General features: G+C 65.3%; 54 protein-coding genes and 1 pseudogene (2 of these 55 only partly in view). 19 read left to right on the forward strand and 36 right to left on the reverse strand.

Annotated features, from left to right (window positions below; translation table 11 throughout):
* The 4 genes from ACK4FK_RS03895 to ACK4FK_RS03910 form a co-directional block, all read left to right on the forward strand.
* Positions 1–611: the 3' portion of a DUF2891 domain-containing protein gene (locus ACK4FK_RS03895; RefSeq protein WP_409741378.1), read on the forward strand. 397 nt of this gene lie to the left of the window's left edge; 611 of the gene's 1,008 nt are visible here — the last part of the coding sequence; its start codon lies beyond the left edge, outside the window; its stop codon occupies positions 609–611.
* A gap of 77 nt (positions 612–688) precedes the next feature.
* Positions 689–1,315: a LysE family translocator gene (locus ACK4FK_RS03900; protein WP_409741380.1), complete on the forward strand. Its 627-nt coding sequence runs from the start codon at positions 689–691 to the stop codon at positions 1,313–1,315.
* Position 1,316: 1 nt separating this feature from the next.
* Positions 1,317–2,504, forward strand: a complete 1,188-nt coding sequence (locus tag ACK4FK_RS03905; RefSeq protein WP_409741384.1) for an epoxide hydrolase family protein — start codon at positions 1,317–1,319, stop codon at positions 2,502–2,504.
* A gap of 3 nt (positions 2,505–2,507) precedes the next feature.
* Positions 2,508–2,960 (forward strand): MaoC family dehydratase, encoded by a 453-nt coding sequence (locus ACK4FK_RS03910; RefSeq protein ID WP_409741388.1) that lies wholly within the window; start codon positions 2,508–2,510, stop codon positions 2,958–2,960.
* Here ACK4FK_RS03910 and ACK4FK_RS03915 read toward each other — a convergent pair.
* Positions 2,957–4,525 carry a hybrid sensor histidine kinase/response regulator gene (locus tag ACK4FK_RS03915; protein ID WP_409741391.1) on the reverse strand — a complete coding sequence of 523 codons (1,569 nt, stop codon included), beginning with the start codon at positions 4,523–4,525 and terminating at the stop codon, positions 2,957–2,959. The two genes, ACK4FK_RS03910 and ACK4FK_RS03915, sit on opposite strands and share 4 nt — an antisense overlap.
* Positions 4,526–4,617: 92 nt before the next feature.
* On the opposite strand from ACK4FK_RS03915, the gene ACK4FK_RS03920 reads away from it, so the two are divergent.
* Complete coding sequence (locus ACK4FK_RS03920; protein ID WP_409741395.1) at positions 4,618–5,226, forward strand: alpha/beta fold hydrolase; 609 nt, start codon at positions 4,618–4,620, stop codon at positions 5,224–5,226.
* On the opposite strand, the gene ACK4FK_RS03925 is transcribed toward ACK4FK_RS03920, so the two are convergent.
* The 6 genes from ACK4FK_RS03925 to ACK4FK_RS03950 form a co-directional block, all read right to left on the reverse strand.
* Complete coding sequence (locus tag ACK4FK_RS03925; protein WP_409741398.1) at positions 5,223–6,023, reverse strand: heme ABC transporter ATP-binding protein; 801 nt, start codon at positions 6,021–6,023, stop codon at positions 5,223–5,225. The genes ACK4FK_RS03920 and ACK4FK_RS03925 overlap by 4 nt on opposite strands.
* Entirely contained in the window at positions 6,020–7,072 is a 1,053-nt protein-coding gene (locus ACK4FK_RS03930) for a FecCD family ABC transporter permease (protein WP_409741400.1), read from the reverse strand. Before ACK4FK_RS03930 ends, ACK4FK_RS03925 begins: the two co-directional genes overlap by 4 nt.
* Position 7,073: 1 nt before the next feature.
* Positions 7,074–7,961 carry a hemin ABC transporter substrate-binding protein gene (locus ACK4FK_RS03935; RefSeq protein ID WP_409741403.1) on the reverse strand — a complete coding sequence of 296 codons (888 nt, stop codon included), beginning with the start codon at positions 7,959–7,961 and terminating at the stop codon, positions 7,074–7,076.
* On the reverse strand, positions 7,958–9,025 hold the full coding sequence (locus ACK4FK_RS03940; protein ID WP_409741406.1) for a hemin-degrading factor: 1,068 nt from the start codon (positions 9,023–9,025) through the stop codon (positions 7,958–7,960). Before ACK4FK_RS03940 ends, ACK4FK_RS03935 begins: the two co-directional genes overlap by 4 nt.
* Before the next feature lie 118 nt (positions 9,026–9,143).
* On the reverse strand, positions 9,144–11,240 hold the full coding sequence (locus ACK4FK_RS03945) for a TonB-dependent hemoglobin/transferrin/lactoferrin family receptor (protein ID WP_409741409.1): 2,097 nt from the start codon (positions 11,238–11,240) through the stop codon (positions 9,144–9,146).
* 222 nt (positions 11,241–11,462) lie between these two features.
* Positions 11,463–12,416 carry an acetyl-CoA carboxylase carboxyltransferase subunit alpha gene (locus ACK4FK_RS03950; protein ID WP_409741410.1) on the reverse strand — a complete coding sequence of 318 codons (954 nt, stop codon included), beginning with the start codon at positions 12,414–12,416 and terminating at the stop codon, positions 11,463–11,465.
* A 144-nt stretch (positions 12,417–12,560) separates the two neighbouring features.
* Here ACK4FK_RS03950 and purH point away from each other — a divergent pair, with 144 nt between their 5' ends.
* The 3 genes from purH to ACK4FK_RS03965 all read left to right on the forward strand — a co-directional run bounded on the left by purH (position 12,561) and on the right by ACK4FK_RS03965 (position 16,273).
* The gene (purH, locus tag ACK4FK_RS03955; RefSeq protein WP_409741413.1) at positions 12,561–14,165 is read left to right on the forward strand and encodes a bifunctional phosphoribosylaminoimidazolecarboxamide formyltransferase/IMP cyclohydrolase; all 1,605 of its coding nucleotides are present in this window, start codon (positions 12,561–12,563) and stop codon (positions 14,163–14,165) included.
* Positions 14,166–14,182: 17 nt separating this feature from the next.
* Positions 14,183–14,830 (forward strand): glutathione S-transferase family protein, encoded by a 648-nt coding sequence (locus ACK4FK_RS03960; protein WP_409741416.1) that lies wholly within the window; start codon positions 14,183–14,185, stop codon positions 14,828–14,830.
* 180 nt (positions 14,831–15,010) lie between these two features.
* A complete protein-coding gene (locus ACK4FK_RS03965; protein ID WP_409741419.1) occupies positions 15,011–16,273 on the forward strand; it encodes a class I SAM-dependent methyltransferase in 1,263 nt (420 codons plus the stop codon).
* Between the two features lie 37 nt (positions 16,274–16,310).
* Here ACK4FK_RS03965 and ACK4FK_RS03970 read toward each other — a convergent pair whose 3' ends face one another.
* Entirely contained in the window at positions 16,311–17,705 is a 1,395-nt protein-coding gene (locus ACK4FK_RS03970; RefSeq protein ID WP_409741422.1) for an MFS transporter, read from the reverse strand.
* A gap of 425 nt (positions 17,706–18,130) precedes the next feature.
* Between ACK4FK_RS03970 and ACK4FK_RS03975 the strand changes: the two genes are divergently transcribed.
* The 4 genes from ACK4FK_RS03975 (at position 18,131) to ACK4FK_RS03990 (ending at position 21,387) form a co-directional block, all read left to right on the forward strand.
* Positions 18,131–19,117 (forward strand): TRAP transporter substrate-binding protein, encoded by a 987-nt coding sequence (locus tag ACK4FK_RS03975; RefSeq protein ID WP_409741425.1) that lies wholly within the window; start codon positions 18,131–18,133, stop codon positions 19,115–19,117.
* 75 nt (positions 19,118–19,192) lie between these two features.
* Positions 19,193–19,702, forward strand: coding sequence for a TRAP transporter small permease (locus tag ACK4FK_RS03980; protein WP_409741427.1), 510 nt, complete (start codon positions 19,193–19,195; stop codon positions 19,700–19,702).
* A 12-nt stretch (positions 19,703–19,714) separates the two neighbouring features.
* Positions 19,715–21,025: a TRAP transporter large permease gene (locus ACK4FK_RS03985; protein WP_409741429.1), complete on the forward strand. Its 1,311-nt coding sequence runs from the start codon at positions 19,715–19,717 to the stop codon at positions 21,023–21,025.
* A gap of 8 nt (positions 21,026–21,033) precedes the next feature.
* Complete coding sequence (locus tag ACK4FK_RS03990) at positions 21,034–21,387, forward strand: RidA family protein (RefSeq protein ID WP_409741432.1); 354 nt, start codon at positions 21,034–21,036, stop codon at positions 21,385–21,387.
* A 22-nt stretch (positions 21,388–21,409) separates the two neighbouring features.
* Here ACK4FK_RS03990 and ACK4FK_RS03995 read toward each other — a convergent pair whose 3' ends face one another.
* Complete coding sequence (locus ACK4FK_RS03995) at positions 21,410–21,967, reverse strand: cupin domain-containing protein (RefSeq protein WP_409741434.1); 558 nt, start codon at positions 21,965–21,967, stop codon at positions 21,410–21,412.
* 158 nt (positions 21,968–22,125) lie between these two features.
* Here ACK4FK_RS03995 and ACK4FK_RS04000 point away from each other — a divergent pair, with 158 nt between their 5' ends.
* Positions 22,126–23,454 (forward strand): aspartate aminotransferase family protein, encoded by a 1,329-nt coding sequence (locus ACK4FK_RS04000; protein ID WP_409741437.1) that lies wholly within the window; start codon positions 22,126–22,128, stop codon positions 23,452–23,454.
* 84 nt (positions 23,455–23,538) lie between these two features.
* On the opposite strand, the gene ACK4FK_RS04005 is transcribed toward ACK4FK_RS04000, so the two are convergent.
* From ACK4FK_RS04005 to ACK4FK_RS04025, 5 genes are all read right to left on the reverse strand, one after another.
* Positions 23,539–24,129, reverse strand: coding sequence for an SRPBCC family protein (locus ACK4FK_RS04005; protein WP_409741440.1), 591 nt, complete (start codon positions 24,127–24,129; stop codon positions 23,539–23,541).
* The gene (locus tag ACK4FK_RS04010) at positions 24,126–24,461 is read right to left on the reverse strand and encodes an ArsR/SmtB family transcription factor (protein ID WP_409741442.1); all 336 of its coding nucleotides are present in this window, start codon (positions 24,459–24,461) and stop codon (positions 24,126–24,128) included. The genes ACK4FK_RS04005 and ACK4FK_RS04010 overlap by 4 nt, the downstream gene beginning before the upstream one ends.
* A gap of 83 nt (positions 24,462–24,544) precedes the next feature.
* Positions 24,545–24,952: a carboxymuconolactone decarboxylase family protein gene (locus ACK4FK_RS04015; RefSeq protein ID WP_409741445.1), complete on the reverse strand. Its 408-nt coding sequence runs from the start codon at positions 24,950–24,952 to the stop codon at positions 24,545–24,547.
* 18 nt (positions 24,953–24,970) lie between these two features.
* Positions 24,971–25,570: a 2-hydroxychromene-2-carboxylate isomerase gene (locus tag ACK4FK_RS04020; protein WP_409741448.1), complete on the reverse strand. Its 600-nt coding sequence runs from the start codon at positions 25,568–25,570 to the stop codon at positions 24,971–24,973.
* Between the two features lie 15 nt (positions 25,571–25,585).
* Complete coding sequence (locus ACK4FK_RS04025) at positions 25,586–26,896, reverse strand: deoxyguanosinetriphosphate triphosphohydrolase (RefSeq protein ID WP_409741451.1); 1,311 nt, start codon at positions 26,894–26,896, stop codon at positions 25,586–25,588.
* 150 nt (positions 26,897–27,046) lie between these two features.
* On the opposite strand from ACK4FK_RS04025, the gene ACK4FK_RS04030 reads away from it, so the two are divergent.
* The 5 genes from ACK4FK_RS04030 to ACK4FK_RS04050 all read left to right on the forward strand — a co-directional run bounded on the left by ACK4FK_RS04030 (position 27,047) and on the right by ACK4FK_RS04050 (position 32,520).
* The gene (locus ACK4FK_RS04030; RefSeq protein ID WP_409741454.1) at positions 27,047–28,762 is read left to right on the forward strand and encodes an ATP-binding protein; all 1,716 of its coding nucleotides are present in this window, start codon (positions 27,047–27,049) and stop codon (positions 28,760–28,762) included.
* A gap of 108 nt (positions 28,763–28,870) precedes the next feature.
* Entirely contained in the window at positions 28,871–29,851 is a 981-nt protein-coding gene (locus ACK4FK_RS04035; RefSeq protein WP_409741456.1) for a Bug family tripartite tricarboxylate transporter substrate binding protein, read from the forward strand.
* Positions 29,852–29,863: 12 nt separating this feature from the next.
* The gene (locus tag ACK4FK_RS04040) at positions 29,864–30,337 is read left to right on the forward strand and encodes a tripartite tricarboxylate transporter TctB family protein (RefSeq protein WP_409741459.1); all 474 of its coding nucleotides are present in this window, start codon (positions 29,864–29,866) and stop codon (positions 30,335–30,337) included.
* Position 30,338: 1 nt separating this feature from the next.
* Entirely contained in the window at positions 30,339–31,814 is a 1,476-nt protein-coding gene (locus tag ACK4FK_RS04045; protein ID WP_409741462.1) for a tripartite tricarboxylate transporter permease, read from the forward strand.
* A gap of 262 nt (positions 31,815–32,076) precedes the next feature.
* Positions 32,077–32,520: a PaaI family thioesterase gene (locus ACK4FK_RS04050; RefSeq protein ID WP_409741465.1), complete on the forward strand. Its 444-nt coding sequence runs from the start codon at positions 32,077–32,079 to the stop codon at positions 32,518–32,520.
* A gap of 10 nt (positions 32,521–32,530) precedes the next feature.
* On the opposite strand, the gene ACK4FK_RS04055 is transcribed toward ACK4FK_RS04050, so the two are convergent.
* On the reverse strand, positions 32,531–33,376 hold the full coding sequence (locus tag ACK4FK_RS04055) for a hypothetical protein (RefSeq protein ID WP_409741468.1): 846 nt from the start codon (positions 33,374–33,376) through the stop codon (positions 32,531–32,533).
* Positions 33,377–33,641: 265 nt separating this feature from the next.
* Here ACK4FK_RS04055 and ACK4FK_RS04060 point away from each other — a divergent pair, with 265 nt between their 5' ends.
* Positions 33,642–34,394, forward strand: a complete 753-nt coding sequence (locus tag ACK4FK_RS04060; protein ID WP_409741471.1) for a substrate-binding periplasmic protein — start codon at positions 33,642–33,644, stop codon at positions 34,392–34,394.
* 80 nt (positions 34,395–34,474) lie between these two features.
* Here ACK4FK_RS04060 and pnp read toward each other — a convergent pair whose 3' ends face one another.
* The 21 genes and pseudogenes from pnp to tsaB form a co-directional block, all read right to left on the reverse strand.
* Positions 34,475–36,619: a polyribonucleotide nucleotidyltransferase gene (gene pnp, locus ACK4FK_RS04065; protein ID WP_409741474.1), complete on the reverse strand. Its 2,145-nt coding sequence runs from the start codon at positions 36,617–36,619 to the stop codon at positions 34,475–34,477.
* 267 nt (positions 36,620–36,886) lie between these two features.
* Complete coding sequence (rpsO, locus tag ACK4FK_RS04070; protein WP_374302297.1) at positions 36,887–37,156, reverse strand: 30S ribosomal protein S15; 270 nt, start codon at positions 37,154–37,156, stop codon at positions 36,887–36,889.
* Between the two features lie 18 nt (positions 37,157–37,174).
* Positions 37,175–38,080, reverse strand: coding sequence for a tRNA pseudouridine(55) synthase TruB (gene truB / locus ACK4FK_RS04075; protein ID WP_409741478.1), 906 nt, complete (start codon positions 38,078–38,080; stop codon positions 37,175–37,177).
* A gap of 12 nt (positions 38,081–38,092) precedes the next feature.
* Entirely contained in the window at positions 38,093–38,584 is a 492-nt protein-coding gene (gene rbfA / locus ACK4FK_RS04080; RefSeq protein ID WP_409741480.1) for a 30S ribosome-binding factor RbfA, read from the reverse strand.
* A 30-nt stretch (positions 38,585–38,614) separates the two neighbouring features.
* On the reverse strand, positions 38,615–41,449 hold the full coding sequence (gene infB, locus ACK4FK_RS04085) for a translation initiation factor IF-2 (RefSeq protein ID WP_409741483.1): 2,835 nt from the start codon (positions 41,447–41,449) through the stop codon (positions 38,615–38,617).
* Between the two features lie 126 nt (positions 41,450–41,575).
* A complete protein-coding gene (locus ACK4FK_RS04090; protein ID WP_409741486.1) occupies positions 41,576–42,046 on the reverse strand; it encodes a DUF448 domain-containing protein in 471 nt (156 codons plus the stop codon).
* On the reverse strand, positions 42,039–43,571 hold the full coding sequence (gene nusA / locus ACK4FK_RS04095; protein ID WP_409741489.1) for a transcription termination factor NusA: 1,533 nt from the start codon (positions 43,569–43,571) through the stop codon (positions 42,039–42,041). The genes ACK4FK_RS04090 and nusA overlap by 8 nt, the downstream gene beginning before the upstream one ends.
* Before the next feature lie 49 nt (positions 43,572–43,620).
* A complete protein-coding gene (gene rimP / locus ACK4FK_RS04100) occupies positions 43,621–44,157 on the reverse strand; it encodes a ribosome maturation factor RimP (protein WP_409741492.1) in 537 nt (178 codons plus the stop codon).
* A gap of 216 nt (positions 44,158–44,373) precedes the next feature.
* Positions 44,374–45,027: a CbtA family protein gene (locus ACK4FK_RS04105; protein ID WP_409741495.1), complete on the reverse strand. Its 654-nt coding sequence runs from the start codon at positions 45,025–45,027 to the stop codon at positions 44,374–44,376.
* Positions 45,028–45,054: 27 nt separating this feature from the next.
* A complete protein-coding gene (gene trmB / locus ACK4FK_RS04110) occupies positions 45,055–45,774 on the reverse strand; it encodes a tRNA (guanosine(46)-N7)-methyltransferase TrmB (protein WP_409741498.1) in 720 nt (239 codons plus the stop codon).
* A gap of 2 nt (positions 45,775–45,776) precedes the next feature.
* The gene (gene metK, locus ACK4FK_RS04115; protein WP_409741500.1) at positions 45,777–46,991 is read right to left on the reverse strand and encodes a methionine adenosyltransferase; all 1,215 of its coding nucleotides are present in this window, start codon (positions 46,989–46,991) and stop codon (positions 45,777–45,779) included.
* A 126-nt stretch (positions 46,992–47,117) separates the two neighbouring features.
* The gene (locus ACK4FK_RS04120; protein WP_409741503.1) at positions 47,118–47,564 is read right to left on the reverse strand and encodes a helix-turn-helix domain-containing protein; all 447 of its coding nucleotides are present in this window, start codon (positions 47,562–47,564) and stop codon (positions 47,118–47,120) included.
* Positions 47,565–47,664: 100 nt separating this feature from the next.
* Entirely contained in the window at positions 47,665–49,230 is a 1,566-nt protein-coding gene (gene lnt / locus ACK4FK_RS04125; RefSeq protein ID WP_409741504.1) for an apolipoprotein N-acyltransferase, read from the reverse strand.
* Position 49,231: 1 nt separating this feature from the next.
* Positions 49,232–50,113, reverse strand: a complete 882-nt coding sequence (locus ACK4FK_RS04130) for a hemolysin family protein (protein ID WP_409741507.1) — start codon at positions 50,111–50,113, stop codon at positions 49,232–49,234.
* A 131-nt stretch (positions 50,114–50,244) separates the two neighbouring features.
* Positions 50,245–50,724: pseudogene (ybeY, locus tag ACK4FK_RS04135) on the reverse strand (rRNA maturation RNase YbeY); the annotation flags it as partial.
* 9 nt (positions 50,725–50,733) lie between these two features.
* On the reverse strand, positions 50,734–51,735 hold the full coding sequence (locus ACK4FK_RS04140; RefSeq protein WP_409741930.1) for a PhoH family protein: 1,002 nt from the start codon (positions 51,733–51,735) through the stop codon (positions 50,734–50,736).
* A 116-nt stretch (positions 51,736–51,851) separates the two neighbouring features.
* Positions 51,852–53,240, reverse strand: coding sequence for a tRNA (N6-isopentenyl adenosine(37)-C2)-methylthiotransferase MiaB (gene miaB, locus ACK4FK_RS04145; RefSeq protein ID WP_409741510.1), 1,389 nt, complete (start codon positions 53,238–53,240; stop codon positions 51,852–51,854).
* Positions 53,241–53,446: 206 nt separating this feature from the next.
* Complete coding sequence (locus tag ACK4FK_RS04150) at positions 53,447–54,325, reverse strand: lysophospholipid acyltransferase family protein (protein WP_409741513.1); 879 nt, start codon at positions 54,323–54,325, stop codon at positions 53,447–53,449.
* A gap of 24 nt (positions 54,326–54,349) precedes the next feature.
* Entirely contained in the window at positions 54,350–54,793 is a 444-nt protein-coding gene (locus ACK4FK_RS04155) for a Fur family transcriptional regulator (protein ID WP_409741516.1), read from the reverse strand.
* 139 nt (positions 54,794–54,932) lie between these two features.
* Complete coding sequence (locus tag ACK4FK_RS04160; protein ID WP_409741519.1) at positions 54,933–55,364, reverse strand: MucR family transcriptional regulator; 432 nt, start codon at positions 55,362–55,364, stop codon at positions 54,933–54,935.
* Between the two features lie 88 nt (positions 55,365–55,452).
* Positions 55,453–56,208, reverse strand: partial view of a tRNA (adenosine(37)-N6)-threonylcarbamoyltransferase complex dimerization subunit type 1 TsaB gene (gene tsaB, locus ACK4FK_RS04165; protein WP_409741521.1) — the 3' portion only. It continues 396 nt past the right edge of the window; the window shows 756 of its 1,152 coding nt (coding positions 397–1,152); its start codon lies beyond the right edge, outside the window; its stop codon occupies positions 55,453–55,455.

Genomic DNA, 56,208 nt, shown 5'->3' on the forward strand with positions numbered 1-56,208 from the left:
AACCGGAAGCGAAAGCCTGGCGCAGCGCCCTGCATCCGCTGGAAAACCACATCGTCCGGGCCTTTCCTGGCTATCTGGCGAAACTGACCTATCCGATCCGCACCGGCACGCATTTCAACACGGCGTTCGGCCTGATCCTCGCGCTGCATTACGCCCGCATCTGCGGCAACGCGGACCTGGCGCAGTCCATCGAAGGCTATGCCCGGTCGAAATTCCTGCCCGATTCCGATTACCCGGCGCATTACGAACCCAACGGCGACGATTTCCTGTCCGGCGCGCTGACCGAAGCGCTGCTGCTCGCCATGCTGCTGTCCGCAGCCGACTTTGCATCCTGGTTCGCGCGTTTCCTGCCAAGGCCGCCATTCGCGCCGGCCATCGTGGCCGACCGCAGCGATGCCAAGGGCGTGCATCTCGATGGCCTCAACCTTTCGCGCGCCTGGTGCCTGCGCGGCATTGCCGCCGCGTTGCCGGATTCGCAGCGGTCTGCGCTGCTTGATATGGCCGCCACCCACGAAGCCGCCAGCCTGCCCTTCCTGGAAAGCGGCGAATACGGCGGCGAACACTGGCTGGCGACATTCGCGGCATTGGCCGTCGAAGGCTTGGCTGACTGATGCCTGCCCCGCCGTGATGACAGGCTTGCCAAACCAGCCTTGTCTGTGGCTGGCTGCGGTACAGGGAGGAATTCAGCATGCCAATCAGTCTCGAGCTCTGGCTCGCTTTCGCCGCCGCCGCCGCGGTGTTGATCGCCATCCCCGGTCCCACCACGCTAATGGTTCTGGGCCATACGGTTGCCAGCGGCTGGCGCGTCGGACTGGTCAGCCTGGCCGGCGTGATGTTCGGCGACATCTGCGCCATCGCGCTTTCCGTGCTGGGCTTCAGCGCGCTGCTCGCCGCCTCGGCCGAGGCCTTCCTGGTGATGAAATGGCTTGGTGCCGGCTATCTGGTCTGGCTGGGGGTCAAACTGTGGCGCACACAGCCGGGCGACCTTACGCCCGTTGCCGCAACGCGGCGCGGTGCAATGCAAGCCATCGCGCAAACCTTCATCGTCACGCTGCTGAACCCGAAGGGCATATTGTTCTTTGCAGCATTTCTGCCGCAGTTCATCGATCCGACCCGGCCGCTTTGGCCTCAGGTGATCGCCCTGACCCTCACGTTCAATGCGATCGCCGCCATCACGCAGATCGGCTACATCGCCGCCATGGGCAGTGCGCGGCGCCGCATTGCATCGCCACGCACCATGCTCTGGGTGAACCGGGCGGGCGGCAGCATGCTGATCGGCGCCGGCCTGCTGACCGCCACGCTGAAGCGGGGCTGAGATGCTTCGCCTGGCGCCGGCGGCCGAGACCTTCTCGATTGCGATTCCCGATGCCGCGCTGACCGATCTGCGGCAGCGGCTGGCGCTGACGCGTTTTCCCGCCGAGCCCGCGGGTGCCGCCTGGCAATACGGCAGCAATGGGCATTACATGCGCCGCTTCATCGCGCGCTGGCAGGATGGCTTCGACTGGCGGCAGTGGGAAGCGCGGCTGAACCGTTTCCTGCAATACCGCGTGGCGCTGAAACGGCCCGATACCGGCAGGCTGCAGAGCGTGCATTTCCTGATCGAACCCGGTTCGGGCGACACCCCGCGGCCGCTGCTGCTTACCCATGGCTGGCCCGGTTCGGTGCTGGAATTCATCGACGTGATCGAGAAGCTGGCCCATCCGGAACGCTTCGGCGGCAAGGTGGAAGATGCCTTCACGGTGATCTGTCCCAGCCTGCCGGGATACGGCTTCTCGATGCCGCTGGAACAGCCCATCGGTCCGCGCGCGGTGGCGAGGCTGTGGCGCGACCTGATGGTGGAGGTACTGGGATTCGGCCGTTTCCTGGTGCAGGCGGGCGACTGGGGTTCGATCGTGTCGAGTTGGCTGGGCGCCGACCATCCCGACCATGCCATCATGCTGCATCTCAACATGGTGCCGCTGCGCCCGCCCCTGACGAAGGATTCCGCGCCCTTCACGGCGGCCGAAAAGGAATGGATCGCCCGCACCAAAAAAATCCAGGCCGCCGAAAGCGGCTATTTCGCCATCCAGAGCACCAAACCCACCACGCTGGGTTACGGCCTGAGCGACAGCCCGGCCGGACTGGCCGGCTGGATCGTGGAAAAATTCCATGGCTTCGCCCGTGCTCCCGTCGAGCAGGATCCGCCCTTCGACATCGATCATGTGATCGCCAATGTCGCGCTGTACTGGCTGACCGGCACGGCGGCGACCTCAACCTGGATGTACTGGGCCGCGGTGCGGGCGGGCGACATGGCGCTGAAGCCGGGCGAATTCGTGACTGTGCCGACCGGCTTCCTGCTGCCGCCCTGGGACCTGGTTCCGCCGCCGCCGAAGGGCTGGCTGGAACGCGGCTACAACGTGACGCATCGCCGCGACCTGGACCGCGGCGGCCATTTCGTGGCCATGGAACAGCCGGCGGCCTTCATCGAGGATGTGCAGATGTTTTTCCGTAATGTGAGCGTGTGAGCAATGAGCAGAAGCGAGCGCTGGTTCGAGGATTACACGGTTGGCGAGATCATCCGGGCCGATGGCGTGACGATTTCGGAAGCCGAAATCCTTGCCTTCGCCTTCACCTACGATCCACAGCCCTTTCATCTGGATAAAATCGCGGCCGAGAAATCGCCCTATGGCGGATTGATCGCCTCGGGCTGGCAGACCGGATTGCTCGGCTTCCGCATGCTGCTGCAGGCCGGCCTACTGGGCAAGGGCAGCATGGGATCGCCCGGGCTGGACGAACTGCGCTGGTACATGCCGGTGCGGCCGGGCGACACGCTCTATGGCCGCGCCAGCATCGAGGACAAGCGCGAAAGCGCATCCAAGCCGGATCGCGGCATCGTGCGCATGAAATACTGGATCGAAAACCAGAAGGGCGAGACGGTGATGAGTTTCTTCGGCACCCAGATGGTGCTGAAGCGGCCTTAGGCCTTCCGCCGCAGGAGACGGTCGAGCCCCGACAGAAGGCCTGCGAAGTCGACCGGCTTGGTGAGGTAAAGCTCGAACCCGGCCTGCCGGCCGCGGGCAATGGCATCGGGGTGCACCTCCGATGTCAGCGCCGCGACCGGGATCGCGGCAGTCTGCGGATCGGAACGCAGAGCCCGCAGGACGGCATAACCGTCGATATCGGGCAGATTGATATCGACCAGGATCACATCCGGCCGGATGCGGCGGGCCAGTTCCAGCCCAGCCTGTCCTGTCGCGGCGGCATGATAGTTCACGTTCGGCAGGCTGGCCATCAGGTGCTGCATGAGGATGCGGTTCGGCGCGTGATCCTCGACATACAGCAGCGTGAACCTTCCATGCTGCACCCTCGTGTATTCGGATTGCTCGGACGCGCCCGGCGACGGCACGGCCGACGGCGCGGCATGGCCCAGCGGCAGCTCGATCCAGAAACGGCTGCCTTCGCCCGGCCGGCTGTCGAAATCGATCCGGCCCTCCATCGTCTCGACCAGCTTGCGGGTCAATGCCAGTCCGATGCCGCTGCCCTCGATGCCGCCGGCCTCGCGTCCCAGGCGGTTGAAGGGCTGAAACAATTCCGCCTGCCGCTCGAAGGGAATGCCGGGCCCGTCATCCTGTACGGTAAAGCGAAGCCATTCCCGCTGCGGTTCGACATGAAGCCAGGCATGGCCCATCGGCCGGTTATACTTGATGGCGTTGGACAGCAGATTGAGCAGCGCCTGTGCCGTGCGCACGCGGTCCGCCCGCAGCAGGGGCAGGTTTGTCGTTTCGGGCCAATGCAGGCTGATGCCAGCCTCGCGGGCCAGCGGCGCGACAATCGGCTCGAGGTCTGCGATCAGGGTCTGCGGCGCAAAAACCTCGATCCGGATCGGCAGTTTGCCTGCATCCAGCTTGGCAAAACTCAGTACGTCGTCGATCAGGCGCAGCAGATGCCCGCCGCCGCGCAGGATGTAGTCGACGAATTCCTGCTGCCGGACGGTCAAGGGGCCGCTGCCCGGCATCTGCAGCAACTGGGCAAAGCCCAGGACGGCATTCAGCGGGGTGCGCAGCTCGTGGCTCATGCCGGACAGGAAATCGGATTTCGCGCGATTGGCCGCCTCGGCCGCGCGCGAGGCCTCGATCAGCGGCGTAATGTCGATATAGGTGAGCATGCGCTGGCCATTCGGCAGGGTGACGCTTTCGGTTCTAAGGACACGCCCATCCTGCAAATCGAGGTCCACCTGTCCGGAACCTTCCAGTCGTTCTATCTGGGCTTTACGGCTGGCAAAAAAGCTTTCCTTATCCGTTTCGACGACACGAAAGAAACCCTGGCTCCAGCCATGCTCCAGCAGCGTCGAGTAATGCGGCTTGCTGTCGGCCACCGCATCGGGCAGGCGCCACATCTGCCGGAAGGCGCGGTTGATGAAAATCGCACGGAAGTCGGGATCGAGCAAAAGAGTTCCGTATCGCACGGCATGCAGCGCCGCATGCAGATCGCTCACTGCCTTGTCGGGATGCTCCGCATCATCTGCATGTTCGGTTACGGCTCGCATGCTGCCTCCCCTCTGGCCGCTGCGCCGATTCTTGTTGAGGGACAGTTTATCACCGTTACCGCCCATCCGATATTGCTGTTATAGGTTGTATTATGACGCATATGCTCTTCCTGCCGGGCGCCGGCGGCGCTGCGGAATTCTGGCATCCGCTCGGGCGTTTGCTGCCTGCGAACTGGACCAGCACCTACCTGAACTGGCCGGGGCTGGGGCATGAGCCGCATGCGCCGGGTTATGACAACCTGGATGCCCTGACGCACCACGCGGAGAAGCATCTGACGCCCGCAGGCAATGTCGTCCTCGCCCATTCCATGGGCGGGATATTCGCCATCCGGCTGGCGCTGCGCTGGCCGGAACGGATCACCCGTCTGGTGCTGACGGCGACCTCGGGTGGCCTTGATGTCGCGCGGTTTGGCGCCGCCGACTGGCGAGCGGAGTATCGCGCCGAGTATCCGCGCGCCGCCGGGTGGATCACGCAGGCGCGGGCCGACCACACGCCGCAGATCGGCGATATCCGCATGCCGGTGCTGCTACTGTGGGGCGATGCCGACAGGATCAGCCCGGTCAGCATCGGCCGCCACCTGCAGGGATTGCTGCCCCAGGCCGCTTTGCATGTGATCGCGGGCGGGGATCACGGCTTTCCACGCGATCGCGCTGACGATATCGCACCGCTGGTGCACCGTTTTATCGCGCGAGGCCTTTAGGCCGCCGGATACAGGGCCGGACCCCGCACGACAAGGTTCCCCTCCAGGAACACCGCCTCGACGGCGAAGACGTTGCGGATCAGTTCCGGCGCCAGGGCCTGCTGCGGGGCATCTATCGCAACGGCACGACCGCTGCGCAGGACCAGCAGGCGGTCGGCATATCGATGGGCCAGGCTCAGATCGTGCAGCACCGCCGCCACGGCGACACCCCGACATGCAAGATCGCGCGCGAGCCTCAGCACGCCATGGGCATGGGCGAGATCGAGGCTGGCGGTGGGTTCGTCCAGCAGCAGCACCGGCCCGGCGGCAGATTGCAGGTGCCCCGGCGCCAAATCGAGCTGGGCAATGGCCCGGGCCAGTTGCACGCGCTGCTGTTCGCCGCCTGAAAGCGTGGCATAAGACCGCTGGGCCAGGTGGGCGACATCTGCAGCTCGGATTGCCCAGTCGATCGCGGCTGCATCGGCATGGCGCGAATGCCGGCCGTGATAGGCGGCGCGGCCCAGCGCCACCACATCCTGCACCGGCAGCGAAAAGCCGAGCCGGTTTGCCTGCGGCATCACCGCGCGCCGCTGCGCCAGCGCCAGCGGCGACCAGTCTGCCAGCGGCAGCCCATCCAGCGTCACGCTGCCCCCCGCCGGCCGCAGATCACCCGCCAGGGCGGAAACCAGCGTGGTCTTTCCGGCGCCGTTCGGGCCTATGATTCCCAATACCTGACCCGGCACCAGATCGAGTGAGATCCGATCCAGCAGTCGGCGCCCCCGCCGCTCGATAACGAGATTCTCGGTGCGCAGTGTCATGCCGCGAAACCGCTGCGCGCCCGCAACAGAAGCGCCAGGAAGAACGGCGCGCCGATCAGGCAGGTGATCAGGCCGATGGGCAGTTCCGCCGGCGCCACGATCACCCGCGCCACCAGATCGGCAAGAATCAGCAGAGCCGCCCCCAGCAAAGCCGAAAGCGGCATCAGCGTGCGATGCTGCGGTCCGGCCAGCAGGCGCACCAGATGCGGCACGACCAGGCCGACGAAACCGATGGTGCCGCTGACCGCGACGGCGCCGCCGACCGCCAATGCCGTGCACAGGCAGGCCAGCCGCTTGACCCGTTCGACGCGGAAACCCAGATGTCCGGCCTCGCGCTCGCCGAGATTGAGGGCATCCAGCGCCCGCGCCAGCCAGGGCAGGGCAAGCAGCGGTGCGGCGGCGAATGGCGCCAGCACCGCAACCGTGACCCACTGCGAACCGCCAACGCTGCCCAGGGTCCAGAACGAGATATCGCGGAGCTGCGTGTCGTTGGCGATGAAGATCAGGAAACCTGTGCCCGACATCGCGATCGCATTAAAGGCGATGCCGGCCAGAAGCAGCATCGATACCAGCGTCACGCCCTCGACCAGTGCAAAGCGATAAACGACCAGGATGACGGCCAGACCGCCCAGAAAGGCGAAAAGCGGCTGCAACAGCGGCTGCCAGCCGGCGGGGAACAGCCAGCCGGCAGCAACGATGGTGCTGGCAGCCGCCAGCGTGGCGCCCGCCGACACGCCGATCAGGGTGGGATCGGCGAGCGGATTGCGGAACAGGCCCTGCATCACCGCGCCCGAGAGGCCCAGCGCCGCGCCGACCAGGCCGGCCACCAGCAGGCGTGGCAGGCGCAGATGCAGCACGATGGCTTCGTGGCGCGCCTCGGCCGCCTGCCCGGTCAGCACCGCGATCACCTCGGCCGGCGACAGCGACACCGCGCCGATGGCAAGCGCCGCCAGAGCGGCCAGGCCCAGCAGCATGAAACCACCGGCCAGCAGCAGCGGAAATTGCGGTCGCCGCAGCCGCATGACCGGCATGGCGCGGGTTTCGCTCATCTCAGGTCCATGACCGCGGCGGCAATGCGGGCAGCGCCATGCCGGGATGCAGCATGACAGCCATGTCGCGGACGGCATGGGCGATGCGCGGGCCCAGGCCGAGCATGTAGAGCATGTCGAGGGCGTGGATGTGTTTGTGTCGGACGGCCGCCGTGCCGGCCAGAGCCGGCAGGCTCGCCACGCCTGTCATCCCGCCCAGGGCCATCAGCGAATGCTGCGGCAGCAGAACGACATCCGGGTCGGCAGCCAGGATGGCTTCGGGCGTGGCCGGCTTGTAGCCGGCATAGCCAGCCATGACATTGCGGCCGCCGGCCCGGGTCAGCATCAGGTCAGCCGCGGTGTCCCGACCCGCCGCCATGACGCGGCCGTTCGACGTGCTCATGATGAACAGCACGCGCGGGGTCTGTTTGCGATCCGCAACCATGCGGTCGACCGCAGCGAGATCCGCGCGCACCGAAGCCGCCATCCTTCCGCCGCCGGCCTCGTCGCCCAAGGCCGCCGCGACGGTGCGGATCTTGCCTTCAACGGCCTCGGCGGCATGGATTTCCGGCACGGTCACCACATTCACGCCGGCGCCGCGCAGTTGCGCCAGCACGGCGGGCGGACCGGCCTGATCGCTGGCGAGCAGCAGCGAAGGGGCCAGCGACAGGATACCTTCGGCGCTCAGCGTGCGCAGATAGCCGATCTTGGGCAGCGGCGCGACGACCGCCGGCGGATACAGACTGGTCTCGTCCACGCCGGCCAGGTAGCGGGCGTGACCAAGCGCCACGGCGATCTCGGTCAGGGCGCCGCCGGCCACCACCAGCCGTTCGGCAGCGGCGGACGACACCATCGGGAACAGGGCGGCCAGCCCGCCGGCCGCCAGAGCCTGCCGGCGCGACAGCATCATGCCGCGCGCACCTGAACCAGGCTTTCGGCCAGTTCGCGCCATTCCGGCAGTTCGGGCTGGCCCGGCTTGCGCTTGCCGAAGAAGGACACGATCAGTTCGCCGGCGGAGTCGAAAAGCTCAAGCGACGTGATGGTGCCATCCACGCTGGGTTTGCGCACCAGCCAACTCGATGCAATGGCATCCTCGCGCAGATGCAGGTTGAAGATCGGATCCAGCACATTGAACCACGACCCGGTGGCGACCAGACGCGACACCGGCCCGGTGTGGATCTGGATCATGCCGGGATTGCCGACGAAAACCATGATCGGCACATGGCGCGCCGATGCCAGTTCCAGCATGTGCCGGGCCGCAGTGTCGGCGACGCATTCGGCGAACTGGCCGCCGGCCAGGCGGAAAGCCTGTTCGCGCGCCACCTTGTGGCGACGCAGAAGCGGGAAGAAATCGTGGGTATCCTTCAGCTCCGACCACTCGCGGCGCAGCCCCTCGACGTCGATTTCGCCGTCAGGACGGGGCGCGGCCCTGACCGGAGCCGGCGAGACGGCCACGCCAGGCGACTGGTCCGGCGCCAGAAACCGCGCGACCAGGCCATCGAAAGCCGCCATGTCGGTGGCCTCGGTGGCATAGATCTTGTGGATGGCGCGACCGGCGCCGTCGAAGACCTGCAGGCTGCGCCGCGGACCGGCCCTGGTATCCTCGACCACGGCGAAGCCATGCGTCCAGGGCGAGAAGAAAATGCGCAGATCGATATCCTCGCCCACGATCAGCCCGACATGGCCATCGACCGACAATTCTCCATAGGTGCCGTGGCGCTCGTGCACCACCGAGTCATTGCGGGTCAGCGCCATGACCGGACCCAGCTTGCCGACGCCGCGGATAAGCTCGGGCCAGGGGCCTTGCAGGCGCTGCACGCCGTTGCCGATGCGCGTGGCAAGCAGTTCCGCCTCGGATACCCCGAGTTTCAGCGCGGCATCGCGGATTCGAAGATTCGGTTCATCGGTGCGCAGGGCGACCCAGCGCGCGGCAAGATCGCCGGTCGTTGCGGCAGCGACAGTCATGCTGGTCATGCAATTCTCTCCATTCCGGATTTTGGAGCAACAACGGCTGCGACCGGCGCGGGCATTACGCCCCGCCGGCCGGCCGAAATGATGCGGGATGCCTGTTCGCGCAGTCGGACTGGCGCCATCAGAATCCCTTCGTGTAGCTGACGGCGACGCGGAAATCCCGGCCTTCGTCATAAATGTTCGACAGATGGCGGCGATAGCTTTGGTCGAAGATGTTCTCGATGCCGGCATCGACGCGGAAACCGTCCAGCCACTCCTGGAACGGCAGCCAGGTGACGAACACCCCATGCACGGCATAGCCGCTGGTCATCTGGGTGGTGGCCTCTACGCCGCCGGTGTTGTTGACGCCGCTGACCTTGTCCTGCTCGGCCACGAATTCGCTGCGCCAGCCAAAGCGCAATCCGTATTCCGGCAGCTTGCCGCCGATTACGCCCACCACCTTGTCGGCCGGAATGGAATCGAGGGGCCTTCCGGTGACGTTGTTCTCGCCGCGGATGCGCGACAAGCCGATGCTGCCGAAGGCGTATTTCGTGTCGTACTGCGCGTCCGACTCGAAACCCTTGATCGTGGCGTCGGTGGTGTTGGTGTAGGTCGAGGTGGTCGAGCCCACGATCAGCTCGATCAGGTCTTTCGCCTCGGTATGGAAATAGGTAGTGTTGAATTTCAGCCGGTCACCCGCCATTGCAACATTGTCGAATTTCAGGCGCAGGCCGCCCTCAGCCGTCTTGGTCTTTTCCGGCCGCAGGTTCGGATTGGAAACGAAGTTGTTGCTGGGGAAATGCTGACCGGCGACGAAGGCCTCGGTCATGCCCGGCGCCCGGAAGGCCTTGCCATAGGAGCCATAGACGCCAAGCCAATCCAGCGCCTGCCAGTTGGCGGCCAGTTTCGGCGAGAGCGCGGTTTCCTCAAAATCCCGTATGGTGGCCGATTCACGCTGGTAATCGTCATAGCGCAGGGTTGGGGTCAGCGTCAGGTTCGGCAACAGCGCCACTTCATCCTGCAAGTAATACCCGGTGACCTGGCCTTCCGCCGTCGGGAAGGTGGATCGCGCAGCGCCGTTGCGCAGGCCTTCCTGCTCGTCCTTGTAGAAATCGATGCCTGCCGTGATCGCATGATTGATACTGCCGGTGCCGAAATGCGCCGTGTTGTAGACATCGAAACCATCGGTCGTGAGATACGTTTCGTCGCGTCGGGCCGTGGTGGTGGCCGTTACGCGGCGACGCTCGTCCACATCAAGATCGTTCCGATAGATTTTCACGGTCGGATTCAACAGCGGCATGTCCGGATTGCTATAGCTGTAATTCGCCGCCAGCGTCGTCATCACCGTATCGCGATCCACCAGCGGGTTGCTTCCGTTCGCGGTGAATGTAGGAGAGCTGTCGGGATTGGTCGGGTACAGCCCGTTCTCGTTGAAGCGGATAGCGCTGAGCGAGAGCTTGTTGTGCTCGCCCGGCCGGATCGTAGCCTTCAGGAAAAAGTCGCGCAGCAGTTCGGCCGAGTAATCCAGCTCCTTGTCGCCGCCCTGCCTGAGCGTACCGCTGTCGCGGAAGGAGAAATTGCCGAGCATGTCGATCTTTTCGCCCACGCGCCCGAACGCGCCGGCACTGTAGTAATTCTCGCGCGCCACCGAGCTGTAACCGTATTTGGTGCGGAAGCCGACGGTTTCGCCGCTGTCCAGGAAATCGGCTGCGTTCTTGGTCTCCATCGAGACCACGCCGCCGATGGCACCCGATCCGTGCAGCGCCGAATTGCTGCCGCGCACCACTTCCACCTGGCGCAGCAGGTCGGGATCGAGGAAAAAGCGGCCCTTGTGGCCGGCATCGAAATTCTGCCGTGCGCCATCCAGCGTGGTGACCACGCGCTGGCCACCGAAACCGCGGATGTTGATGTCCTGGCCAAGACGCCGCGGACCACCCACCATCTCCACACCCGGCAGGTCACGGAAGATGTCTTCCATCTTGGAAACGCCGCGGCTTTCGATCTTCTCGGCGTCGATCACGGTCACGTTCGCCGGCACCTCGTCGGCCGAGCGTTCGGTCTTGGTGGCGGTGATGGTCACCGGATCGAGCACAAGCGGCGGCCGCGCGGCCTGCGCGACCTGCTCGCCGGCGACCTGCTGCGCCGCAGCCGGCCAGGCGGCCAGGCACAGGGCCAGCCAGGAAATCGAGCCGAGCAGGCGGGTTACGTGATGCGGTGAAATCGTTGTCTGGCCAGCCATGGCGTAAAGTCCAACCCCCGGATTGGCCGCGCGAAACGCGGCGTTGATCTCTGGAATGGCTGGCTGCCTGCGGCGCGGATGCCGGGGTGGCTGGCTATCGGTGGCGGATTGATAGCGAGAACAAATGAGTTTCGCAAGTAAGAATTATTATCATATACCGAAAATTTTCAGCGCGTCGGCGCGCTCAAGCGCCGACGTGGTCATAACGCCAACGAGCCGTGCTCAGAGGCCGTGGCTGCCCATCTCGAGAAACTTGCGGCGGCGGGCCTCGCGCAGGGCGCCGGGCTCCTGGCCGACCAAGCCACGCAGGCCGCTCTCCAGCGCATCACCCAGGGATGCAATGGCGCGGGCCGGGTCGCGGTGGGCGCCACCGATGGGTTCCTTCACGATCTCGTCGACGACCTTCAGCTTCAGCAGGTCATCGGCGGTCACGCGCAGGGCCTCGGCAGCATCGGGCGCTTTCGAGCCGTCATTCCAGAGAATGGCGGCGCAGCCCTCCGGCGAAATCACCGAATAGATTGCATGTTCGAACATCAGCACGCGGTTGGCCGCCGCGAGCGCCACGGCGCCACCCGAACCGCCCTCGCCCACGATGGCGGCCACCAGCGGCACGCGGATATCGAGACAGCAGTCGATGGCCCGTGCGATGGCCTCAGCCTGGCCGCGTTCCTCCGCCTGCACGCCTGGATAGGCGCCGGCGGTATCGACAAGCGTGATGACCGGCAGACGGAAACGATCGGCCATGCGCATCAGGCGGATTGCCTTGCGATAGCCTTCCGGTTTCGCCATGCCGAAATTGTGCCTCAGCCTGCTTTCGGTGGTGCGGCCCTTTTCATGGCCCATCACCATCACGGCCCGGCCGCGGAACCGCCCCAGGCCGCCGACGATGGCGGCGTCCTCGGCGAAATTGCGGTCGCCGGCCAGCGGCACGAAATCCTCGATCAGGCCGGCCACGTAATCGGCGAAATGCGGCCGGTCCTGATGGCGGGCGACCTGGGTTTTCTGCCAGGCGCCCAGGCGGGCATAAGTGGCCTGCAGCTGCTGGGCGGCCTTGGCCTCCAGTTTTTCCAGGTCTTCCGCGATATCGGTGTTGCCGCTGTCGACCAGTTGCCTGAGTTCGGCGATCTTGGCCTCAAGCTCGGCGATCGGCTTCTCGAATTCCAGATAGGAGCGCATGGGGGCCTCGTGTAGCATGGATCGCGGCCCGGCACAAACTCCATAAGCCATTGAATTGGGATGGATTTTACACGCCTTCCGGGGGTGGCCGCATCATGCTATAGCCTCGCCGCCTTCCTCCTCTCGCCAACGAGGCCCCTGCCTATGTCCGCCGACCTGATCCCCGCCAGCGACCTTGTAAAAGTTAGGCGCGCGCTGCTTTCCGTTTCCGACAAGACCGGGCTGGTCGAGTTCGGCAAGGCCCTGGCCGGCTTCGGCATCGAGATCCTGTCCACCGGCGGCACCTACAAGGCCCTCAAGGATGCCGGCGTGGCGGTGAAGGAAGTGGCCGAGCATACCGGCTTCCCCGAGATGATGGACGGCCGGGTGAAAACCCTGCATCCCACCATCCATGGCGGCATCCTGGCCCTGCGCGACGAGCCCGAGCACAAGGCGGCGATGGACAAGCACAACATCCCACCGATCGATCTGGTGGTGGTGAACCTCTATCCCTTCGCCGCCACCGTGGCCAAGGGCGCCGATTTCCCCACCTGCATCGAGAATATCGATATCGGCGGCCCGGCGATGATCCGCTCTGCGGCCAAGAACCACGGCTATGTGAACGTGGTGGTGGATGTGGCCGATTACGCCAGGGTGCTGGACGCCCTGAAGGCCAATAACGGCGCCACGCCGCTCAAATTACGCCGCGAGCTGGCCGCCAAGGCCTATGCCCATACCGGCAGCTACGACAGCATGATCGCCACCTGGTTCGCGCGCCAGAATGGCGAGGATTTCCCACCCACCCTGCTGCTTTCGGCCGAGCGCAAGCAGACGCTGCGCTACGGCGAGAACCCGCACCAGCAGGCAGCCTTCTATGTGACCGGCGACAAACGCCCCGGTGTGGCCTCGGCGAAGCAACTGCAGGGCAAGGAACTCAGCTACAACAACCTTAACGACACGGACGCGGCGTTTGAGCTGGTGTCGGAGTTTTCCGACAAGCCGACGATCGCCATCATCAAGCACGCCAATCCTTGCGGCGTGGCGATGGCCGACACGCTGGCCGACGCCTGGGACGCGGCCTTGCGCTGCGATTCCACCTCGGCTTTCGGCGGCATCGTCGCCATGAACCGCAAGCTGGACAAAGCCACCGCCGAAAAGATCGGCGCCATCTTCACCGAGGTGATCGTCGCCCCCGATGCCGATGAAGACGCCAAGGCGTTTCTGGCGGCGAAGAAGAACCTGCGCCTGCTGATCACCGGCGACATGGCCGATCCAGTGGCGCCCGGCTGGTTCGTCAAGTCAGTGGCCGGCGGCTATCTGGTGCAGACCCGCGATGCCGGCCGCATCACACAGGCCGATCTGAAGGTAGTGACCGAGCGTGCGCCGACGCAGCAGGAACTGGCCGACATGCTGTTCGCCTTCCGCGTCGGCAAGCATGTGAAGTCGAACACCATCGTCTATGCCAGGAACGGCGCCACGGTGGGCATCGGCGCCGGACAGATGAGCCGCGTGGATAGCGCCCGCATCGCCTATCGCAAAGCCCAGGATGCCGCCAAGGCGGCCGGTCTGGGCGACGCCCTGACCAAGGGTTCGGTAGCCGCCTCGGATGCCTTCTTCCCGTTTGCCGACGGGTTGGAGGTGCTGGTGGAAGCCGGCGCAACAGCGGTGATCCAGCCAGGCGGCTCGATCCGCGACCAGGAAGTGATCGACGCCGCCAACAAGGCGGGGCTGGCGATGGTGTTCACCGGCATGCGCCATTTCCGGCACTGAGCAGGGAAGAGGACGCGATGTACAAGCTGTTCTGGGCACCGGGCACCGCGGCGATGGCGCCGCAAGCCGTGCTGGAGGAAATCGGCGTCGCCTACGAGATGGCGAAGCTGGATATCGCGGCCAAGCAGCACGAGCAGGCCGAATACAAAAAACTCAATCCGAATGGCCGCATTCCGACCCTGGTGGATGGCGATTTCGTCATCTTCGAAACCGCCGCCATCTGCCAGTATCTCGCCGACAGGCATCCCGAGGCCAATCTGGTTCCGGCGCTGGGCAGTCATGCCCGTGGCCGGCATTACCAGTGGCTGACCTACATGACCAATACCGTGCAGGTCGGATTCGTCGACTGGTTTCATCCCGACTGGACCTTCGCCGATGCCGGCCGTCAGGCGGAATTGAAGATCGCATCGGAAGCAAAGCTGTATCGTGGCTTCCAGGTGCTGAATGATGGCATCGGCCAGAACCGCTGGATGACCGGCGAGCAGTTCACGATCTGCGACGTCTATCTCGCGATGCTGACGCGCTGGAGCCGGTTTCTCGACAAGCCGATGTGGACCTGGCCCAATATCCGGCGCGTGGCGGGTGCTGCGCATGTCAGGCCGGCCTTCCAGCGCATGATGCAGAAGCAGGGCATCGCCTGGGCCGAAAACTGGCCGAAGGACTGAGTTTACCGCAATGGCCAAAGCGGAACTGTCCCGGGAATAGAATACCTAGATAACCAACTGCTGGGTATATCCCCTCCGTCAATCCACCGACGGGCCTGAATAACCCCTCTTGTCCGAGACGGACCCACGCGCCAATATGACAGCGGATGGGGCGTTATCTCTTGCTTCGGGAGATTCCGCATGCTGCTTCATGGCGTCCTCAAACGGTTGGTAAAAACCGGTGGGCTGACGGTGATCGACCATCACGGCCGACCCCGCCATTACGGTATTGCCGCCAACACCGACGCGCCGGACGATCGCCGCGTGGTGATCCGGCTGCACAGAGCCTCGACGGCCTGGCGCCTCGCCCTGAATCCGAAACTGGCGCTGGGCGAAGCCTACATGGATGGCGACCTCACGCTGGAGCAGGGCACGATCTTCGATTTCCTGACCACGGTGGTTCAGGACATGGGCCCGCACGGTGCCCTGCCCTTCCAGGGTCTGCAGCGCCTGTGGGAGCGCGGCATGCGGCTGTGGTATCAGTTCAACCCCGAAGCCGCCGCCAGCCGCCGCGTGCGCCACCATTACGATCTCGATGGCCGGCTCTACGACCTGTTCCTGGATACCGACAAGCAGTATTCCTGCGCCTACTTCCCGACGCCGGACACCACCCTGGAACAGGCGCAACTGGCCAAGAAGCGCCACATCGCCGCCAAGCTGAAGCTGGAACCCGGCATGAGCGTGCTGGAGATCGGCTGCGGCTGGGGCGGGCTGGCCCTGTATCTGGCCGAAACCTGCGGCGTGGAGGTCACCGGCATCACCCTCAGCCACGAACAGCATGCCATCGCCACCCGCCGCGCCCAGGAACGGGGATTAAGCGACCGCGTGAAATTCCACATCCAGGACTACCGTACTTTGGCCGGGCAGTTCGATCGCATCGTCAGCGTGGGCATGTTCGAGCATGTGGGCGTGCCGCATTACCGCGAGTATTTCAGCGGCATCCATCGCCTGCTGAAACATGACGGCGTGGCACTGGTGCATTCCATCGGCCGCTCGGAAGGCCCCGGCACTACGCCGGCCTTCATCCGCAAATACATCTTCCCCGGCGGCTATATCCCCGCGCTGTCGGAAGTGATGCCGGAGATCGAGCAGAGCCAGCTCTGGGTTACCGATATCGAAATCCTGCGCCTGCATTACGCCGAGACGCTGAAGCACTGGCGCGAACGCTTCCTGGCCCAGTGGGACAAGGCCAAGACGCTGTATGACGAACGGTTCTGCCGCATGTGGGAATTCTATCTGGCCGCCTCGGAAGTGACCTTCCGCCACTGGGGCCACATGGTATTCCAGGCGCAGCTGGCCAAGCATGTGAATGCCCTGCCGATCACGCGCGACTACATGAACGAGGGCGAGCGCGCCCTGGCCGCCCGCGAGAAGCCGCAGCGGCCGTTCGCCAAGACCGCCTGAGAACAGGAATCACCTGCGCGCGGCAGCCGGCGCGCCGTTATTGCCGCGCCGGTTCCTTCACCTTCCACAGCAGCACGAAGCCGACGGCGAGAAAGACCAGCACGATCGCCGCACCCACCCGCTGGGTGTTGAAGATCGGCGTCGCCAGGCCAATCAGCAGCGGCGCCAGAAACGTGGTGGCGCGGCCCGAAAGCGCAAAGATGCCGAAGAACTCGCCTACCATGTCGGGCGGCGACAGCCTTGCCACCAGCGTACGGCTGGCGGATTGCACCGATCCGAAGCCGATGCCGAGCAGGATCGCGCTGGCAAAGAAAACCTTCTCGCCGGCGGAACCGAACAATCCGTCACCGGCCGCTTTCGGCACCACGTCAACGACGAACAGCACCTTGTCGGCCGTGATGGACAGGATCCCAAGAGTGCCAAGAGCGAGCGAAAGGATGGCGAACTGGATGGCGCGTTTGGAACCGATCCGGCCTTCCAGCGCGCCGCCGACGATCACGGCCGGTATCGCGACCATGTTGATGAGGATGCCGAATATGCCGAGTTCGGTTGTGCCCCAGCCGAAAATCCCCGCAGCATAGATGCCGCCGAAACCGATCACGGTGACGACGCCGTCATAGTAGATCATGTAGGCAATCAGGAAGCGCAGCAGGTTTCCATATTGCCGCATGTGGCGGATGGTGTTGATCACGCGGCCGATGCCGGCCTTGACCACCTGGCCGAACGGCAGCCCGGAGCCGGGATGATCCGGCGTGAACAGAAACATCGGCAGCACGAACACGGCGAGCCAGACGGCAGCCGCGGGCCCGATGATGCGCTCGGCCTCGAAACTGTCGCGTTTCAGGCCCAGCAGCGCCTCGCCCTCGGGTGGCTTGATGCCGACCAGTTCGGGCTGCGACACGATCAGCACGGCGAACAGGGCCATCAAGCCCCCGGCATATCCCATGCCCCAGCCCAGACCGCTGAGCCGACCGAGATGGCGCGGCGCCTCCAGTGTCGGCAGCAGCGCATTGTTGAACATGATCGAATATTCGGCGGCGATGTAGGCGACGATGAATCCCGCGATCACCAGCGGCAGGACTTGCATCTGGCCGGGCTGCGCCAGCCACAGCAGCATGCAGGCAAGCCCCAGCAGCACCTGGAACAGCAGAAGCCAGGGTTTGCGGCGGCCGCCGGCATCGGCGATGGCGCCCAGGAAGGGCGCGCCGATCGCCACCACGGCCGCCGAGAAGGCAACCGTGAAGCCCCACAACGATTGCCCTTCAACCGAATCGCCGATCACCTTGCTGGTGAAATAGGGGACGAAGATGAAGGTGGTGATGACGGTAAAATAGGGCTGGTTGGCCCAGTCGAACATCGCCCAGGACAATCGCGCCAGCCAGGAGGCGGGCGTTTTCTGCTGCGTGTCCGCGCCTTGCACCGGATTTGCCATCGATGATCTGCCGCCAGCAGGCGGCCGCCCCCCGCTTTGACTGTTTATTCGGCATCCTAGTCTGCTTCTTTGACGCCGCACCACCTGAATTATCGCTACAGCCCGGACATGACGCCCGCATGACCGCCGCAGGGGGCACGTCGCGGATTCGCGCGTCAGCCGCGGCCGTCGGAGTGCAGGTGATGGTTGCAGAAAAGCAAGGACCCACCCTCACCTGCAATGGTCCGAATGGTCCATTCATGGCCGCGAGGCGTCGTGGCCTCTGCGCAAGCCTGTACCGTTCCGCGCAGACAGATGCCCCTTTTCGCGCCAGCCCATTTTCCGCGCGACATGGTCTTGCCAAATCCGGTCATACGATGACAAACTATTTTCAGTGCGCGGTTCCTCACACCGAGGAGCGCATGATCCAACGGGGAGATTATCGAATGTCTTACAAGACGTGGCTTTGTGCCGCCGTTATGGGCGGCGCGCTGGTGGCCGGTGCGCAGGGTGCGGCGCTGGCCCAGACCAAGTGGGATCTGCCGGGCGCCTATCCGGCGGGCAACTTCCATACCAAGAACATGGTGCAGTTCGCCGAGGATGTGAAAAAGCTGTCCGGCGGCAAGCTGGAGATCACCGTGCATCCGGGCGCCTCGCTGTTCAAGGCCCCAGAGATCAAGCGCGCGGTGCAGACCGGCCAGGTCCAGATCGGCGAAGTTCTCATGGTCAACATTGAGAACGAAATTCCGATCTTCGGCGCCGACGGCGTGCCCTTCCTCGCGACCAGTTTCGATGCCGCCGCCAAGCTGTGGGCCGCGCAGAAGCCGCTGATCGAGAAGAAGCTGGCCGACCAGGGCATGACCGCGCTGTATGCCGTGCCGTGGCCGCCGCAGGGCATCTATTCCAAGAAGGACATCAACAAGATCGAGGACCTGAAGGGCGTCAAGTGGCGCGCCTACAGCCCGGCCACCTCGCGCATCGCCGAACTGGTGCAGGCCCAGCCGGTGACCATCCAGGTCGCCGAACTGGCGCAGGCGCTGGCCACCGGCGTGGTCGACACCATGATGACCTCGGGCGCGACCGGCCGCGATTCCAAGGTCTGGGAAAGTCTGACCCATTATTATGATACCCAGGCCTGGATCCCGAAGAACCTGGTCTTCGTGAACAACGATGCGTTCAAGAAGCTGGATGCCGCCACCCAGAAGGCGGTGAAGGACGCCGCTGCCGCCGCCGAGAAGCGTGGCTGGGAGACGTCGAAGGTCGAGACCGAGTCGGCCAAGGCCGACCTGGCGAAGAACGGCATGAAGGTGCAGCCGCCGAGCGCCGAACTGAAGGCCGGCCTGGAGAAGGTGGGCGCCACCATGATCGAGGAATGGATCAAGAAGACCGGCGCCGATGGCAAGACCATCGTCGACAACTACAGGAAGATGTAAATCCCAGCCGGGCGGGCCTGAAAAACCCGCCCGGCGCATTTCTGCCAACGCGTTTTCCCTGCCATCGAGTCCTTCATGCGCTCTCCGCTCGAACCGCTCTACCGCGCCAGCCTCTGGCTGGCTGGCCTGTTCATGATCGCGCTGCTGGCGACGATCATCCTCAGCATCCTCGGCCGCCAGTTCAACTTCTATATCCGCGGCATCGACTCCTATGCCGGATACTTCATGGCGGCGGCCTCCTTCCTCGCCCTGGCCGGCACGCTGGCGAAGGGCGACCATATCCGCGTGACGCTGGTGATCAGCCGCTTCGCCGGCAAGTCCCGCCGCGGGCTGGAGCTCTTTTGCCTCGCCCTCGCCGTGCTGATCAGCGGCGCCTTCGCCTTCTACAGCGTGAAGATGGCCTGGTGGTCCTACAAGTTCAACGACATCAGCACCGCCAACGATGCGACGCCGCTGTGGATTCCGCAGCTTGCCATGGCGCTCGGCACGGTGATCTTCTGCATCGCTTTCGTCGAGGAACTCGTCCTCGTCCTGCGCGGCAAAAAGCTTGACGGCCAGTCGAGCGAAATCTCCCACACTGAATAACAAGGCCGCTCCATGGACCAGATCGTCATTGCCGGCTTCCTGATTGCCGCCCTCTTCGTCCTGTTCGCCGCCGGCCTGTGGATCGGGCTCGGCCTGCTGGCCTGCGGCTGGCTGGCCATGGCCCTGTTCACCTCGCGCCCGGTGGGCGATGCCATGGTCACCACCATCTGGGGCGCCAGCTCGAGCTGGACGCTGACCGCCCTGCCGATGTTCATCTGGATGGGCGAAATCCTGTTCCGCACCAAGTTGTCGGAAGACATGTTCCGCGGCCTGGCGCCGTGGATGACGCGCATTCCTGGCCGTCTGCTGCACACCAACGTGATCGGCTGCACCATCTTCGCCGCCGTGTCCGGTTCGTCTGCGGCCACTTGCGCCACCATCGGCAAGATGAGCATCCCGGAACTGCGCGCACGCAAATATCCCGAAGACCTGGTGATCGGTACGCTGGCCGGCGCCGGCACGCTGGGCCTGTTGATCCCACCCTCGCTGATCATGATCGTCTATGGCGTGGCCACCGACGTCTCGATCTCGAAACTGTTCATCGGCGGTGTATTGCCCGGCATCATGCTGGCCGCTTTGTTCATGGGCTATATCATCGTCTGGGCATTGCTGAACCCGGGCCGGATTCCCAAGCCGACGGAACAATACAGCTTTCGGCAGAAAGTCTGGGCCTCGCGCCACCTGCTGCCCACGGTCGGCCTGATCATCGCCGTGCTGGGTTCGATCTACACCGGCATCGCCACGGCCACCGAGGCCGCCGGCCTGGGCGTGGTCGGCGCGCTGATCGTGGCCAAGGCGCAGGGCACGTTGACGTGGAAGACCTTCGCCGAAAGCCTGCTGGGCGCGACGCGCCTGAGCTGCATGATCGCCCTGATCCTGGCCGGTGCCGCTTTCCTCACACTGGCCATGGGATTCACCGGCCTGCCGCGCCATCTGGCCGACTGGATCGACAAGATGGACCTGAGCGCCGGCGCGCTGATCGTCGTGCTGATGGTGTTCTACATCATCCTGGGCTGCTTCCTGGACGGCATCTCGATGGTCGTGCTGACCATGGCCATCGTGCTGCCAATGATCGAACGCGTCGGCATCGATCTGGTCTGGTTCGGCATATTCCTGGTTCTGGTGGTGGAGATGGCGCAGATCACGCCGCCGGTCGGCTTCAACCTGTTCGTGCTGCAGGGCATGACCGGGCACCAGATCACCTACATCGCCAGGACAGCCCTTCCGCTGTTCCTGCTGATGTGCGTGGCGGTGGCCCTGATCTATTTCGTGCCCGGATTGGTCACCTGGCTGCCGAATCAGATGATCGGCGGCGCCAAGTGAGCCAGGCAATGCTGCCGATTACCCGCTTCCCCGGCATGGCGCCGGGCCGCAGCCGCGCGGTTGCCTACGGCAACCTGGTCTTCACCGTGGCCGTGGCCGATACGGCCGAGCAGGACATGCGCAAACAGACGCAGGAAACGCTGGCCAAGATAGACCGGCATCTGGCCGAGGCCGGCACCGACAAGTCCCGCCTGCTGTCGGTGACGGTATACATAGCCGACATGGCCCAGAAGGCGGTTATGAACGATGTCTGGCTCGGCTGGGTCGACCGTGCCAACGAGCCGCAGCGCGCCTGCATCGGCGCCACGCTGGAATATCCGCATATGATCGAGATCGTCGCGGTCGCCGCGACGAAAGACTGACGCGCCGGCCTGGAATCTGGACCTAGAAACTCGGTGGCGTGCAGGCGCTGATCACCTCGCAGGGTTCCTTGCCCAGGTTGCGGAAACGGTGTGGCTGCGCGCTTTCGAAATAATAGGCGTCGCCCGGTCCCAGCACGCGGGCCTGCCCGGATACCGTCACCTCGATGCGGCCGCGGATCACCACGCCGCCCTCCTCGCCCTCGTGCCGCAGCATGACGCGGCCGGTATCGGCACCGGGCGCGTAACGCTCGACCAGGATCTGCAGGGCCCGTCCGCTCAGGTCGGCGCCGACCTGGCGGTAGCTGATCTTGCCTTTGCCCACCTCGGCCAGTTCGTCGGCGGTATAGAAGGCCTTGCGCGGCGCCGGCTGGCCTTCCATGGCGAAGAATTCCGCGAGGCTCATCGGCAGGCCGTCCAGCACCCGCTTCAGGGCGCCGACAGAGGGATTCATCTGGTTGGACTCGATCAGCGAAATGGTGGCATTGGTGACGCCGGCCCGGCGGGCCAGTTCGCGCTGGGAGATCTTGCGGGCCAGCCGCGCGCTTTTCAGCCGGGCGCCGATGTCGATTTCGGGGGTCATGCCGCTGCCGCCTGTTTGCTTGTTAAATATAGTGAACACTCTGGCGGCAAGCGGCAGCAGAATCAACCGGTTGCCGAAGGCAAGAAAAGCGTTGTTTCGGCATCCCGAACTCCCCGATTATCGGCGGAGCCATACCCCCGTGCCAATCGGAGACCTCGATGTCCGCCAATCCCGCCGCCGTGCCCAACGACCTTGAATCCTGGTGGATGCCCTTCACCGCCAACCGCCAGTTCAAGGCCAAGCCGCGCCTGCTGGTGGGCGCCAAGGACATGCATTACACCACCCATGATGGCCGCCAGGTGATCGATGGCTCTGCCGGGCTGTGGTGCGTGAATGCGGGCCATTGCCGCCAGCCGATCGTGGACGCGATCAAGAAGCAGGCCGAGGAGATGGACTTCGCGCCCACCTTTCAGATGGGCCACCCCAAAGCCTTCGAATTTGCCGCCCGTCTGGCCCATCTGGCGCCGGGCGACCTGAACCACGTCTTCTTCGCCAATTCCGGCTCCGAGGCCGTGGATACCGCGCTGAAAATCGCCATCGCCTATCACCGCGCGCGCGGCGAGGGCGCCCGCACCCGCCTGATCGGTCGCGAGCGCGGCTATCACGGCGTGGGCTTCGGCGGCATCAGCGTCGGCGGCATTGTCTCGAACCGCAAGGTATTCGGGCCCATGCTGGCCGGCGTGGACCATCTGCCGCATACCCACAGCCTGAAGGACATGGCCTTTTCCAAGGGCCAGCCCGACTGGGGCGCGCATCTGGCCGACGATCTGGAACGCATCGTTGCCCTGCACGATGCCAGCACCATTGCCGCCGTGATCGTCGAGCCGGTGGCCGGTTCGACCGGCGTGCTGGTACCGCCGAAAGGCTACCTGCAGAAGCTGCGGCAGATCTGCGACAAGCACGGCATATTGCTGATCTTCGACGAGGTGATCTGCGGCTTCGGGCGCACGGGGGCCGCCTTCGGTGCCGATACCTTCGGCGTGATCCCCGACATGATGACCGTGGCCAAGGGCCTGACCAATGCCGCCGTGCCGGCCGCCGCTGTTTTCACGCGCAAGCATGTGCATGAGGCTTTCATGCAGGGGCCGGAGCACATGATCGAACTGTTCCACGGCTATACCTACTCGGCCCATGCGCTCGCCTGCGCCGCCGGCATCGCCACCCTGGACCTCTATCGCGACGAAGGCATTTTCGAGAATGCCAAGGCGCTGTCGCCGTACTGGGAAGACGCCGTGCATAGCCTGAAGGGCGTGAAGAACATCATCGATATCCGCAATATCGGCATCATGGCCGGCATCGAACTGGCGCCGCGCGAGGATGGTGCGGGCAAGCGCGGCTACGAGGTTTTCGTGAAGGCCTATGAGAAGGGCCTGATGGCGCGCCTGACCGGCGACACCATCGCCCTGTCGCCGCCGCTGATCCTCAAGAAGCAGCATATCGACGACATCTTCGGCATCCTGAAGGACGCCATCCAGAGCGTGAACTGACCCGCAGCCCGGTCACGCCGCCACGGAAAAGCCCGGCCCAGAATCCTGGGCCGGGCTTCCTTGCATCTGCGGCCTGTTTGCGCGTCAGCCCGGCAGCTGCTGGTCGTATTCCCGGTTCAGGCGATCAAGGATGGTCCAGAAGCTCTGCACCGGCCGGCCGTTCAGCCGGTCGATCAGGGCCGCGACATGGACATGCCAGCCGGCCGAGACGCTCAGCATGTCGCCACGGCTGGCCAGCCGGCGATGGGTCAGCACCAGCAGCACATCCTTGCCGCGCGGCGTGAGTTCGAAGGTCACTTCCGAACTGGCGCCGCATCCGGCCTCGCCGCCATCCACGGGCTCGCCCCAGGTCATGGCCAGCAGACGCGGTGGATCGAGCTGGGTGATGCGGCCGCCATGGGCAATCGCCCCGGTGTATTTCTGAAAGCGCTCGGGCACCGGTTCGCCTTTCGGTGCGAGGTCTCCGTTGCGGAATTCCAGTGCCACGCGCCCCCCGACGCGCAGGTCCATGGTCCCTGCCGCCAGCCAGGTAGCGCGCTTCTGCGGGTCGGTGATGTACTGCCAGACGCGGTCAATGGGTCCCGGCAGCAGGCGCTGAAACCGTACCGCGCCCGATTCGAGCACCGTTCCGTATGAGTCGTTGTCGATCACATGCTTCATGGAGAGATCGTTCATCGCTTGCTTCCTTTCGCTTTCCCCTTGGCCGGGGCCGGCTTGCGCAACTCTTCTTCCAGGGCATCCAGCCGCGGCGCCCAGAAACGGCGCACACGGTCGAGCCAGGCATCGATCTCGGCCAGGCCCTCGGGGTTGAGTTCATAAATGCGCCGCTGGCCATCGACGCGCACCCGTACCAGCCCGGCCTCGCGCAGGACTTTCAGGTGCTGTGACACGGCCGGCGCGGAGATCGCGAAGCCCTCCGCGATCTCGCCGGCGGCGCGCTCGCCGCGGCCGAGCAGTTCGACGATCTGACGGCGGGTGGGATCGGCCAGGGCGGTGAAATGTTCCATGGCTCTTAATTTAATATAATACTTAATTAAGTCAATACTTATTTATATGGAAAAATGGCTGCATGCCGCCCCGCCTTGGGGTTTCAGGCCTTTTTCTGGACCGCCCCAGCTTCCTGCAGCACCTCATTGGCCGCCTTGAAAGCATCGAGACCGGCGGGAATGCCGCAGTAGATCGTGGCGTGCAACAGCACCTCCTTGATCTCGTCGACGCTGACGCCGTTGTTCAGCGCGCCCCGCACATGCAGCTTGATTTCCGGCGCCCGGTTCAGGGCAGTGAGCATCGCGAGGTTCAGCATGCTGCGCGTCTTGCGGTCCAGCCCCGGCCTGTCCCAACCATAGCCCCAGCACCATTCGGTGGTGATGTGCTGAAATGCCATCATGAACTCGTTGGCATTGGCAAGCGAAGCATCGACATACTCCCTGCCCAGCACCTCGCGGCGCACCTTCAGCCCGGCCTCGAACAGCGCCTTGGTTTCGTCTTCCTTTGCCATATCCTCATGCTCCTTCTGCTAGCCGCGCGCCAGCCGGCGGTCGACGAAGTCGAGCCTGTCCTGGCCCCAGAAGATTTCGCCATCGACCACATAGGATGGTGCGCCGAACACATTGGCGTCGATCGCCTGCCTGGTGCCCCGGCCATATTCGGCCTTGACCACCTCTTCTTCCGCGGCCGCAAAAAGCCGCGTCGGATCGAGACCACATTCTGTGACGATTTCTTCCAGCACATCGGGATCGGAGATGTTGCGATCCTCGGCCCAGACGGCGCGCATAACGGCATGCGCCAGCGCCACGGCATCGGCGCCGGATTCGCGCGCCGCGATCACCAGTCGCGCGGCCAGCGCTTCGTCAATCGGGAAGAATGAAGGCTGCAGATTGAGCGGCATGCCAAGATATTCGCGCCAACGCTTCAGTTCGACAATGCGATAGGCCTGCCGCTGCGGCGCCCGCTTGGCCAGCGGCAGGCCGCCGCTGACTGGAAAAACCTCCGCGGCAGCCATCGGAATGATCCGTATCGCGGCACCGTGGCGCTTGGCGATTTCGGCAAATCGCTGCGAACCGAGATAGGCCCAGGGCGATGCCAGGAATACGTAATAATCGATCTGCTTCGCCATTCTGTCCTCCGGTCGTTATTGCAGGCCGCGCAGCCGCTGGAACTGCTTCAGCGCATATGAGTCGGTCATGCCGCTGATGAAATCAGTCACACTCAGCAGCCAGCGGTAACGATCGGCCGACGGTGCCGGCACGAGCGGCATCAATCGAAGCAGCGCATGCTGTCGCGGACTGATCGTGGAGAGCGCGCCGCTGCGTTCCAGCGCCAGATGGGCGTCACAAAAGGCCGTCAGCAGGCTGGTCAGAATCTCGCCGCCCATCACCTCGGTCTGGAAACGCTCGCGGGTCTGAAAGATGCGGCTGCGGGTGAAGGCGGCAATCTCGGCCAGCTGCGGCGCCATCGCCGACTGCCCCATCAGATCGCCGTCAAATCCGCCACGCAGTATGGCATCCTCGTTATCGCAGAATACGCCGACCGCCTGATCGATCAGGTCGCCAATCACCTTGGCGCGCAGATAGGCGATCTTCCAGGTCTCGTCGTCGATTTCCTTATAGCGCGGCGGCCGGCGGCGCAGCAGGCCCAGCAGCCGCTCTTCCGCCTCGGCAAAGCTGATGCGGCCGAGCTTGAAGCCGTCTTCGATGTCAACCACCGAATAACAGATGTCGTCTGCCGCCTCGACCAGATATGTGAGCGGATGGCGGGCATAACGATCCACACCCAGGCGTTCGAGGCCGACGGTATCGGCCATTTCGTCAAACAACTCCGTCTCGGCCGCGAAATGGCCGAATTTTCCCTTGGCCGGATCGGCGGCCAGACTGCCGAAGGGATATTTCATGAAGGTGGCCAGCGTGGCGCAGGTGAGCCGCAGGCCGCCGGCATCGCGCCAATTCTGCAGTCGCGTCATCACGCGGAAGCCCTGGGCATTGCCCTCGAAATGCAGAAAGTCGCGGCGCTGTTGCTCGGCCAGCGGGGCAATCAGCTCGGCACCCGGGCCGCTGCGGAACCAGTGCTGGATGGTGGCCTCGCCGAAATGGCCGAAGGGCGGATTGCCGATATCGTGACCGATACAGGCTGCCGCGACGATATGGCCGAATTCGGCGGCGGTGATATTCTTCAGGCCGCCGCCATCCCGCTTCAGCACTGTCTCGCCGACTTGAGCGCCAAGCGAACGACCAACGGAAGAGACTTCCAGCGAATGGGTCAGACGGTTGCGCACATAGTCGCTCTCGGGAAGCGAGTGGACCTGGGTTTTATCCTGCAACCTGCGGAAGGCGGAACAGAAGACCACACGATCCCAGTCCTTCTGGAACGGATTGCGCGACGGACTGACCGGCTCGGCGCCACGATGACCGAGCCTCTGGGCAGACAGCAGACGGGACCATTGCATCGTCATGCCCGCACTGTGAAGAGATTGATTTTCGCTTTCAAGAGCCTGCCTGCAACAAAGCCGACCATGACGGGCAATGGAAGTTTTGATTGCATCAGGCGCGCTCTAGATAGGAAGATCGAGACAACGTGGATTCAGAGCTGGTTCTTCATGGTCATTCCGACGATTGCCGTCCTTGCGGCCGCTGCCCCCCTGATCGTCGCGCTGGCCTGCCTGTTCGCCTACCGGAAACTGGGGGGTGGCCGGCATCTGCTGTTCTGGGCCATCGCCCATGCCGGCCTGCCGATCCCCTTCTTCATCGTCGGGTTCTCGGACTGGCCGGGCGAACCCGGCCTCGCGCTGAAAATTGTCGCGGTGGGCACCATCTTGCTGTCGGCCGTGATGCTGGCCAGCGGCATTCGCGTCCAGACCGGTCGGGGCGACCGGCTGGAAGTCGCGCTGGCGGTCGCTGTCGCGCTTACGGTCTGTACGCTGCTGGTTCAGCATATCACCGGTTTCACCTTTGCAGTGCCAACCGTGGTCGGCGCGATCTGCCTGTTGTATGCCGGCGCCCTGCTGATGATCCACCGGCAGACGCTGCTCTATTTCCTGACCGGGGGCGTATTGCTCGCGCGTGGCTGCATGGCTGTCTATTACGCCGCCAGTTTAAGTGAGCTGGGCGCCGAGCTGAATGGACCGCTGGCCGGTTCGATTTTCGCCAATCTACTGACCGGGCTCGGACTGATGCTGATCGAGTTCGACAATGCCCGGCAGCGCGAGCACAGCACGCGCGAGGACGAGCAGGAGACCCGCAAGTTCCTGCAGACCCTGATGGATGCCATGCCGGCGACCATGACCTACAAGGATAGCCACCTGCGTTATCGCCTGGCCAACCGTGCGGTACGCGAACTGCTCAAGCCCTTCAATACCGATCCAATCGGCAAGACATGGGCCGAGATTGCAGGACATGAAGCCGCCGCCGTGGTGGAACAGCAGGACAGGGCCATCATGGCCAGCGGCGAGCCCTTGCACATGGAGCAGGGCTGGACCGGTCCTGACGGCAAGCCGATCATCGTATGGGCCCTGAAGGTGCCGCTGAAGGAAGCCGATGGCCGCGTGATCGGCATCATCACCTGCGGCGTCGACATCACGCGCCTGAAGGAAACCGAGGCGCAGCTGATCGAGCAGCGCGAGGCGGCGGAAACCGCCAGCCGGGCCAAGACGGCATTCCTCGCCAACATGAGCCACGAATTACGCACGCCGCTGAACGCCATCATCGGATTCGCCGAGATGATGGCCGTCGGCTATACCGGGCCGCTGACGCCGCGCCAGCAGGATTATGCCGTCAATATCCGGCAGTCGGGCGAGCACCTGCTCCGCCTGGTCAACGACATCCTCGATCTCTCGCGGCTGGAGAATGGCCGACTCGAACTCAGCATCGCGAGCTGCGATTTCGACGCACTGGCCCATCGCGCCCTGGCCATGGTGGAGCCGCAGGCCCGCGAGGCCGGCATCCGGCTTGCCTTCACCCCGGCGCGGCTGAAAATCCGCGCCGACGAGCGCGCGCTGGTACAGATCATGGTCAACCTTCTGGGCAACGCGGTGAAATTCAACCGCCCCGAGGGTAGTGTCAGCCTGCGCGCCGAAGAAAAGGATGGGGTGCTGTGCGTACTGGTCGAGGATACCGGAATCGGCATGAGCGATGCCGAAAGCCACGCCGCGACACAGCCATTCCATCGCATCGATGCCTATCGGGCCAGGGCCAATAGCGGTGCCGGGCTGGGCCTTTCGATCTGTCGCAGTCTGGTTGAATTGCATGGCGGCCGCCTGGAGATTCATAGCCGCCCCGGCGCCGGTACCCGCGTCGAGGTCCTGCTGCCGGCCTGAGGACCGGAACCGGACGAATCCGCGCAAAATTTTCGCGGGCCTCTTGTCATGTCGTTGGCGGCGGCCTCTACTTTGGACAATGACATGACATCGTCCGGGGAGGACAGCATGATGCACCGCCGCACCTTTCTCCGCTCCACCGTCTATGGCGCTGCCGCAATCGGACTGATGCCCGGCCTGCCGGGAGTGGCTCGGGCACAGTCGATAGACACCCTCAAGCTGTTCGTGCCGGCCAATCCGGGCGGCGGCTGGGATCAGACCGCGCGGTCGATCGAACTGGCGCTTAAGCAGGCCAACCTGATCAAGGGCGCGCAGGTGACCAATGTAGGCGGCGCAGGCGGTGCCGTCGGCCTGCCGCAATTCGTCAACCAGTGGAAAGGCCAGGGCAACGCCCTGATGGTTGCCGGCATGGTGATGGTTGGTGCCCTGATCGCCAACAAGTCGCCGGTGAAACTGTCGCAGGTAACGCCGATCGCGCGCCTGACCGGCGAATTCCAGGTCGTGGTCGTGCCGGCGGCCTCGCCGATCAAGTCGATGGCCGACCTGGTCGCCGCCTTCAAGGCCGATCCGGCCAAGGTGTCGTGGGCCGGCGGCTCGGCCGGCGGATCCGACCATATTCTGGCCGGCATGATCGCCAAGGCGGCCGGCGCCGATCCGAAGAAGGTGTCCTATGTGGCCTATTCGGGCGGCGGCCCGGCCCTGGCGGCCCTGCTGGGCAACCAGGTGACCTGCGGCATCTCGGGTTATGGCGAATTCGGTGAACAGGTGAAGGCCGGCAAGCTGCGCGCCCTGGCGATCTCGGCCGACAAGCGCCAACCCGGCATCGACGTGCCCACCATCAAGGAGCAGGGCCTGGATGTCGAGTTGTTCAACTGGCGCGGCGTGTTCGCGCCACCCGGCGTGAAGGATGCCGACCGCGCCGCCATGATCGACCTGATGACCAAGCTGAATGCCAGCCCGGCCTGGGCGGAGCAGCTCAAGGCCCGCGACTGGACCGGGATTTTCCTCGCTGGCGACGCCTATGCCAAATACATCGAACAGGAAAACGCCCGCATCGAGGCGATCCTGAAGGATATCGGCCTGGCATAAGGCAGCATAGCAGTGACGCGCCTGCGCAGACCTGAAGCGCTCGTCGCCCTCGGCGTGATCGGACTGGGCATGCTGGCCCTGTTCGAAACCACGCGGATTCCGGTCTCGCCGATGTATGCGCGCGTCGGGCCAACCGTGATGGCCTATGCCGCCAGCGCCCTGCTGATCGGACTGGGCGCGGCGCTGCTGGCACAGGCCTGGCGCGGCCAATGGGAAAGCGAGCCCGAGGCGGCCGCCGCGCCGCTTAATCTGCGGGCCGCCGGCTGGCTGCTGCTGGGATTGGCCCTGAATGCGGGCCTGATTGCCCCGCTGGGCTTCGTGCCAGCCTCGATTCTGCTGTTCGCCTGCACTGCCCGCGCCTTCGGCAGCCGCAAACCGCTGCGCGATATCATCGTGGGCGCAGTCTTTGCCGCCATTGCCTATTTCGGTTTTGCGCGGTTGCTGGGCATCAATATTGGCGCCGGAGTCATGGAAGGCTGGATCTGACATGGAAACCCTGGGCCTGCTGGCCGATGGCTTCTCGGTCGCCCTGCAACCGGCGAACCTGCTCTGGGCCGTGCTTGGCGTGACGCTTGGTACGGCCGTGGGCGTGCTGCCGGGTCTCGGGCCTGCACTGACCATTGCGCTGCTGCTGCCGATTACATTCCATGTGCCGGCCACGGCCGCCTTCATCCTGTTCGCCGGAATCTACTACGGCGCCATGTATGGCGGCAGCACCACGTCGATCCTGCTCAATACGCCGGGCGAAAGCGCCACGATCATCACGGCCCTGGAAGGCCATAAGATGGCACGCAAGGGACGCGCCGCAGCCGCTCTGGCCACGGCTGCCATCGGCAGTTTTGTCGCGGGCACCCTCGGCACGCTGGGCATCACCTTCCTGGCACCGCCGCTGGTCGACTTCGCCCTGCAGTTCGGACCGGCCGATTATTTCGCGCTGATGATGCTTGCCTTCGTGGCGGTGTCGGCCGTACTGGGCAGTTCGGTGCTGCGCGGCCTCACCTCCCTTGCCTTCGGCATCCTGCTCGGCCTGATCGGCATCGACCTGCAGACCGGCCAGCCGCGTTTCACCCTCGGCCTTCCCGAACTGCTGGATGGCATCAACGTGATCGTGGTGGCTGTCGGCCTGTTTGCCGTCGGCGAGACGCTGTATCTGGCCAGCCGGCCGCTGGGCCAGGCCACATTGACGCCGCTCAAGGGACGCGCATGGATGACGCGCGAGGACTGGCGGCGATCATGGAAACCCTGGCTGCGCGGTTCGGCCATCGGCTTTCCGTTCGGCGCCCTGCCCGCCGGTGGCGCCGAGGTTCCTACCTTCGTCAGCTACTTTGTCGAACGGAAACTCTCCAAACATCCCGAGGAATTCGGCCAGGGCGCCATCGAGGGCGTTGCCGGACCGGAAGCGGCCAACAATGCCTCGGCGGCGGGTGTGCTGGTGCCGATGCTGGCGCTTGGTCTGCCAACATCTGCCACCGCGGCAATCATCCTGTCGGCTTTCCAGTCCTACGGTATCAATCCCGGGCCGCTGTTGCTGCAGAATCAGCCCGAGCTGGTCTGGGGCCTGATCGCATCGCTGTATGTCGGCAACGTGATGCTGCTGGTGCTGAACCTGCCCCTGGCCGGATTATGGGCGAAGATTCTCGCAATCCCCGCGCCATGGCTATATGGCGGCATTCTCGTCTTCGCCACCATCGGCACCTATGGCATCAGCCAGTCGCCGGTGGACCTGATCCTGCTGTATCTTATCGGCGGCGTGGGTTACCTGATGCGCCGTTTCGATTTCCCGGTTGCGCCGACCGTGATCGGCATGATCCTGGGTCCCTATGCAGAGCAGGAATTTCGCCGCGCGCTCACCATCTCGGGCGGCGATTTCAGCGTCTTCGCAACGCGCCCGCTGAGCGCGACGCTGCTGGTCCTGGCGCTGGCGCTGCTGCTTCTGCCCCTGGTGCTGCGCCGCCGGGGTTGAGAACGGCGGACCGGTTAATGGCGGGAAAGTGACCGAATCGCGTCACGCGCGAATCGTGACTCCCATCACTGAAAACCCGGCGTCAGGCTTCTATATATAATTCACAGGAGCGGATGATGTTGCAGCGTTGTCCCTTCCTTTTTCCTCCCCCAACGATCCCCCCTCGAGGGGCGGCCTCCCCCCGGTCGCCCCTCTCTTTTTTGGTTTCGATGCAATGCCCGCATGGCTTGTCTTCACGCCATGCATGGGCGATGAAACTGGCATGAAACCCAAACCCCATTCGGTCCCGGACGGCTTCAAGATCCTGCCGCCGGTTTCCCCCTTCTTCCGCACCCTTGGCAAAGTGTATGTGCTGGAGCGCCCCGGGCAACCGCCGGTCTATGGCCTGCATGTACGGCCCAAACACGCCAACCGGCATGGCACCGGGCATGGCGGGTTCCTCGCCACCTTGGCCGACACCTTCATGGCCGCCTTCGTCCATGATCAGCGCCGTGAGATCGGCACGATGTGGACCATCCGCCTGGGCATGGAATACAAGCGGCCCGCCCCGATGGGGGCCTGGCTGGAATGCCATCTGGCCGAGATCCGGCGCGAGGGCAACTTCGTCACCGTGGAATGCGTGCTGCAGACCGGGCCGGCCGGGAACCCGGTAATCACCAACAAGGCCACCGCGGTGTTCAAGGTGACCGATCGCGAACCGGCCTGACGGACCGGGACTACTGGCCGTTCGGCGGCAATGCCGCTGGCGGCGGCGCGGCCGATACGATCCGGCAGGTCAGGCTGCGTCCGCTGGCTTCGTCCAGGCGGATTTCCTCGCCACGGCGCTCGGCGCCCCAGCCGGCGCCGAAATAGTCGTATCGCGCCCCGGGCGGCTGGCGCATCAGCGTGACCGGCGGCCGGTCGCGGGTCTCGACCACCAGCCGGTCCTCTGCCGCCCCCAGCACCGCATGCAGGGTGTCGCTGCAGCGAAAGACGATCTCGCCGCCGGCTCCGGCCAGGCGGCGGGCCTCTGCCGAGGGAACGGATTCCGGCACTGAAGCGATTGAAAAGCTGGTCGACCGCCGGCTTTCCTGCCAGGCCGGGCGGGCGACGGCCAGCCGCTCCAGCGCCACCTTGGCCTGAAGCTGTGCCGACCGGATTTCAGCCTCAGTGGGTTCGGTTTCGATGCCGTCTACCGTCTTGTGTCCGTCGCGGAACCGGCCGTCGGCGAACGACAGGCTGAGCTCGACCCGGCGGAAGCCGTCCATCGAGCCGGCCTGGCCGCCGCGCCGGCGGCCATGCTCGCCGTAATGCATCAACTCGCCGTTATGGAAGCTGAACACCACATTGGCGCTGCCGAAATCGCCATACCGGCGCCACTCGGCGATGCGTTCCGGCTTGCCGTCCTTGATGGCGGCCTCCCAGTCGGCGGTTGTGTCCCCCGCGCTGTAGCTGCCGCGCACGATTGTGGCACCGGCGGCGACATCCTCGGTTTCGTCAGGCTGCTGCGGCGCGGCGCCCGGGGCCTGGGCAAGGGATGCTGGCGCGACTGACAAGCCCAGCAAAACCGACAGCAGGACCAAGCCGGCCCGCCAAGGCAAAATCCCGGTTCCGATGGCAGTTAAATGCATCATGTCCGGCATTTTGCCGCGGGAAAACGGCAGGAATCAGGCAACGGCATTGCTTAAAGCCCTGGGGATCCGCCGGAGAAATTCCGCGAATCGGGAATGGTGTAATTTTACCGCACCGCAGCGATCCGCGCTGCGGGAATCGGGGAATAATCAATTTGTAAGTCGATCTGCTTCTAAATTTCCGCAAGAATAGTCAGGCACTCAATGGGAGACACAGTTGTATAAAGCCGCGATCATGGCGATGGCGATTCTGGCCCTGCCGGCCGGTCAGGCCGTGGCGCAGAAGGCCGACCCATCGGCCTTGCAGATCGTGGCGCCGCCCCGGCCGCCCTACATCTTCGACGAAGGCGGCATCGCCAGCGGTCCGGCTGTGGAACTGGTACAGCATCTGGCACGCAGCATCGACAGCAATCCCACGGTGCGACTGCTGCCGTTCCAGCGTGCGGTACTTGCGCTTGACCGGGGCAACACGCTGTATCCGGCCCTGCTGCGCACCCCGCAGCGGGAAAAGCGCTATATCTGGATCGGAGAGGTCTTTGCCGACCGGGCGGTCTTTTTCACCCGTCGCGAAACCCCGACCGTCAACGTTCTCGATGCCGCCCGCACCCTGCCGGTGATCGGCGTCATGCGCGGGTCCGAGCTGCAGTACATCCTGCAGTCGCTCGGCCTCGAGCAGATCGAGGCGAATGCCAGCGAAAACGACAATGCCCGCCTGTTGCAGGCCGGGCGGATCGAAAGCTGGTTCGCCCTGGAGGCCGTGGGCCGTGCGACCTGGCGCGGACTGGATTTCAATCCGGTCGATCTGCGCTCCGGCGAACCCTTCGCCCTGCTGTCGTTCTGGATCGCCGCTTCGGCCAACCTGCCGCCAGACACGGTGGCAAAGCTGCGCACCGCGTATCGCGCCATGCGTTCTGATGGCCGCTACCAGCGGATCATCGCGCCGCTGGCGGCCCTGACCGCGCCGTCGTGATGCCGATTAGCGCAATCCATAGAGCATGAAAAAGGCCGGGATCGCTCCCGGCCTTTTCGTTAGCAGAGTCCTCGGGCGTCTCAGTCGGCCTGGGCCGCTTCGCCTTCCTCGGCTTTCGGCTTGTTGGAAAGGTCCTCGCCGGTGGCCTGGTCGACCACCTTCATCGAGAGGCGAACCTTGCCGCGCTCGTCGATGCCCAGAACCTTGACGCGCACTTCCTGGCCTTCCGATACCACATCGCTCGGCTTGTTGACGCGCTTGGGCGCCATTTCCGAAACGTGGACGAGACCGTCGCGGCTGCCGAAGAAGTTCACGAAGGCGCCAAAATCGACGATCTTCACGACCTTGCCCTTGTAGATCATGCCGACCTCGGGTTCCGAGACGATCGACTTGATCCACTGCACGGCGGCATCGGCGGCGGCCGGATCGCTGGAGGCGATCTTGATCGTGCCATCATCCTCGATGTCGATCTTGGTGCCGGTCTTCTCGACGATCTCGCGGATCACCTTGCCGCCGGAACCGATCACTTCGCGAATCTTGTCCTTCGGCACGCTCATGGTGGTGATGCGCGGCGCATTGTCCTTCACGCCGGCACGGTTCTGCGAGATTGCCTTGGCCATTTCGCCCAGGATGTGGATACGGCCATGCTTGGCCTGATCCAGCGCGACACGCATGATCTCCTCGGTGATACCGGCGATCTTGATGTCCATCTGCAGCGAGGTGACGCCCTGTTCGGTACCGGCCACCTTGAAGTCCATGTCGCCGAGGTGGTCCTCGTCGCCAAGAATGTCGCTCAGCACGGCATAGCGCTCACCCTCGAGGATGAGGCCCATGGCGATGCCCGCCACCGGCGCCTTGAGCGGCACGCCGGCATCCATCAGCGCCAGCGAGCTGCCGCAGACGGTGGCCATCGAGGAGGAGCCGTTCGACTCGGTAATCTCCGACACGACACGGATCGTGTAGGGGAACTCCTCCTTGCTGGGCAGCAGCGGACGCACGGCGCGCCAGGCCAGCTTGCCATGGCCGATCTCGCGACGGCCGGGCGAACCCATGCGGCCGGCTTCGCCGACCGAGTAGGGCGGGAAGTTGTAATGCAGCATGAAGCTTTCGCGGTATTCGCCGTCCAGCGCGTCGATGATCTGCTCGTCGGTGCCGGTGCCCAGCGTGGTGACAACCAGCGCCTGGGTCTCGCCACGGGTGAACAGCGCGGCACCGTGGGCGCGCGGCAGAACGCCGATTTCCGAAACGATCGGGCGGACGGTCTTGGTGTCGCGACCGTCGATGCGCAGGCCGGTATCGAGGATGTTGAAGCGCACGACCTTGGCTTCCAGGTCCTTGAAGGCATCGGAAACATCGACCGGATTGGCCTCGCCCTCGGCGAACAGCGCCTTGGCCTTGGCTTTCACCTCGGCCACCTTGGCGTAGCGGGCCTGCTTGACTTTTTCCTGGTAGGCGACGCGCAGCTCGGCCTCGATGCCGGATTCCTCCAGCTTCTTCAGCGCGGCTTCGTAGCCGGCGCGCTCGGACAGCGGCATCGGCTCCTTGGCGGCGCGCTCCGCCAGGCCGATGATCGCCTCGATCACGGGCTGAAAACCCTTGTGACCATGCATCACGGCGCCGAGCATGACGTCTTCCGGCAACTGCTGGGCTTCCGATTCCACCATCAGCACGGCGTCGGCAGTGCCGGCGACGACGAGATCGAGCTTGGAATCGGCCATCTGCGACTTGGTCGGGTTCAGCACATATTCGCCGTTGATATAGGCAACGCGTGCGGCGCCGATCGGGCCCATGAAGGGAATGCCCGAAATGGTGAGCGCGGCCGAGGCGCCAACCATGGCGACGATATCGGGATCGTTCTCCATGTCGTGCGACAGAACGGTGGCGACCACCTGGGTCTCATTGCGGAAACCCTCGGCAAAGAGCGGGCGGATCGGGCGGTCGATCAGGCGGGAGACCAGCGTCTCCTTCTCGCTCGGACGGCCTTCGCGCTTGAAGAAGCCGCCGGGGATCTTGCCCGCAGCGAAGGTCTTCTCCTGGTAATTCACGGTGAGCGGGAAAAAGTCCTGCCCCGGCTTGGCCTGCTTCGCGGCAACGGCGGTGCACAGCACGATGGTGTCGCCATAGGTCACCATCACGGCGCCATCGGCCTGACGGGCGATCTTGCCGGTTTCGATCACGAGCTTGCGCCCGCCCCACATCAATTCGGTTTTGTGGATGTTGAACATATTGACCTTCTTCCTTCTGAAGCACTGCAGTCCCTGACTGGCAGCGCCCGGCGGAACGGCGCCCATCGCCTTCCGCCCGGCCGATGCGGCTGATCGTCAGCCGGCCTCGGCAAACCGGCATTGCGGGCCCATCCCGAATGCCGGCCTGTCCGGACTATGCCCGAAACACCGACGCCCGCCCCCGGCTGAAGCACCGAAGGCGGGCGTGGCATGTCGTGTCCGGAATACGGCCGCTCGCGGTGTCTGTCGCGCCAGCGGCCATAATCTTTACTTGCGAAGACCCAGGCGCTGGATCAGCGCGTCATAACGCGCCGGATCGGTACGCTTGAGATAGTCGAGCAGGCTGCGGCGCTTGCTGACCATCATCAGCAGGCCGCGACGCGAATGCACGTCTTTCTTGTGGGTCTTGAAGTGTTCGGTGAGGTTGTTGATGCGCTCGGTGAGCAGGGCCACCTGGACATCCGGCGAACCGGTGTCGCCCTTCTTGGTGGCGAATTCAGAAACCAGCGCGGTCTTGCGCTCGGCAGTAATGGTCATGCGACTAACTCCGCGACATCATAGGTTGAACAAACGCAGCGGCCGGACCTCGTCGGCGAGACGCTCGGCAATTCCAACGGCCTTGCCGTCGGCTTTCACCAGCATTTCTCCTTCCGGCGGGAGTCCGGGGGCCGCCAACGCGATCCGGATCGACTGGCCGTGCCTGAGGCGGTCGGCCTGGGGGCCGGTCACAACCAGGGCCGGGATGTCGTCCAGCGCGGTTTCAACCGGCAGCAGATACGCGTGCGCGGCGTCCTTTTGGCACAGTTCCTCCAGCGAATCCAGCGAAAACGCCCGGGATTCGTCATAGCGGCCGACCCGGGTGCGGCGCAGGGCGGCGACATGGCCGAAACAGCCCAGGACTTCGCCGAAATCCCGCGCCAGGGCCCGCACATAGGCCCCCTTGCCGCAATCGACCTCGAAGACGGCATGGTCCGGATCAGGAACATCGATCAACCTCAGGGCATCGATCCGGATCGGCCGGGGGGCCAGTTCCGGCGCCTGCCCGGCCCGGGCCAGGTCGTAGGCCCGCTCGCCCGCCACCTTGAGGGCCGAATAGGCCGGCGGGCGCTGCATGATCTCGCCCACGAAACCCGGCAGCATGGCCTCGATGGCGGGCCGGGTCGGCCGCACATCCGAGCGGGCGATCACAGGGCCTTCGGCGTCGTCGGTGCTGGTGGCCTCGCCCCAGCGCACGGTGAAACGGTAGGTTTTGCCCGAACCCATCACATAGGCCACGGTCTTGGTCGCCTCGCCCAACGCGATCGGCAGGATGCCGCTGGCGAGCGGATCAAGCGTGCCGCCATGGCCGGCCTTGGCCGCCTGGGTCAGGCGGCGCACTTTGGCGAGGCACTGGGTCGAGGTCAGACCAAGCGGCTTGTCGACGATCACCCAGCCATGGACCGGGCGGCCCCTACGCTTCATAGGAACCGCGCTTCATTCCTCGGTCTCGTCGTCGGCCGGTTTCTTCAGGTCGGCCTGCACGGCGGGATGCTTCAGCGCACGTTCCACCCGGGCCGCCTCGTCAAAGCTTTCATCCAGCTTGAAGGAAAAACTCGGCGCCAGACGCAGATTGATGCGGTGGGCGGCCTCGGTACGGATATAGGCCTGGGCGCGGTTCAGCGCGGCGATCGTCTTGGTGGCATCTTCACCACCCAGCGGCATCACGAAGGCGGTGGCATTGCGCAGGTCGGGACTGATGCGCACCTCGGTGACGGTAACGGACACCCCGTCGATCAGATCGGGATCGCGGAAATGGCCGCGCAGCAGGATGTCGCTCAGGATATGGCGCAGTTCCTCGCCGACCCTGAGCTGCCGCTGGCTGCGGCCGCCGGGCAGATCGGCCTGGGAGCGGCCCCCTTGCGAGCGCCCTCCCTGCGAACGGCCGCCGCGCGCGCCGCTATGGGCGCCCTTGCTGCGCTGTGCCATGGCCCATCACTCCGTCGGACGGCGGCGGGCTCAGAGCTCGCGCGCCACGCTCTCGAGTTCGAAACACTCGATCATGTCGCCCTGCTTGATGTCGTCGTAGTTTTCGAACGACATGCCGCAATCCATGCCCTGCTTGACCTCGCGGACATCGTCCTTGAAGCGCTTGAGCGTGGAGAGCTGCCCCTCGTGGATGACAACGTTGTCGCGCAGCAGGCGCACCTTGGCGCCGCGCTTGACCAGGCCTTCGGTGACCATGCAGCCCGCAACCTTGCCGACCTTGGTGATGTTGAACACCTCGCGGATTTCGGCATAGCCGAGGAAGCGTTCGCGGATCGACGGCGCCAGCATGCCCGACAGCAGGGCCTTCAGGTCATCCAGCACGTTGTAGATGATCGAGTAGTAGCGGATGTCGACGCCATCGCGCTCGGCCATTTCACGTGCCTGCTTGGAAGCACGGACGTTGAAGCCGATGATGGCGCCCTTGGAGGCCGCTGCCAGCGCGATGTCGGATTCGCTGATCGCGCCGACAGCGCCATGCAGAATGCGCACGCTGACTTCATCGGTGGCCAGTTTCTGCGCCGCGCCGATGATCGCCTCCAGCGAGCCCTGCACGTCGGTCTTGACCACGATCGGCAGCTCCTTCTGCTCGCCGGCCTTGATCTTGGCGAACATCTGGTCGAGCGAGCCGCGCGCCGAGATGGCGCTCCTGGCCTCGCGCTGCTTGCGCTCGCGGAACTCGGCGACTTCGCGGGCGCGCGCCTCGTTGTCGACGACGACGAATTCATCGCCGGCCTCGGGCGTGCCCTGCAGGCCGAGCACTTCCACGGGCACGGCCGGACCGGCCGACACGGCGTTCTTGCCGTGATCGTCAATCAGGGCGCGCACGCGGCCCCAGGATGAGCCGGCGACGAACACGTCGCCGACATGCAACGTGCCGCGCTGTACAAGCACGGTGGCGACCGAGCCGCGGCCGCGTTCCAACTTGGCTTCCACCACCACGCCCTCGGCGCGACGGTCGGGATTGGCCTTGAGATCGAGGATTTCCGCCTGCAGCAGGATGGCTTCTTCCAGGGTGTCGAGGCCCTTCCTGGTCTTGGCCGAAACCTCGATTGACTGCACTTCGCCGCCCATCTGCTCGACCACGATCTCGTGGTTCAGCAGCTCCTGCCGCACCTTTTGCGGGTTGGCCTGCGGCTTGTCGCATTTGTTGATCGCCACGACGATCGGTACGCCGGCCGCCTTGGCATGATGGATCGCCTCCACCGTCTGCGGCATCACGCTGTCGTCGGCGGCAACCACCAGAACCACGATGTCGGTGACCTTGGCGCCGCGGGCGCGCATCTGCGTGAAGGCCTCGTGGCCCGGCGTGTCGAGAAAGGTAATCGCCTTGCCGGACTTCAGGTGCACCTGATAGGCGCCGATATGCTGGGTGATGCCGCCGGCTTCGCCGCTGACCACGTCGGTCTGACGCAGGGCATCGAGCAGCGAGGTCTTGCCGTGGTCGACATGGCCCATGACGGTGACGACCGGCGGACGCGGCAGCAGCGTCTCCTCGACGTCCTTCTCGCCGCCCAGGCCAAGCTCGACATCGGACTCCGCCACGCGCTGCACGCGATGGCCGAATTCGCCCACCACCAGTTCGGCGGTATCGGCATCGATGGTCTGGTTGATGGTGGCCATCACGCCCATTTTCATCAGGGCCTTGATCACATCCACGCCGCGCTCGGCCATGCGGTTGGCCAGTTCCTGCACGGTGATGGTCTCGGGGATCACCACGTCGCGCAGGATCTTCTGCTGCTCGGTGGCGCCCTGGTGCATGGCGCGCTTCTCGCGTTCGATGCGGCGGCGGAACGAAGCCACCGAACGCACGCGCTCGTTTTCGTCCAGCGCGCTGGTGACGCTGAGCTTGCCGGCGCGGCGCTGCGCGCCGTCGCGTCCGCGGCTTGGCGCGGCCTTGGCCGGTGCAGCCTTGCCGCCGGCGCCGCGGCGCTTGCTGCCGCCTTCTTCATCGTCGTCCACGGCAACGCGGGCGCCGATTGGCGCAGCGCCGGGAGCGGCCTCGGTGCCGACGGTTTCCGGCGCGTTCAGGCGACGGGCCGCTTCGGCCTCGGCTTTCTTGCGCGCCTCTTCCTCGGCGCGCTTGCGCGCATCCTCGTCGGCCTGGCGGCGCAGGGCGGCCTCGCGCTCGGCATGAACGCGGGACAGTTCCTCCTGCCGGCGGCGCATATCCTCTTCGGCCACGCGCCGCATCTCGGCGAATTTGCGGCGCTCATCCTCGTTGACGCGGCCACGCGCCTGGCGCTCCTCGTCCGACATCGGCTTGAGCACCATGCCGGTTGGGCGCTGCGGGCGCTGCGCGGCGGCACCGCGGCCCGGGCGCACATCGCCGGTCGGCTGCGCCGTCATGCGCGGGCCGCTATGGCCCGCCTCCGCGCGCGGGGCGGCGGCGGCCGGCTTGCTTTCGGTCTCGGCTGCCGGAGCCGAGGCGGCCGGCTTGGCGGCGACCTTGGCCGCTTCGGCGGCGCGCGCGGCAGCCTCCTCGGCGGCCTTGGCCGCCTTGGCAGCATCGTGCTCGGCGAATTTCTCGCTCAAGGACGGTACATGCACGCTGGGCGCGGCGACTTTCGGCGCGGCAGGCTTGGCTGCGGGCGCCGGCGTCGCAGCAGCCGGAGCGGCTTCGGCTTTGCCGGCAGCGGCGCCAGGCGGCACGATGGTGCGCTTCTTGCGCACCTCCACCGTCACCGCCTTGGTCCTGCCATGGCTAAAGCTCTGGCGCACCTGGCCGGTCTCGACGGTTTTCTTCAGCTCCAGCCGCTTGGGCCGTGCCGCCGCCTTGTCCTTGTCCTGCTCGTTCACGTCGCTCATACAGTCCGCTTCCGCCTACCGCTCAAAAACCATCCGCATCGGTCCGATGCATTAAACCCTGTTCCGCGGCGCACCAGCCATGGCGCGCCCCGGGTGATGACACCGCCCACCCAGCCCGTCAACCGCCTATCGTGCGGCCTCGACCAGCCTGGCGAGCAATGCCAGATCGGCCGCAAGGCGGCCGGTGAACGGCGTGCGCCTCAGCGCCAGCCGCCCCAGACCGAGCGAACCGGCATCGGCAAGCAGCACGTCGCCACCCACCGTTGCGGCCCCTTCGGCCATTACCAGCCCGGCACGCCGGGCTTTTTCGACCTGGGCCGCGACATGCGCCATCCAGGCCGTCACGCTGCGGGTCGCCAGATCATCCGGCACCTGCAGCCTGCGTTTCGCGCCGCGGGCGAAGGCGCCCTTGGCCCTGGCCGCCGCCACCGCATCGGGCCCCGGCGCCAGCCAGAGGCCGCGGCCGGGCAGCCGATGCGCCGGATCCGGCACCACCGCGCCGGCCGCATCGACGGCGAAGCGCAGCAGGTGGTCCGGCTTTGCGCGCAGGCCGCTGAGCAAACAGCGGCGCTGCGGACCAGCCTTGCCGTCAGGCATCCGCCTGGCCGGCACCGTCCTCTTCGCCCTCGAACCAGTGCTGACGCGCCGCCATGATGATGGCGTTCGCATCCTCATTCGACAGCCCCTCGCCGACGATTTCCTGCAATTCGTCGCCGGCCAGGTCACCCAGGTCGTCCAGCGTCTTGACGCCCTTCTCGCCGAGCGCGACCAGCATCGCGGGCGTCAGGCCCTCGATCCCGGCCACCTCGTCGCTGACGCCCAGCGCCTTGCGCTTGTCCTCGAATTCGGAGTTGCGCTTCTCGATGTATTCCAGTGCCCGCTCGTGCAGTTCGTTGGCGATATCGCCGTCGAAGCCCTCGATCTCGGCCAGCTCCTCGACCGGCAGATAGGCGAGTTCCTCGACCTTGGTGAAGCCTTCGGTGACCAGAAGCTGCGCCAGCGTCTCGTCAACATCCAGCGAGTCGATGAAGAGCTGGCTGCGCTCGCGGAATTCCTTCTGGCGGCGCTCGGACTCTTCTTCCTCGGTCAGGATGTCGATGTCATAGCCGGTGAGCTGCGAGGCCAGACGCACATTCTGGCCGCGACGGCCGATGGCCAGCGAGAGCTGGTCGGTCGGCACCACGACTTCCACGGCATTGGCTTCTTCGTCCAGCACCACTTTGGCCACTTCGGCCGGGGCCAGCGCGTTGACGATAAAGGTGGCCGGATCGGGCGACCACTTGATGATGTCGATCTTCTCACCCTGCAGTTCGTTCACCACGGCCTGCACACGGCTGCCGCGCATACCGACGCAGGCGCCGACCGGATCGATCGAATTGTCGTTGGACAACACGGCGATCTTGGCGCGGCTGCCCGGATCGCGCGCCACGGCGCGGATCTCGATGATGCCGTCGTAAACTTCCGGCACTTCCTGGGCGAACAGCTTGGCCATGAACTGCGGATGCGAGCGCGACAGGAAAATCTGCGGCCCGCGCGGTTCGCGGCGCACATCGTAGATATAGGCGCGGCAGCGGTCGCCCTGGCGGAAGGTCTCGCGCGGCAGCAGCTCGTCGCGACGCAGGATCGCCTCGGCGCGACCCAGATCGATGGTGACGTTGCCGTATTCCACGCGCTTGACCAGGCCGTTCACGATCTCGCCGATACGGTCCTTGTATTCGTTGTACTGCCGCTCGCGCTCGGCCTCGCGCACCTTCTGCACGATCACCTGCTTGGCGGTCTGCGCGGCGATACGGCCGAAATCGATCGGCGGCAGCGGCTCGGCGATCACATCGCCCACCTGGGCGTCGGGATTGCGGCGCTGCGCCTCGATCACACCGATCTCGACGGCATCGTTTTCGATCTTGTCGACCACCTGCAGATGCCGCTCCAGGCGGATCTCGCCGGTTTTGCGGTCGATCTCGGCATGGATGTCGTTCTCAAGGCCATAGCGCGAGCGCGCCGCCTTCTGGATGGCATCTTCCATCGCCATCAGCACGACATCGCGCTCGATGGCCTTCTCGCGGGCCACGGCATCGGCCACCTGCAGCAGCTCGAGCCGGTTGAAACTGGTCACCGTTTCCATTGTTCCTGTTCCTCGAACTCGTTACCCGTACAAATCCCTGATTGAAACTTCACTCTGCCGCGCCCTGCTGTACCCGATCCTGGCGGCCGGCCAGCGAGGCGGCGATCAGGTCGTCGGTGACGACCAGCTTGGCATTGGCGATCTCGGCCACCGGCAGCGACGTCTCCGCCCCGGATTCCTCGTCGGCCAGCAGCACAACATCGCCGCGCAGGCCCTTGAGACGGCCACGGAAGCGCTTGCGGCCCTCCAGCGGCCGGGCCAGCTCGATCTTGGCCTCGAAACTCTTGAAGCGCTCGAAATCGACCGGCTTCACCAGCGGGCGATCGAGGCCCGGCGAAGAAACCTCCAGCCGGTAGGCGCCGCTGATCGGGTCTTCCACGTCCAGCAGGGCGCTTACCGCACGGCTGACATCGGCGCAGTCTTCCACCGTGATGCCGCCGTCATGGGGGGCACCGCCGGTGTCGCGTTCGAACATGATCTGCAGCACCGGCCGCTGGGCGCCAAGCAGCTTGACGCGCACCAGCTGGAAGCCCATGGCCTCCAGCGTGGGCGCAATCATGTCCGCAATCCGGGTCGCCGCATCCATGCGTGCGCAGTCGTCCTTAAAAACTCAGGTCTGAAACCCGCCAGCCCGGTTCTGCCGGCGGGTCGCTAAACCCATACGGCACAAACAAAAAATGGGCCGACCGGCCCATATCCAATTTCCCGATCCGACCATGGACCAGGCCAGCAATGTCGGAGGCTGTTATAGCGGCAAATTCCGTCAATGCAAGGCTTTTCAGGCTGTGCGGGGGGCCCGGGCTCAATCCTGGCGCAGCACCAGCCGGCGGGTCGCCAGAACCGAAAAGAGCCCCAGCAGCAGCCAGAACAGCAGGTCGAGAGCCAGGGCCAGTTCCACCCCCAGCGCAATGTCGGTGGCGCCGGGCGTGAAATCGAGACCGGTATTGAGCCGGACCAGCGGATCGCCGGCATCGGCCGGCAGGGCGGTCGATTCCGGCAGGCTGGACACCACGAAGGACGGAAGCAGCAGCAGCCCGCCGGCCAGCAGCAGGATCGAGCGGCGCGACATGCCCGGAAAACGGCCCGGCCACAGCAGGATCAGGCCGGCGGCCGTGCAGGCCACGGTGAACAGCCAGACCAGCAGGCCGAGGGCGTCGCGCGGCCAGGCCCCGGGCAGTTCCAGCGGCAGGATCAGCCAGGGCACCAGCACCACAGCCAGGAATCCGCCCAGCCCCCAGGCGAGGCCACCCGCATAACCCGGCAGGCCAAACCGGCGGAAGCCCAACTGCAGGGCCAGGCCGGCAACCAGCCCGGTCGCCACATGCTGCAGCAGAAATCCCTCGCGACCGGCAATATCGGGGCTGTCCGGCGGCGCCACCACCGCCTTGACGATCATCAGCACCAGGGTTGCGCTGATGGCGGCCATGGCCGCCGCAGCGCCCAGCCGGAACGGCATCCGCCCTCCCCCGCAAGGACTGCTCGGTTAAACCCGACGCAATCGATAGTAGTGCGGAGTCCGCCCGGCGGCGATGGCTTTCTGCTCGTATTTGCTGGCCGGCCAGTCATCGGGCCGGTGCAGCCAGTCGGCGCTGCCCTCAGCCAGCCATTCGAAACGCGGTTCGGCCAGGATATGGCGCAGCATCCAGCGCTGGTAATCCGGCACGTCGGTGGCGACGCGCAACTCGCCGCCCGACGGGATCAGCCGCGCCCATTCGGCCAGCGTGTCGGCATTCACGATGCGCCGCCACTGGTGCCGCTTCTTCGGCCAGGGATCGGGAAACAGCGTGAAGCCACGCTGCACCGATTGATCGGGCAGCGCCTTGAGCAGCAGCCGGGCATCGTCGGTGAGAATGCGGATGTTATCACGATGATCGCCGCGCTCGTGGCGCTCAGCGATCCGCATAACCAGCTTGGCGACGCCATGCTCGTAAGGTTCGATGCCGATGAAGCCGATCTCGGGATGGCGTTCGGAGAGCTCGAACATATGCCCGCCATCGCCGAAGCCGACCTCGACCCAGTAGGCCTGCTTCGGACTCGTAAACAGCGTGGCCGGATCGAGCGTGACGCCCGGCGCGGGCAGCGTGAAGGACACGCGCGGCAGCCATGCGCCGAAGCGGCCTTCGCGGGTGGGAGAAAGCTTGCGGCCGCGCCGGCGCCCGTAGATCAGGCGCCGCGGCGCGGCCGCGGACTCGTCCTCAGACACGCTTAGCGGACGTTGAAGGCCGACTTCAGGTCCTTGACCAGATCGGTCTTCTCCCACGAGAAGCCGCCATCCTTGTCCGGCTTGCGGCCGAAATGGCCGTAGGCGGCGGTGCGGGCGTAGATCGGACGGTTGAGCTTGAGATGCTCGCGGATGCCGCGCGGCGACAGGCTCATCAACTCCTGCAGCACCTTGGAGATCTTGTTCTCGTCCGCCTTGCCGGTGCCGAAGGTGTCGACATAGACCGACAGCGGATGCGACACGCCAATGGCATAGGAGAGCTGGATCAGGCATTTCTGCGCCAGGCCGGCGGCCACCACGTTCTTGGCCAGGTAGCGCGCGGCATAGGCGGCCGAGCGGTCCACCTTGGTCGGGTCCTTGCCCGAGAAGGCGCCGCCGCCATGCGGTGCCGCGCCGCCGTAGGTGTCGACGATGATCTTGCGGCCGGTCAGGCCGGCATCGCCGTCCGGGCCGCCGATGACAAAGCGGCCGGTCGGGTTGACGTAGAAATGCTCGTCATCGCACATCCAGCCCTTGGGCAGGGCCTTCAGCACATAGGGGCGCACGATGCGCTTGATGTCGCCCGATTCCAGTTCGCGGCCCTTCTTGTCCTTGGCGGCATGCTGGGTGGAGACGACGATGGCCGTGGCGCCGGTCGGCTTGCCGTTCTTGTAGAGCAGCGTGACCTGGCTCTTGGCATCCGGGCCCAGCAGCGGCTCCTTGCCGCTGTGGCGGGCTTCGGCCAGCAGCTTGAGGATGTTGTGCGAAAGCTGGATCGGCGCCGGCATCAGTTCCGGCGTCTCGTTGCAGGCATAGCCGAACATGATGCCCTGGTCGCCGGCCCCTTCGTCCTTGTTGCCGGCGGCATCGACGCCCACGGCAATGTCGGCCGACTGGCCGTGCAGCAGCACGTCGACCTTGGCGGTCTTCCAGTGGAAGCCCTTCTGCTCGTAGCCGATATCCTTCACGGCGGCGCGGGCGACTTCCTCGATCTTCTTCTTGTTCACCGCGCCCGATTTCGACACCAGGCTCTTCGGGCCGCGGACTTCGCCGGCCAGCACGATGCGGTTGGTGGTGGTCAGCGTCTCGCAGGCCACGCGGGCATAGGGGTCTTCCTTCAGGAAGAGGTCGAGCACCGAGTCTGAAATACGGTCGCAGACCTTGTCGGGATGGCCTTCGGAAACCGATTCGCTGGTAAACAGGTAAGAGGAACGCGCCACGTCTTTATCTCCTCAAGCGGCCGCGCCAACCGGCCCGAAGCTGTTTCGCCCCGCACCGGCGCTTGGCGCACGCCGGAATTGGGAATTTGCGAAAGTCCGGTTATTTCGCAGAGCCGGGGGCGGGGGTCAAGCGGAATGCAGGGACCGCAATGGTGCGGGATCGATATCTTCCGCCATTTCCTGGCCGCCCATGGCGCGGACCAGGTCGATGATGCGGCGGCGCAGGCCGGGCTGCTGCACCTGGTGGAAGGCGCGCAGCAGTTCGACATCCTCGCGGCTGAAGGAGGGGAGCTGGTCCCCGGACGACACCGCCGGCTCCAGCAGGCGGCCGTTGCGGGCCTCCACCCGATGGCCCTGCAGGCCCTCGAAAAAATAGGCCGGCGGCACGTCCAGGATCGTGGCGAACTGGAACAGGCGGCTGGCGCCGATGCGGTTGGCGCCCTTTTCGTATTTCTGGATCTGCTGGAATGTCAGGCCGACCAGCTGGCCGAGCCGGTCCTGGCTCATGCCCACCATGGCACGCCGCAGTTTCAGACGATTCCCCACATGCACATCAACCGAATTCTTCGGCACTGGACTGTCCTTCACGCTTCTGCCCGGTCTGTCGAGCGGGCGGCAATCAAAGGCCGCTTCTGCGGCTACCCGGTGAATAAAGCGACATGTGCCGGCCCGGTCAATGATTAATCCGTCTACGGTTAACCAGCCATCCCAGCAGCAGCAGCGCCAGAGCGAGCCCGACCAGCGGGCCATCGCCCAACCGGGCATAAAGCGGCGCGGCATCCAGCGGCCTGGGCAGCGGGCCGTCGACCACGCCGACTGCATCCAGGCCGAGGCTGGCGATCATGCGGCCATAGGGATCGACGATGGCGCTGATGCCGTTATTGGCGGCGCGCACCAGCGGCAGGCCCTGCTCGACGGCGCGGAACCGTGCGGCGGCTAGATGCTGGTGGGGGCCCGACGAGCGCCCGAACCAGGCATCGTTGGTAATGTTGAGCAGCCAGCGGGCCGGCGGGCCCGCCGCTGCGATCTCGGCGGGAAAGATCGCCTCGTAGCAGACCAGCGCGCGGGCCGGCGGCAGGCCGGGAATGGCCATGGCGGCGGCGGCGGCGCCTGGCGAGAAGTCGATGCTGCCGACCGCGAGCGCATCCAGCCCCAGCGGCCGCAGCAGGGCGCGCAGCGGCAGGTATTCGCCGAACGGAACCAGGTGGATCTTGTCGTACTGCGCGGCCAGCGCGCCATCGGGGCCGAGCGCGAAGATGCTGTTGTAGAGCACCAGGCTGCGGGTTTGGTCGAAGCTTCGTCTGGGCGCACCGGTGATCAGCGCGCCGCCGGATGGCGCCAGCCGGGAAAGGGCGGCGCGCAGGGCGGTTTCCTCGTCCAGCAGATAGGGGATCGCGGTTTCCGGCCAGACGATATGCGTGGGCGGCACGGCCGCCGGCTGCAAGGTCAGGGCGATATGCGCCTCGAGATGCTTCTGCCGCAGATCGTCGCGCCATTTCAGGGTCTGCGGCACGCTCGGCTGCACGAGGCGGAACTGGACGCCGGACACCGATTCGAACGGCGCAACGGCGACGCGCCAGGCGCCGGCCGCGAGCAGCAGACCAAAGCCGAGCGGCAAAGCCAGCGCCGCCAAACGCAGATGCCGGTTCGATTGCGGCGCAGCGGCCAAGGCCAGGCCGCTGCAGGCCAGCATGGTGACAAGGCCCAGGCCATGGGCGCCGATCCAGGCCGCCGGCTGCATGGCGAAAGGCGCCATGCCCCAGACATAGCCGACCAGGTTCCACGGAAAGCCGGTCAGAACCCAGCCGCGCAGCCATTCGCCCAGCAGCCAGCCGCAGGGCAGCAGCAGATGGCGCCAGACCGGATTGCGGCCGCCAGCCAGATCCCCGAGCCAGGCGGCGCCGGCAGGAAATAGCGCCAGCAACAGCGGCAGGCCCAGCACCGGCAGCGGCAACAGGATGGCGAAGCGCTCGGCATCGACAAAGAAGGCGATGCCGATCCAGTACAGCCCGGCGACGAAATAGCCATAGGCAAAAAGATAGAGCGTGAGGAAGGCCTGCCGCCGGCTGCCGCTGACCACGAGTAGCTGCATGGCGACCAGAGCGGCCAGGCCGAGCGGCCACAGATACAATGGCGCCTGCGCCGCAGCGAGCATGCCGCCGAGCAGCACGGCTGCGCCATAGCGACGCCAGCCCACCAGGCCCTGCCAGCGGGCAACTGGCACGCTCAGCCGGTTCATGTCAGGCGGCGTCGGCGCTGGACGACTGCTCGGGCAGCGGCCGGATACGCACACGTTTGACCCGGCGCGGGTCGGCATCCAGCACGTCGATGGCCAGCCCGGCGGGATGCTCGATCTGCTCGCCGCGCAACGGCACGCGGCCGAGATGGGAGACAATCAGGCCGCCGACGGTGTCGACATCCTCGTCTATCTCGGGATCAAGCAACTGCCGGCCAAGCTTCTGCTCAAGGTCCTCGATGGGGCAGCGGCCATGGGCCTCTAGCACGCCATCCGCACGCTGTATCAGCAGCCCACCCGCCGTTTCGTCATGCTCGTCGTCGATCTCGCCGACAATCTGCTCGACCAGGTCCTCGATGGTGACCAGGCCATCCACGCCGCCATATTCATCGACGATGACAGCCATATGGATGCGGGTATCGCGCATCTCGCGCAGCAGCTGCAGCACCGATTTCGAGGGTGGCACCACGAGCAGCTTGCGCACCACCTTCTCGAGCGCGAAGCCGCTGCGGCCGGCCAGATAGGGCAGCACGTCCTTCACGTGCACCATGCCGATCACGTCATCCAGCGTTTCGCGATAAACCGGCAGCCGGGAATGCTCGGCGTCCACCAGGGTCTTCACCAGCTTCTCAAAATCGATATCGGCCGGCACGGCGATGATGTCGGTGCGCGGCACGCGGATTTCCCCCACCCGCATCTCGCCCACTTCCAGCACGTTGCGCAGCAGGGCGCGTTCGGCCGTTTCTTCCGGCGTGGCGGTATCGTCGGCATGCTCTTCCAGCAGTTCCTCGATGCTGTCGCGCAGGCTTTCCTCGCCGCGCCCGCGCAGCAGCGCCAGCAGACGCTGCCACAGGGTATTGCCGCCGTTTTCGCGGGACTCGCTCATGCTGCCTTCTTCTTCCGTGCCTCGGGCTTCCCTGCCCGGGCCGGCACGGCCTTCTTCTTTTTCACGCTCTTCTTCGCCACGGCTTTCTTCTTCGCCGTCTTCGATTTTGCCGGCGATTTGCGCGCCGGCCGATAAGGGTCGGCGATCTTCAGTCCCGCGAGGATTTCCACCTCGCGCGGCTCCATCGCCGCCGCTTCTTCATCGTCCATATGGTCATAGCCAAGCAGATGCAACACGCCATGCACGGTCAGATGCGCGACATGGTCGGCCAGAGTCTTGCCCTGTTCCTTCGCCTCGCGCCGGCAGGTGGCGAGGCCCAGCGCGATATCGCCCAGATAGGCCGGCGGCTTGGCCGGATTGATCGCCGCATCGGCGGGAAACGACAGCACGTTGGTCGGCTTGTCCTTGGCGCGCCAGCCGGCATTCAGCTTGCGCATCTCCGCGTCGTCGGTGAGCAGGATGCTCAAGCCGGTTTCGGTATGCGCCGGCAGTTCGGCCTTCAGGGCCGCGTGTACCGCACGGCGCACCAGGGCCGCCGGGCCGGGCAAGGCCGTGCGCCACCCTGCCGCGGCAATGCGAATATCAATGTCGATACTGGAACCGTCTGGCATGGCCGCAACTCAGCGCCGCGGCGGCCGACCGGCGGCATCCGGACGACTGAGGCCCAGTTCCTGCTCGTGCTGGGAATAGGCGCGCACGATCTTGGTGACCAGCGGATGGCGCACCACATCGGCCTCGCCGAAGCGCACAAAGGATATGCCCTCCACGCCATCGAGGATGTCAAGCGCATGGCGCAGGCCCGAGGGCACGCCGATCGGCAGGTCGATCTGCGACAGGTCGCCCGTGACAGCCAGACGCGAATTTTCGCCCAGACGGGTGAGCAGCATCTTCATCTGCACCGGCGAGGTGTTCTGCGCCTCGTCGAGAATGACATAGGCGTTGGAGAGCGTGCGGCCGCGCATGAAGGCCAGTGGCGCCACCTCGATCTCGCCGCTTTCCAGACCCTTGGCGACGCGTTCGGCCGGCAACATGTCGTAGAGCGCGTCATAGAGTGGACGCAGATAGGGATCGATCTTCTCGCGCATGTCGCCGGGCAGGAAGCCGAGCCGCTCGCCGGCTTCCACCGCGGGCCGGGAGAGGATGATGCGATCGACGCGGCCCTCCAGCAGCATGGAGACGGCCATGGCGACGGCGAGATAGGTCTTGCCGGTGCCGGCCGGGCCCAGGCCGAAGACCAGTTCGTGCTTCTGCAGCGCCTCGAAATATTTTTTCTGCGTCACCGAGCGCGGCAGGATGATGCGCTTCTTGGTGCGTACCGCGCCTTCGGGCAGCTTTTCGCCCTCGCGCGGCATGTCGCCCGCCTTGTCCCGCAGCCTTGCCGTCACTGGTGCGTTCATCTGGCCTCCCTGGATCATGCGAATAGCGCCGTCGACATCGCCCATCTCGATCATGCGGCCGTCTTCGAGGCGGCCGTAAAGTTCGCTCAGTATCTGGCGCGCCTGCGCCTGGCCCTCGGCCGGGCCGCTGATCATCAGCCGGTTGCCGCGCGGCGTTACCGCGACCCCCAGGCGCTCCTCGATCCGCGCCAGATGCCGGTCATGCTCGCCGAACAGGAGCGCCAGCAGGCGGTTGTCGGCGAAGTCGACAATGGTGGGGGGATTGGTTGTTTCCGGGCCGCGCAGGTCGCTCACAGGCTTGAGCCTTTCGGTTACCAGCAGATCCTTGTGCCGCGCCCGCGTCACGCCGCCTCGCGGCTGGCGCCGGCGATTTCGCCGAACAGCGAATTGGCATGGCCGTCGGTGATCGCCACGGTGACGAAATCGCCGATCTTCAGCGCGGGGTCGTTCAGTACCACCGATTGCATGTGGGGCGAGCGGCCGAGCAACTGGCCGGGCTGACGGCCGGTGCGTTCGACCAGCACATCCATCCGGCGGCCGACGCAGGCGCGGTTGAAGGCGGCCGATTGTTCCTGCAGCAGGGCCTGCAGCGCATGCAGGCGTTCGGTGCTGATCGTGTCGGAAACCTGGTTCGGCATCAGACTGCCCGGCGTACCGGGGCGCGGCGAATACTTGAAGGAATAGGCCTGGGCAAACCCGACGGTGCGCACGAGCTGCAGCGTGGCCTCGAAATCGCGATCGCTTTCGCCGGGAAAGCCGGTGATGAAATCGGATGTCAATGCGATGTCGGGCCGCGCCGCGCGCAGTTTCTCGACGATGCGCAGATAATCCTCGGCGCGATGGCCGCGATTCATCGCCTTCAGGATGGCATCTGAACCCGACTGTATCGGCAGATGCAGGAACGGCATCAGGCCGGCCACATCGCGATGGGCGGCGATCAGATCGTCGTCCATCTCGCGCGGATGCGAGGTGGTGTAGCGCCAGCGCAGTTTCGGATGGCGGTGGGCGAAGCGGTCGTTCAGCTCGCGCAGCAGCCGGCCGAGCGACCAGGTCTCGCCGCCGGGCCCCGCGCCGTGCCAGGCATTCACATTCTGGCCGAGCAGCGCGATCTCGACCGCGCCGGCGTCGATCAGCCGCGCGGCCTCGGCCATCACGGCTTCGGCCGGCCGAGAATATTCGGCGCCGCGCGTGTAGGGCACCACGCAGAAGGTGCAGAACTTGTCGCAGCCCTCCTGGATCGCCAGGAAGCCGACCGGGCCGGGCGGCGTAGCTACCTGTTCGGGCAGGTGGTCGAATTTCGATTCGACCGGGAATTCGGTATCCAGCACGCCGCTGCCCTTGCCTGACGATTTCGCCCGGAGACGTTCGGCTTTTGCCAGCAGTTCGGGCAGGCGGTGATAGGCCTGCGGCCCCACCACGAGGTCGACGAAGGGGGCGCGGGCGTGGATTTCCTCGCCCTCGGCCTGGGCGACGCAGCCGGCCACGGCGATGGTGACGTCGCCGCCGCGGGCGCGCGCCTCGGTCTTGCGGATGCGCCAGTGGCCCAGCTCGGAGAATACCTTCTCGGCGGCCTTCTCGCGGATATGGCAGGTGTTGATGATCACCATGTCGGCGTCATCGGGCGTCTCGGTCTTGGCGTATCCCAGCGGGGCCAGCACGTCCGCCATGCGGGCGGAGTCGTAGACGTTCATCTGGCAGCCGTAGGTCTTGATGAACAGCTTCTTGGCCAAGTCCGGGTTTCAGCGGGGCGAATCGCCAGACTTCGGCGAGGCCCCAGACGCTCCTTGCGATGTTTCGACGACCACAACCTAGCATTCCGGGACGGCCAAGCCAAGCGCAACGGCGGGGTCGGCGCCTGGACGTCACAGATTCTTCACAGGAGAATCAATGAGTTAATGCAGACGATTTTCGCCCGGCCCGGGATCAAGGCCCGGAATTAAATGCCGGGGGTGGCTACGGGCGTTTCGCCGGCCGGCACGGCCTCTGCCACATGCCCATGCACATGGTGATGATGCGGCTTGGGCAGGCTGCGCTGACCCGGCTCGCGCCCGGCATTGATGTCGCTCAGGCCTTCCAGCACGCGCTGGTGGCACCAGGCGGCCATGCCCTTGCGCGAAGCGAAATCCTCCATCGTCACCGGCTGGTGCAGTTCGACCACCGCCTCGCTGGGGCCGGCCTTGAGGAAGCGCCACAGATGCGGCAGCAGGTCTTCATCGCCCACCCAGGCAAAGATGCGCATCCAGCGCCGCCCGACCGGCATGTGGTTGAGACGCGCATAGCCTATGCTGACCGGCTGCACATTGAGCATGTGTCCGCGCACCGGGCGCTCCGCGGCAGCAAAGAAGGCGGATTTGAAGCTGTGGATGCGCAGTCCGTCGGATGAGGTGCCTTCGGGAAACAGGATCAGGTTGTCGCCCTGCTCCAGCCGCTCGCGCATCTCGTCGCGATGCTCGGCGGTGCGGCGGCGGTTGTCGCGCTCGACGAAAACGGTGCGCTGCAGCCGCGCCAGCGTGCCGAAGAAAGGCCATGTGCCGACCTCGTGCTTGGCGATGAAGCTGGCCGGCAAGACGGCCGACAGCACGACGATATCAAGCCATGAAATGTGGTTGGACACGAACAAAGCCGGCGCCGCGGCGGGCGCATGGCCGATGCGGCGCACCTTAACGCGCAGGAGCCAGGCGACGCTGCGATGATAGGCATGCGGCAGCCTGCGCATCAGCGGACTGCCGGTTCTGATCAACAGGATCTGAACGGGAATGAGCAGCAGCGTCCAGGCCATGAAGATGGCCAGCGTCACAACAGCCCGAATGGTCATCAAGCTCATGGGAACAGGCCGCGGTCAGCGACCGCTCTTGCCCTTCTTGCCGGCGTCCTTGTCGTCGAGCGGCACGCCGAACAGTTCCAGCCGGTGATCAATCAGCTTGTACCCAAGCCGGGCGGCGATCTTCTCCTGCAGCGCCTCGATCTCGGGGTCGTTGAATTCGATGATCTTGCCGCTGCGCGTGTCGATCAGGTGATCGTGGTGCGATTCCGGCATTTCCTCGTAGCGGGCGCGACCATCGCCGAGATCGAGACGGCTGAGGATGCCGTTTTCCTCGAACATGCGGACCGTGCGATACACCGTGGCGATCGAGATGCGCGGATCGACCGCCACCGAACGGCGATGCAGTTCCTCCACGTCGGGATGATCGTCGGAACTGCTCAGCACACGGGCTATCACCCGGCGCTGGTCCGTCATCCGCATGCCCAGTTGTTCGCAGAGTTGTTCGAGACGGCTGCTCATCGGCCGGCTGCCCTTTTAAGCTGTTCAATCCCTGTCGAAGCGACCCGCTAATCCTAGCACGTCCCATCCGCGGATGAAACGCGTCGCGCCGGTCCTTCCTGCCCTGACATAGCCGGTCCGGGCGGCGAATCCAATCTGGTCAGCGCCGGCGGCGCCCCTTGCCAAGGCCGATCTTCTTGGCCAGCACCTGGCGGTGCAAGGCATAATTGGGCGCCACCATCGGATAATCCGCCGGCAGACCCCAGCGTTCGCGATACTGCTCGGGCGTCATTTTGTAATGACTCATCAGGTGGCGTTTGAGCATCTTCAGCTTCTTGCCGTCTTCCAAACAGACGATGTAGTCGGGAGTGACCGATTTCTTCACCGCCACCGCCGGCTGCAGGCGCTCGGCCGCGGCGCCGGTTGCGGCGGGCTGAGTCGCCGTGCCGCCGGCGATTCCGGCCAGCGTGGCGTGCACCTGGCGGATCAGGGCCGGCAATTCGGCTGCTTCGGTCTTGTTGTTGGAGACATGGGCGGCGACGATCTCGACCGTCAGCGCGAGCAATTCCGAGCGATCCGCTGCATTGGCCATGACTTCGCTCCCAGTATTTGAAATAAAACTTGCGATGCGCCGAAGTATATGTGGCCGGAACACAATAAATCCAGTGATGAATTCGAGACTATTGTAGTGTTTCGCCCGGAAATGGTATTAATTTCTGCATGACCAGCGCATCGCCGCCGGCGGCATAATAGCCGCGCCGATGCCCCACCGCCTGGAAGCCGAGGCCCGTATAAAGCGCCCGGGCGGCGGCATTGTCGTCTGCCACCTCCAGGAAGCAGCGCCGCACGCCGCGGCCGGCCAGTTGCGCCAGCCCATCCCGCATCAGCGCCGCAGCCACGCCCAGACGCCGCAGCCGCGACTTGACGCCGAGCGAGATCACCTCGGCCTCGTCGGCGGCGACGCGCAGCAGCAGAAAGCCGACCGGCTGGTCCGCGCTCAGCGCCAGCAGGCAGAGCGCGCCGGGCATGGCCAGCAGATCGCGGAAACTCTGGGCGTTCCAGGTTTCGCCATGCGCGCCGCTGTCGAATGCCTCGTGATGCAACAAGGCCAGGATATCGGCCGCCTCGACCCCGCAGGGCCGCAGCGTGACGCTGAGGGCCGCGCGCGGCTGCAGCACCGCCGGCAGCGCGGCATCGGGCGGGCGGATGTAGAGCGGCGCCGGCGACTGCTGCGGCCGTGGCTGGGCCATGGCCAGGCGCGCCACGATCACCGGGTCGGGATTCGGTTCGGCCGGCGCGAGCCCAAGATCGCCACGGCCGGCCGCCTGCAGCAGCAGGGCCGCGCCGCTGCCGACCAACAGCGTGGCGCCGGCAGGCAGGGCCGCGGCAGCCGCCGCGACCGGCAGGATCTGCGGTTCGGCCAGCGCCTTGCCCAG

This window comes from Ferrovibrio sp., from assembly GCF_046297895.1.
GTDB lineage: Bacteria > Pseudomonadota > Alphaproteobacteria > Ferrovibrionales > Ferrovibrionaceae > Ferrovibrio.

Bases quoted from the DNA above. Each gene is read 5' to 3' on its own strand.
- ACK4FK_RS03905 (WP_409741384.1), top strand. From the start codon at position 1,317: ATGCTTCGCCTGGCGCCGGCGGCCGAGACCTTCTCGATTGCGATTCCC.
- rpsO (WP_374302297.1), bottom strand. From the start codon at position 37,156: ATGACCATTACTGCCGAGCGCAAGACCGCGCTGGTTTCTGAATTCGCC.
- ACK4FK_RS04005 (WP_409741440.1), bottom strand. From the start codon at position 24,129: ATGAACGATCTCTCCATGAAGCATGTGATCGACAACGACTCATACGGA.
- ACK4FK_RS03995 (WP_409741434.1), bottom strand. From the start codon at position 21,967: ATGACCCCCGAAATCGACATCGGCGCCCGGCTGAAAAGCGCGCGGCTG.
- rimP (WP_409741492.1), bottom strand. From the start codon at position 44,157: ATGGATGCGGCGACCCGGATTGCGGACATGATTGCGCCCACGCTGGAG.
- ACK4FK_RS04045 (WP_409741462.1), top strand. From the start codon at position 30,339: ATGGAAACCCTGGGCCTGCTGGCCGATGGCTTCTCGGTCGCCCTGCAA.
- ACK4FK_RS04000 (WP_409741437.1), top strand. From the start codon at position 22,126: ATGTCCGCCAATCCCGCCGCCGTGCCCAACGACCTTGAATCCTGGTGG.
- ACK4FK_RS03980 (WP_409741427.1), top strand. From the start codon at position 19,193: ATGCGCTCTCCGCTCGAACCGCTCTACCGCGCCAGCCTCTGGCTGGCT.
- pnp (WP_409741474.1), bottom strand. From the start codon at position 36,619: ATGTTCAACATCCACAAAACCGAATTGATGTGGGGCGGGCGCAAGCTC.
- ACK4FK_RS04010 (WP_409741442.1), bottom strand. From the start codon at position 24,461: ATGGAACATTTCACCGCCCTGGCCGATCCCACCCGCCGTCAGATCGTC.
- nusA (WP_409741489.1), bottom strand. From the start codon at position 43,571: ATGGAAACGGTGACCAGTTTCAACCGGCTCGAGCTGCTGCAGGTGGCC.
- ACK4FK_RS04025 (WP_409741451.1), bottom strand. From the start codon at position 26,896: ATGCAATGGTCCCGTCTGCTGTCTGCCCAGAGGCTCGGTCATCGTGGC.
- truB (WP_409741478.1), bottom strand. From the start codon at position 38,080: ATGAAGCGTAGGGGCCGCCCGGTCCATGGCTGGGTGATCGTCGACAAG.
- ACK4FK_RS03990 (WP_409741432.1), top strand. From the start codon at position 21,034: ATGCTGCCGATTACCCGCTTCCCCGGCATGGCGCCGGGCCGCAGCCGC.
- ACK4FK_RS04160 (WP_409741519.1), bottom strand. From the start codon at position 55,364: ATGGCCAATGCAGCGGATCGCTCGGAATTGCTCGCGCTGACGGTCGAG.
- ACK4FK_RS03915 (WP_409741391.1), bottom strand. From the start codon at position 4,525: ATGCGAGCCGTAACCGAACATGCAGATGATGCGGAGCATCCCGACAAG.
- ACK4FK_RS04035 (WP_409741456.1), top strand. From the start codon at position 28,871: ATGATGCACCGCCGCACCTTTCTCCGCTCCACCGTCTATGGCGCTGCC.
- ACK4FK_RS03965 (WP_409741419.1), top strand. From the start codon at position 15,011: ATGCTGCTTCATGGCGTCCTCAAACGGTTGGTAAAAACCGGTGGGCTG.
- ACK4FK_RS03945 (WP_409741409.1), bottom strand. From the start codon at position 11,240: ATGGCTGGCCAGACAACGATTTCACCGCATCACGTAACCCGCCTGCTC.
- ACK4FK_RS03920 (WP_409741395.1), top strand. From the start codon at position 4,618: ATGACGCATATGCTCTTCCTGCCGGGCGCCGGCGGCGCTGCGGAATTC.
- ACK4FK_RS03935 (WP_409741403.1), bottom strand. From the start codon at position 7,961: ATGATGCTGTCGCGCCGGCAGGCTCTGGCGGCCGGCGGGCTGGCCGCC.
- ACK4FK_RS03925 (WP_409741398.1), bottom strand. From the start codon at position 6,023: ATGACACTGCGCACCGAGAATCTCGTTATCGAGCGGCGGGGGCGCCGA.
- ACK4FK_RS04105 (WP_409741495.1), bottom strand. From the start codon at position 45,027: ATGCCGTTCCGGCTGGGCGCTGCGGCGGCCATGGCCGCCATCAGCGCA.
- purH (WP_409741413.1), top strand. From the start codon at position 12,561: ATGTCCGCCGACCTGATCCCCGCCAGCGACCTTGTAAAAGTTAGGCGC.
- ACK4FK_RS03910 (WP_409741388.1), top strand. From the start codon at position 2,508: ATGAGCAGAAGCGAGCGCTGGTTCGAGGATTACACGGTTGGCGAGATC.
- ACK4FK_RS04050 (WP_409741465.1), top strand. From the start codon at position 32,077: ATGAAACCCAAACCCCATTCGGTCCCGGACGGCTTCAAGATCCTGCCG.
- ACK4FK_RS03950 (WP_409741410.1), bottom strand. From the start codon at position 12,416: ATGCGCTCCTATCTGGAATTCGAGAAGCCGATCGCCGAGCTTGAGGCC.
- ACK4FK_RS03970 (WP_409741422.1), bottom strand. From the start codon at position 17,705: ATGGCAAATCCGGTGCAAGGCGCGGACACGCAGCAGAAAACGCCCGCC.
- ACK4FK_RS03940 (WP_409741406.1), bottom strand. From the start codon at position 9,025: ATGACCAGCATGACTGTCGCTGCCGCAACGACCGGCGATCTTGCCGCG.
- ACK4FK_RS03900 (WP_409741380.1), top strand. From the start codon at position 689: ATGCCAATCAGTCTCGAGCTCTGGCTCGCTTTCGCCGCCGCCGCCGCG.
- lnt (WP_409741504.1), bottom strand. From the start codon at position 49,230: ATGAACCGGCTGAGCGTGCCAGTTGCCCGCTGGCAGGGCCTGGTGGGC.
- ACK4FK_RS04020 (WP_409741448.1), bottom strand. From the start codon at position 25,570: ATGGCGAAGCAGATCGATTATTACGTATTCCTGGCATCGCCCTGGGCC.
- rbfA (WP_409741480.1), bottom strand. From the start codon at position 38,584: ATGGCACAGCGCAGCAAGGGCGCCCATAGCGGCGCGCGCGGCGGCCGT.
- ACK4FK_RS04150 (WP_409741513.1), bottom strand. From the start codon at position 54,325: ATGACCATTCGGGCTGTTGTGACGCTGGCCATCTTCATGGCCTGGACG.
- ACK4FK_RS04090 (WP_409741486.1), bottom strand. From the start codon at position 42,046: ATGCCTGACGGCAAGGCTGGTCCGCAGCGCCGCTGTTTGCTCAGCGGC.
- ACK4FK_RS04015 (WP_409741445.1), bottom strand. From the start codon at position 24,952: ATGGCAAAGGAAGACGAAACCAAGGCGCTGTTCGAGGCCGGGCTGAAG.
- ACK4FK_RS04130 (WP_409741507.1), bottom strand. From the start codon at position 50,113: ATGAGCGAGTCCCGCGAAAACGGCGGCAATACCCTGTGGCAGCGTCTG.
- ACK4FK_RS04030 (WP_409741454.1), top strand. From the start codon at position 27,047: ATGGTCATTCCGACGATTGCCGTCCTTGCGGCCGCTGCCCCCCTGATC.
- ACK4FK_RS04155 (WP_409741516.1), bottom strand. From the start codon at position 54,793: ATGAGCAGCCGTCTCGAACAACTCTGCGAACAACTGGGCATGCGGATG.
- ACK4FK_RS03960 (WP_409741416.1), top strand. From the start codon at position 14,183: ATGTACAAGCTGTTCTGGGCACCGGGCACCGCGGCGATGGCGCCGCAA.
- ACK4FK_RS03930 (WP_409741400.1), bottom strand. From the start codon at position 7,072: ATGAGCGAAACCCGCGCCATGCCGGTCATGCGGCTGCGGCGACCGCAA.
- infB (WP_409741483.1), bottom strand. From the start codon at position 41,449: ATGAGCGACGTGAACGAGCAGGACAAGGACAAGGCGGCGGCACGGCCC.
- ACK4FK_RS03985 (WP_409741429.1), top strand. From the start codon at position 19,715: ATGGACCAGATCGTCATTGCCGGCTTCCTGATTGCCGCCCTCTTCGTC.
- ACK4FK_RS03975 (WP_409741425.1), top strand. From the start codon at position 18,131: ATGTCTTACAAGACGTGGCTTTGTGCCGCCGTTATGGGCGGCGCGCTG.